Here is a 54,636-nt window from a genome sequence, read left to right on the forward strand (position 1 = left end):
GCCCTGAAGACGTTGCAGGGTGATTTCACCAAGGGCTTCATCGTCTTTTTCATTACGTTTGCTGTCCTGATGACCGTAATGCCGGACACGTTCTTTGGCATTGCCGCCCTGTTCATCCTATTTCCGGTGATGTTCTTTGGCACGTTTGCTCTGGTCGCCTGGTTGCGCCGCGATACGCTGGTGACGTTCCTCACCGCGGCTAAGGGCAATTTCCTCGCACGCGCCTCGGCGCTCTCTGCCATGGCTGAACGCCTTGATCTGTCCTATGTGGCGTCTCCGGGCGGCGCGCCGCAGACTTTGAAAATTCTCTCAAAACTGAATTTTGTATCCGGTCGCTTGCGCGATCTGATCGACACGCTGGATGAAAATGGCGGCTTGGACGAGGCGGTCGAGGCTGCGGTCGCCAGCGGCATGCTCGTGCCGGATGTCGTTGTGCTGGGCGGCAGCAAAGAACAAAAAGCTCGTTATTATCGCCAGAGCGCACTCGGCCATGCCTTCGAGGACGGTTTTGAAGGCGAGCGGAACAGCATTCGTTTTTCGGCCTTTGAGTGGATTGAAAGCGTGGATGATGCGCCGGACAAGTATCACCTGCTTCTGGTACTGAATGCGCCATATCGCTTGCATGGCGTTACCCAGCTGCGATCACGCGGCACGCCATGGTCAAAGCCGGTGACAGAGCGCGAGCTGAACGATGTGCAGCTCGTGCCAGCCACGTTTAATGATCATTTCCGCCTGCGCAGCACCGATCAGGTCGAAGCGCGGACCATCTTTAATCCGGCTGTGGTGGAGCGTATTCTGGCGCTTGCCCATGGTGAACCGTTTCGCGCGGTTGCCTCTGGCGAGCATCTGGTGATCAATTTTGAAGGCCAGAACCGGTTTAATCTGCTCGATCTGCAAACCGGCGCGTGGAGCGATGAAAGCATTCGCGAGACATGGTCTGATATTGCAGACCTTCTGACCGTTACTGATGAAATGGCCCACGCCTTCATGGTGCGTGACTAAAGCTTATGCACCCGGCTTTCGATAGGCTGGGCAGTCCACGCTTACATATTCACGCCTGTCATCTGGATGAATGATGAGCGCTGTCAGCTGCCCGCCATAGACGGCAGCCGTATCAATGCCCGTGGCGTGCGGAAACTCGCGCGGACCGTCAAAGAACGGTTCATGGCCGAAAATGACATCGCCAAACCGGCCATCATAGCGTTCTGCCCAGAAAGGATCGTCCGGGGTCTGATGACCACTCGCAATAAACGCACCGGAGTAATGGTCGACAAAGCGTGTGCGATAGATTTTCTCCACGCTGCGCTGGTCATGGCGCTCCAGCCGTTCCACCTCATCCCAGTCATGCGGGAAGGACCACATATCGCCCGGAATGCCGCCATGCACGGCGAGCAGATTACGATCATGGTTCCGCCAGAAATGACGTGCTTTCAACAGAGTATCCCAGTCTTCATCTGTCGCGTCCGACATGAAAGCGACAAGTTCTGGAGAGCTCTCGCCCATTTTGCGCGCGACTTTCGGACTGTCCTGCAGGCGAAGGCGATAGCGTAAATGCTTATCCTCATGATTGCCGCGCAGAAGGGTCGTTTCGGTATCGGAACGATGGATGAGCTGGCTGACAATGCGCACCGTGCCGACAGGGTCTGGCCCTTTGTCGACAAGATCGCCGACGAAAATAAGCTCATCCTCCGTGGACGGAGTAAGCCGGTCGAGCAGATTGTTGAGCTGGTCTGACATCCCGTGGACATCGCCGATGAAAATCAGTCGATCAGGCATGTTGCACCTCGCCCGGCAGCCGGTCGCGATAGCCGCGAGAGCCGGTTAGGGTGACGCCATTATCGAGCTGGATCGTTACATTACCGTCGCGTGTTGGGATGATCTCCTGAATATGGTCGCCGTGCACAATATAGGATCTGTGGACACGGATATGGTTGGTCCCGGTTTCTGCGAGCAGACGTTCCAGCGAGGATAATGTCATCCGCGCGAGATGCGTGCCGTGCTGCGTCGTGATCTCAACATAGTTTGATGCGGCGGCTGCGTAAATCACATCCTCTGCATTGAGGAAAAGCGTACGCCCACCGCTTTTCAGCGTCAGGCGACCTTCCTTGCGGGCATCGGAGCGGGCAGCCTGAGCTTCCAGTCTGCGCTGTTCCATTGTCCGGCTCACGGCGAAGAAGGTGACGACCAGCACATAGGAATAGGCATCCTTGCGATACTCGTAGAGCCAGATGGACGGGTCTGCGAGGCCGAATTCATACTCATAGCCGACGAACGGCGGATAGCTCATTTTGCGGAGCGCCACCATGATCAGCGTATGGATGATGGAGAAGACAATGCTCGCCAGAATGTGCGCGGGCAGGGAAGTTTTCCATGACTGAAGCGAGACGGGAAACCGGCTCATCATAAAAGGTACGATCAGAAAGCCGATCAGGCTTGCGATGTGAGAGGCACCCTCGCGCAGCCATGGTTCCAGTCCCGGCTGAAGGCCTGCGCGCGTAGCATCATCAGCCAGAGACACGGACAGCACAAACCAGGAAGCGGCTGTAAACAACAGCACGAATATCCATGCGCGCTGGTCGGCATGGGCATCTGCGATTGCTTCAGGGTGGGTGTGTTTCTCGGCCATGGTATTTTCTGACACACATTCGCGCTTTGAATAAATGGGCAAGTTCGTCACTCGTCCCTCAGTGCCGTATTTCGTCCTCATCAGGCGTGATTTGTCCCGTCCTGCCGGTCTTTGCGTCGTGGTGCGCGACGACGGGCGGCAGCCATGTCTTTCTCCCCGCCAAACGGGAGACATTCCAGATGACTGACATGACAACACGGCGATACGACCTCGACTGGTTGCGCGTAATCGCCTTCCTGATCCTCATTTTTTACCACACCGGCATGTTCTATGTGACATGGGGCTGGCATGTGAAAAGCGTGCATGCAGGGCCGGATGCCGAATGGCTGATGCTGCTCACCAATCCGTGGCGGCTATCGCTTCTCTTCTTCATTTCCGGCGTGGCGCTGCGCTTTCTGGCCGATAAGGGCGGGATTGGCGCGCGCATGCGTGAGCGCAGCTGGCGGCTGGGCATTCCCATCCTGTTTGGCATGGCGGTGATCGTCGCTCCGCAAAGCTGGTTACAGCTCGTTGAAAGCGGTGAGTTTGAGGGAAGCTTCTGGGCGTTCTGGCCAGAATATATCGACCCGATGAGCGAGTTCTCAATCACCACACCGACATGGAACCATCTTTGGTATGTGGTCTATCTGCTCGTCTACACGCTGATCTTATTGCCACCGTCTGGCCTGATTCGTCGGTTCATGCAGGGTGTAGGCGATAAGGTGACGCGATTTCTGTTCGCGGGGCGGTTTGGCATTCTGAGTGCACTGGCCATCCCCGTGCTGCCGCATATTCTCTATCGCGTACTCCTGGACCCGCATTTTCCGACAACCCACAATCTCACTGAAGATTGGGCCAATCACGCGCACAGCTTCACCATGCTGTTCATGGGTTTCGTGCTCGCCAAGGATAAGCATTTCTGGGGCGCCGTCCGTCGCAGCCTGCCATGGGCGGCGGGCACCGTTCTGACGCTGGGTGTGACCTTGTCCATCGTCTGGGCGAACTGGGAAGCGTGGGCGGAAAGCGGCAATTATGACTGGATCATCTGGCCAGCCCGCATTGCGCGCCTTGCCTATGCGTGGATCATGATCCTGACCCTGATTGGTCTGGCAGAGCGGTATCTGCGCCATGAAAGCCCGGCGCTTCGCTATATGACCGAGGCGGTCTTCCCCTGGTATATTCTGCACCAGACACTTACCGTGATGGCCGGTTTCTGGCTGACGCGTCAGGGGCTGCCGGTTGAGGTGGAGTTTCCGCTCGTCGTGCTGGCAACCTTCGGGGGCTGCGCTTTGCTGCACGAGCTTGTCATCCGCCGTATCGGCTGGCTGAGGCCTTTATTCGGGTTGAAGCCAAAAGCGCAAAGCCGCGCCTTCGCCATCGCGCAGCCCGCAGAATAGAGGCTACTGTTTCGGGTTATACCCGCCATTGTAATGGCCGTTATGATGCTCGTTATGGCGCACAGGGCGCGTGTTCGGTGGCGGGTCATCATAAGCAGGGTTTCGCACCCACTGGCCGTTAGAGCCGCGGGTGTAGGCCTCGCCATAGCCGTTCACGCGCAGATGCGATGAGGAATAGGTGCCGTCCTGCGAATTGCCATACATGTCGGCATAGCCGTCGCCATTTGTGTCGCAGGAATAACGCGTGCCCGTATAATTGCACTGGTTATAGCCGACCCATGTATTGCCGATCGTGTTGTTGATCCGCGGCGCGTACGGGTTCGCGTTGTTATAGGCGTTCGTGTACGGATTATTGTACCCGTTATTGTAATAGCCCTGATTGGTCTGCTGCATCTCGTAAGCGGTCTGTTCCAGCGCCGCGTTGAGCATCTGCATATCCGCTGTCGTGCAGCCTGCGAGTGTGAGCGCGCCTGCGCCAGCCAGTGCCAGAAATGTTCGTTTCATATCAGCCCCCGAATGCTGCCTGAAATTGTTCATCTTAATCTAGATGAACGAACATGAACGGAAGACAACAGGGGGTTAGGGCGAGGCGAATCCTGACCGCATAGTCGTCCTGACGAGATAGCTTAAAGAGTATGAGCGGGGCTCTTCAAAGCCGCTCACGACATTTTGCCGGCGGGATGCGCTGGAAAAGCCGCAACTGGCGTCGACATAGCTCCAATCCTGAACATCACCATTTCGAGTGCGAAGTTCAATATCCACCCGTTCGATGGTCGTGCATCCGCCGCCACTGATCTCTTCAAGAGTTCTGAAATACCGGTCCAGGCCACGTATCATCTCACCGGTGAGTGGCATCGACATTCGACCGTCGACTGTCACAATGCCATTTTCAATAATCAGCCTGTTCGATTGCCAGTGGAAGCAACCGTTTGACTCGTAATCAATCTCGATGACGTCACCAGGGCGTAAGTCGAGCATTCGCGGACCTGCGTTTGCTGAATGCGCGACGGCGACAGCCAGTATAAGCGATACCCAGCTCCAAAGTTTCATTTTGCCCTCCATAAAATATAATAACATAACATTTATGATGTTGGGTAATGTCAAGCTTGGGTAGGTTTTCTTTGATAAATCAATGTGGGGCCGTCGCTGTCCTGAAGTGAGGAACTCTTTGACAGATTTCCCTTGTGTCCTTATATGCAAAAAATTGCGCAAATCATTGCGGATTATGTTTCTGAGCGGATGTCACCAATGGTCGCAAAAAATTTCAGGGATGAGCATCCCCTTCAGGGCGCGTTTCTTTCGAACAAACTGATACGGCTGGTCGATCTGATCGGCGCGCAGGGGACGGAGCTTCTACGTGACGCTGGCATTGAGTTGCCATCAAATACCGTCGCCTTGACCCTTTACGTAGGAGACAAAGGCCGGGCCTCTCTTGCCGAGATCGCCAAGGCTCTCGACGAAGTGCACCAATTGTCTGCGACGCGGGTTGATAGTTTGATCCAGCTCGGCCTGATGGAGCGCCGCGACGACCCGACAGACAGGCGGCGTAAAGCTCTAAGCCTCACGAGAATAGGGAAGGCTCAATACAGCCTCCTGCTGAAACGGCTTTCCGAAATTGAGGCAGCTATGACGGGTCTGTATGCCGAGATCGGATACGACCTGCCTGCAATTCTGGAATCGGCCATGGATGCGCTGAGCCGTCAGCCATTGCTTGAGCGCATTCAGAAGACTGACGCGAAATGACTTCTAATTCTGCGGAGAAGCGCGCGGCGTGGCGCTCTATCTTGATCTTTCTCGTTATCCTCACGTTGATCAGCGCGGTCTGGCACTTTGCCATTGTGGGGCTGGCACCTGTTAGCATCTATGTTGGTGCGCTTATGTGGGCACCAGCCCTTGCGGGTTTTTTTACGCTGAAACTCAGGGGGAGAAGGCTGTCTGAACTGCCGTGGAGTGTCGGCAACTGGCGCGACAATGCGACGTCCTATCTGGTGCCCACGGTGTATGTTGCCGTCAGCTACGCCATTGCTTGGGGGCTCGGTTTCGGCGGGGCGTTCAACGCGGAAACGATTGCAGAATGGGCAGCTGAACTGGGGCTTTCGAGCGCCCCTGTCTGGGGGGCTGTATTGATGGTGCTCCTGTTTGCGACTGTTCAGTTTTCAAAATCTCTTGGCACAATTGCGGGCGAAGAAATCGGCTGGCGCGGCTTCTTTATCTGGGAACTTCGAAAGGTGTTGCCGTTTGAGGGCGTTGCGCTGGTCAGTGGGCTGATCTGGTCGGCCTGGCACTATCCGATTGTTATCAAGTATGGCTTTGGCGACCCGCTGTTTCAGGTGTTCTGCTTCACGCTGATGATCACTTCAATGTCGGTCATCATGGCGTATTTTACCTTCCGTTCGAACTCGCTATGGCCTGGGGTCATGTTTCACGGTGCTCATAATATCTATATTCAGAAGATATTCTCGCCGCTCACGACTCGAAACGAGCACACTCAATTCTGGATCGATGAGTATGGCCTGATGGTGCCACTCATCGTGACTCTAATGGCGGTGTATTTCTGGCGACGTGCAAAAGCGGAAGGGCTGTAACCTACTCCGCAGCTTCTGTCTCCGCGCGCATGATCTCGGCGCGTTTCTCGACCAGATCGACAATATGATCGACCATATCCGCGTTGGAGACATTATGGTCCGGCCTGCCGGAGACGAACATTTTGCCCGCTTCCTTGCCGCCGCCGGTAAAGCCGAGATCGGTAAGGGCCGCTTCGCCCGGCCCGTTCACAACACAGCCAATAATAGAGAGCGAGATCGGCTCTGAAATATGGGCAAGGCGCTGTTCGAGAATCTCAACCGTCTTGATAACGTCAAAGCCCTGCCGCGCGCAGCTCGGGCAGGCGACAATGTTTACGCCGCGTGTGCGCAGGCCGAGGCTTTTCAGCATCTCAAAGCCGACTTTCACTTCCTCAACCGGATCTGCGGACAGAGATACGCGAATGGTGTCGCCAATGCCTGCCCAGAGAAGGGAGCCCATGCCGATGGAGGATTTGACAGTGCCCGTACGCAGCCCGCCTGCCTCGGTAATGCCAAGGTGTAGCGGCGCATCGGTCGCCTCTGCCAGCTGCTGATAGGCGGCAACGGTGAGGAACATGTCAGATGCTTTGACCGAGATCTTATACTGGTCGAAGCCGTGGTCTTCCAGAATACGGGCATGATCGAGCGCGCTTTCCACCATAGCGTCAGGGCAGGGCTCGCCATATTTTTCCAGCAAGTGCTTTTCAAGGCTGCCGCCATTCACGCCGATACGAATAGAGCATCCATTGGCTTTGGCTGCGGCGATGACTTCCTTCACCCGCGCTTCAGAACCGATATTGCCCGGATTAATGCGCAGGCAGGCCGCGCCTGCATCCGCAGCTTCAACGCCGCGCTTATAGTGGAAGTGAATGTCCGCGACGATCGGGACGGGGCTTTCCTTGCAGATGCGCGGCATGGCCGCTGTCGACTCTTCGGTCGGGCAGGAAACGCGCACAATGTCTGCGCCTGCTTCGGCGGCGGCGCGGATCTGCGCCAGCGTTGCATCAGCGTCTTCTGTCGGCGTGTTGGTCATGGTCTGAACAGCGATTGGCGCGTCGCCGCCAACCGGCACATTGCCCACCATGATCTGGCGGGATTTACGTCGCTCGATATGTCGCCATGGACGAAGGGCCTGCATGGGTGTCACCTTTGTTCGCTCGCCTCTAAATGGCGATGTAATGCGGCAAGGTAAAGGGCGAATGATGACATGACGCAGGATGTTTCAGGTCACTTGGCCATTCTCTCCCTCTAAGTTGTTGCTGTGCGGCGAGGCACGGACTAGTGACGAACTGACGTCAGACTCCAGTGAGGAAGATTATGCGGGTATCTCAACGCGGCGATGTCGCGCCGTTTCAGGTCATGGAAGTTATGGAAGCGGCCAGCCGGGCGGAAGCTGCAGGCAAGCACATTATTCATATGGAAGTTGGCCAGCCTGGAACGCCTGCACCGAAACTCGCGCGCGAAGCTGTCGCCAAAGCGATGGAGACAGGTCCGCTTGGTTATACCAATGCGCTGGGCCTGCCTGCGCTGCGCAAGAAGATCGCTGCGCTCTATGATGACTGGTATGGCGTCAGCCTCAATCCGGATCGGGTCATTGTTACGACGGGCTCGTCGACCGGCTTTACGCTGGCTTTTACCTCACTGTTTGATACCGGCGCGCGTGTCGGCATCGGTGCGCCGGGCTATCCATCCTATAAGGCGATTATTCAGGCGCTGGGGCTGGAGACGGTTATGTTCCAGTGCGCGCCGGAAAACCGCTATCAGCCTGTGCCGAATGATCTGCCCGATGATCTGGATGGTCTGCTGGTAGCCTCGCCAACCAATCCGGCGGGCACAATGCTGGATAAGCCTGCGCTCTCTGCGCTGATGGAGGCCTGCGCGGCGCGCGGCGCATTCTTCATTTCAGACGAGATCTATCACGGTATCGAGTATGAGCGAAAAGCCGTCACGGCGCTCGAAGTCAGCGACGATGCCTACATCATCAACTCGTTCTCGAAATACTTTTCTATGACGGGCTGGCGCATTGGCTGGATGGTCGTGCCGGAAGATCATATCCGTCAGGTGGAACGCCTCGCGCAGAACTTCTTTATCTGCGCGCCGCATGTCAGCCAGGTTGCTGCGCTGGCGGCGATTGACGCCAAAGACGAGCTGGAAGCCAATGTCGAGGTATACAGGAAGAACCGTGAGCTGATGAAAGAAGGCCTGCCCAAATGCGGGTTTACGAAAACGGCTCCGCCGGATGGCGCGTTCTATTTCTATGTCGACGTCTCTGATTATACTGACGACAGCGCTGAATTTGCGACCCAAATTCTGAATGAGGCAGGTGTCGCGGTTACGCCGGGGGTCGATTTCGATCCGGTGCGCGGCGCGCAAATGATCCGGCTATCTTATTGTCGTTCAACCGCAGACGTCGAAGAGGGACTAGCCCGGCTTCAGAAGTTCGCCGAACGCTGGATGAAGCCCTGAACAGAAAAACCCGGATCGTTCGATCCGGGTTTTTGAATTCTTGCGTGTGGTGGAAGGCCTAGTAGGCGTTTTCCTCGATCTCGTCGCGCAGCGCACTTGCCGCATTGTCGATATCCATCGTGTAAAGCGGCTGATCTGCGATGCCGACAGGGCTAACGACTTCGCCGTCTACCACCCATGAGAATGCACCCGCATCCTGCGTCGTCAGGGTCCAGCCTGCACCAACGCGCAGATTATAGACTTCACCGCGAGACAGCTGACGATCAACGAAGAGAGTACCATCAGCGCCGCGGATCTCGATCCATGCACGGCGGTCTGCGCGAATTTCCAGATTGAAGGCATTCATCGCTGCGCTCAGCGCCGGAGAGGCGGTCACAGGCAGACGGGAGCCGTCATTATACGGGCTGGTGATTGCGATGGTTGGCGCTGGCGCCACCATTTCGGTTTCAGCCGGCGTAGTGATGAACTTATAGCCCGCGAAGGCGAGACCACCGGCGACGACAACACCGAGAACGGCGAGGCCTGCCTTCAAAATGAACGCATTGCGGTGGCTGTTATCTTTGCGAACGACAACCTGTTCCGGCGCTGCCTGGGCAAGCGCGCCGCATTGAGAGTTGAACTGCTCGACGCATTCGTTCTGGCACATGCCGATGGCACGGGCATAGTCACGAATGTAAGGATTGACGAAGCCCTTTGGCAGGCGGTTCACCTGCATGGCTTCAATCGCTGTGATGTAGTCGCGCCGCAGGCGGAGTTTGCGGGACACATCGTCAACTTCGAGTCCGAGTGAGAGGCGCGCTGCACGCATGCGCTCGCCAATTCGTGCATTGGGGTCAACCGGCCCGTCTACGAGTTGTAGATGAGGTGCTTTAGCTGTCACGGAGTTCGTTTTCTCCGACTTTCCCAACGCGTCTGCCTCGTTGTCCGAGGTTTTATTTTCTACTGCCCTTGCCATGGAACTGCCCGCCTTCCAGAGCTTATTTTTACTATACGCTCGTTTTTTAGATTAAAACGTTAAAAATCGAGTGTTCAAGTAGGATTTCACACCTGAACATACTCCTGCAATAGATTTAACAAATCCTTTTCCATATCTGAGGTTTGTTTTTCTAATATCGCCTCAAATTTTAACCCTATCTGCGAAAGGTTTACGCGGCGGATCGCTCTTTTAACCGGTCCGACCCCTGAAACAGGCATGGATAGGCGTCTGAAGCCAAGTAAACTGAACACTAACGCCATTAACGGATTTCCGGCTGCTTCGCCGCAAATGGATACCGGAACGTTACATGCGTTCGCGCGCGCGCAGATATCCTTCAGGAAGAGCAGGAAGGTCTTGTTGAGGATCGGATAGCGGTCAGACAGCATCCGGTTATCGCGATCAACCGCGAAGAAATACTGGTGCAGATCGTTCGTTCCGATGGACAGAAAATCGATCTCGCCTTTCAGCTCATGGAAGCTCAGCGCGAAAGCGGGCGTCTCGATCATCGCGCCGACTTGCAGGTCAGACGGATAGCTCTCACCACGGCGTTTGGCGCGTTCAAACTCTTGCTCCAGCATCTCTTTTGCTGCGCGGTATTCGTCCAGCGTAGTCACAAGCGGGAACATGACCGAAAGCGTTTTGCCGTCAGCAGCGCGGCAGAGCGCGCGAAGCTGCCTGCGGAACAGGCCCTTCTTATCAAGCGCGAGACGCAGGGAACGCCAGCCGAGCGCCGGGTTTTCTTCGCCAGTAGACCGCGCGCCATGCATCAGCTTGTCGCCGCCAAGGTCCAGCGTACGGAAGAGGACAGGGCGATCACCGGCTGTTTCGAAGACGCGGCCATAGAATTCCTGCTGTTCCATGCGCGTTGGCAGGGTTTCAGAGACGAGGAACTGGAATTCGGTCCGGAACAAGCCAATGCCTTCAGCGCCGGATGCATCCAGATTATCGACGTCGATGGACAGTCCCGCATTCATCATCAGCTCGATGTGGACGCCGTCCTGCGTAACGGCTTTCAGGTCGCGAATAGCCGCAAACTCGGCGAGACGCTGGCTACGCATAAGGAGCCGGTCGCGATACACCGCAACGAGGTCTGATTCCGGGCGGATATGAACATGGCCGGTATCGCCATCGACAATCGCGTCATCGCCATTCTCGACGACTGCCATAATGCGATCGACGCCGCCAACGAGGGGAAGACCGAGCGCCCGGGCTACGATAACGGCGTGCGAGGTCGTGCTTTCGTCTTCCAGAACAATCGCGCGCAGACCCGCATTTCGATATTCCAGAAGATCTGCCGGCCCGAGGCGTCGGGCGACAAGGATTTTGCCGTCAAGGTCAGGGCTGGCCACGCTGCCTTCATGGCCTGCAAGCAGGCGCAGCAGGCGGTTGTCGAGGTCTTCAAGATCGTGAAGCCGGTCGCGCAGATAGCTGTCTGTCGCGTTTTCCAGGCGCGCGCGGTGCTCGCGGCGGGCCCGGTCGACGGCAGCTTCTGCGGAGAGACCTGAAGATACAGCATCCAGAAGGCGTGCGGCCCAGGATGGGTCATAGGCCAGCATGCGGTAGGTTTCGAGAATGTCCCGGCTTTCCCCGCCCAGCGGCGAGACGTGCTGGACCATCATGGAATCGACAAAGCTGCGCAGCTGTTCGAGCGCGGTTTTGAGGCGCTCTTCTTCGTGCCCAATGTCTTTGGCAAAGAATTGCGCCGGGGCAACGACAGGGTCGTGCAAGTGAACCGCGCCCATTGCGAGGCCATCACTCAGCGAGCGACCGATCAGCTCCTGAGGGCGGTTCGGACGAACGGCGACGTCTGCAAGCTCTTCAGAGCCGCTTTTGGATTCGGTTGTAACGACTTCTGCCAGAACCATCGCGATGGTTTGCAGCGTTTCGACGTCTTCCTCGTCATATACGCGGCGCACGACGTTCTGAACGGCAAGCACGCCGATGACGCGGCCAAAGCGCAGAATTGGGACACCAAGGAAAGATGTGAACGGGTCCTCGCCTGTTTCAGGGCGATAGGAGAAGCGCGGGTGGTGCGGCGCGTCCTGAATGTTTTGCGGGCGGGCCTGCTGCGAAACAAGACCGATCAGGCCTTCATTGCGTGCCAGACGCGTGCGCTTGATCGCTTCCTGTTTGAGGCCTTCAGTGGCGACGAGTTCAAAGTCGCCGTTTTCCAGCCTGAGATAAATCGAGCAAACATCGGCGACAAAAGAGCGGGCAATGAGATCAACAACGCCCGCCAGACGGCCATCGAGACTACGACCTTCTGCCATAAGAGACCTGAGCCGCGTCATAAGAATGCGCGGGGCAACAGCGCCTATCGGGCGAGAAGGCCGGTCAGGTGGGGCCATCAGCTCTTAAAGTTTTGTCCTCAGCTCTCGGCATCGAGCCCGTATGCTGTGTGCAGGGCACGAACAGCGAGCTCGGTGTATGATGAGTCGATCAGAACCGAGATTTTGATTTCAGAAGTCGAAATGACCTGAATGTTGATTCCTTTGGCAGACAGAGCGTCAAACATCGTCTTCGCTACCCCGGTGTGACTACGCATACCGACACCAATGACAGAAACTTTGGCAACATCACGGTCAACAACGATAGATTCGAAGCCAATCTTCGATTTTGCGTCCTGCAGCACAGAAATTGCCAGCTCGGAGTCACGTTCTGTGCAGGTGAAGACCATGTTTGCCTGTTCCGGGCCACGCGCGTCAGCCTGGACGATCATGTCCACATTGACGTTGGCTTCAGCTAGACGTGAGAAGATATCGGCAGCAATACCTGGGTGGTTGGACACGCCGAGCAGGCTGATCTTTGCTTCATCGCGGCTATAGGCGATGCCGCTGACAACCTGTTTTTCCATTATCTCATCCTCATCACAAACGAGTGTACCTGAATTATCTGCGCCGACTTCGGCAAAGCTGGAGAGCACACGGATAGGAACCCGGTGGTTCATAGCCATTTCAACGGAGCGGGTCTGAAGAACCTTCGCGCCGAGAGACGCCATTTCCAGCATTTCTTCGTACGAAATTTTCTCAATGCGCTGTGCTTTTGGCACGATGCGCGGGTCAGTCGTGTAAACGCCGTCCACGTCAGTATAGATGTCACAGCGCTCGGCATGGAGTGCAGCCGCAACCGCAACAGCCGAAGTATCCGAGCCACCACGGCCAAGCGTCGTGATACGATCTTCCTGGGTGCGACCCTGAAAACCAGCAACGACAGCAATCTCGCCGGACCCGACCGCCTGAGAAAACGCTTCGCCGTCAATGTCGCGGATACGCGCTTTGCCGTGAATGTCGTTCGTCAGCATTGGCATTTGCCAGCCAAGCCATGAGCGGGCTTTCAGGCCGCGCTTGCGCAGGGCCAGAGCCAGAAGGCCGGACGTAACCTGCTCGCCAGAAGATACGATGACATCGTATTCGTCATCGAAATTCTCGCCAACAACGCCAGCGCCTGCAGCGCCCGTTGCCAGAGACACGAGATGGTTTGTCTGGCCAGCCATGGCAGACACAATAACCGCAACGCCGCCCGGGCTTGTTTCGGCCTGTTTTGCAACCAGATCAGCGACATGGTTGATACGTTCGAGATCAGCGACGGACGTGCCGCCAAACTTCATGACAATGGGTGACATCGGCGTAATTCGATACTGCTACTTTTATCTTGGACTGAACTTCCCGCACCTTGTAGGAGGTGAACGGGTTTGGCGCAAATGCGGAGATTAAAAATGTCGAAGAATTCTTTGAATGAAGCTCCTGAAGGGCTGTCTTCTCCCAGCATTGATCCGGAAGAAGTCTCTAAATTCTCCCGCATAGCGAGTGAATGGTGGGATCCAAAGGGAAATTTTCGCCCGCTTCATAAATTTAATCCGGTTCGCCTCACTTTTTTGCGAGAGACAATTGTTTCTCATTTCGGGTTGGATCAGCGAGCTATTCGTCCGCTTGAAGGCTTGCGCCTGCTGGATATTGGCTGCGGCGGTGGTCTGATCAGCGAGCCGATGGCGCGCCTTGGCGCGCAGGTGACGGCGGTGGATGCGTCTGAGAACAATATAAAGACGGCCAGCGTGCATGCGAAATCGCAAGGTTTGGAGATTGATTTTCGCGCTGGCACGGCGGAAGCGCTGCTCGCATCGGACGAGCCGCCGTTTGACGTGGTGCTCAATATGGAAGTCATTGAGCATGTCGCCGATCCTGAGACCTATCTGAGAGATTGCTGTGGTCTTGTTCGTCCGGGCGGGATGACGGTGGTCGCGACGCTGAACAAAACAGCGAAAGCGCTCGCGCTAGCTGTGGTGGGTGCTGAATACATTCTCGGCTGGCTGCCACGCGGCACGCACGACTATCAGAAATTTTTGAAGCCCGAGCAGATCACAGACTGGCTTGAGGCGGCAGGACTTGAGTGCGAACCGGCGCAAGGTGTCAGCTATAATCCGCTTGGCGATAGCTGGTCACTCTCGGGCGATACCGACATCAATTATATGGTCGTCGCGCGTAAACCGGCCTGATCTAAACAAAAAAAAACGCCGGCGCTGAGGCCGGCGTTTCTGTGTTCAGCTGTTTTGCCGCTTATGGATAGATCGCTTCCAGTGTCTGCAGGTCGTTTGCATTACACTGATAGCCAGCGTCCTGAAGCGAGCGGCGAGCGCCGCCCATAAAGCGACCATGTTCTTCGGCAATGGCGCTCACATCCCAACCGTTCTGCGCTGCAATCTGGATAAACTGCGCGAAGCCTTGCTGCCAGTTCAGGCCGCAATAAGACCGGGCGCCGGATACGATGCCCATAATAGCGACATCATCATTACGCAGCTGGTCGGACAGAAGCGACCAGATGAGCGCTGAGTCAGAATAGTCCAGAAGCGTGCGGCGATCACGCTGGGTAGAGGCAGGCGCTGCCGTTGGCGCAGGCGTTTCGTCAGACCGGATCTGGTCTTCCATAACAACGAATGTCACGACTTCCTCGTCGTTGGCTGCAGCTTCTGCCAGACGGGTTTCCAGCTCGTCAGCTTCTGCGAGAAGTGTGTCAGCGCGGGACGTTGTCTCTTCGATTTCGGCGATGACGGCGCGCTTTTCTACCTGAATAGCGGCGACGCTTGTATCGATCTGTTCGATCGCGGTCTCAGCCTGTTCCAGTTCAGCTTCGTTGTCCGTACCGGCCGCTGCATCGACAAGCTCTTTACGGGCATCAGCCATTCCGGCGAGCGCATCGTTGAGTTCGGCAAGGTCGGCGTTGAGGGCTTCGGCTTCAAGCTGGAGTTCCGCTGCCTGAGCGCGAAGCAGGGCCAGCGTGTCTGCTGCGGGCGTTTCAGCAGTCTCGGGGGCGGGTGTGCTTGGTTCTTGCTCGATGACAGGAGGCGTCGCAGGCGTTTCGGTCATGCCCGCTGGAACGGTTTGACATGCTGCTAGTGATAACAGCGCAGAGACAAAAATCAGACGTTTCACACCGAACTCCTCATAAACTTCAGCCCGCTGCCCTGATGTGGGTGTCGCAAATCAGGGCAATCGGGCATTGGGGAGCAAGTTTCGGGCCAGACTTATTCGCCGTCTGTCACAGCCGTTGAATTCAGCTGGATATAGTTCTGAATTCCTGTGCGCTTGATCAGGTCGAACTGGGTCTCGATGAAGTCGACATGCTCTTCTTCATTATCGAGGATTTTGCAGAACAGCTCGCGGGAGACGTAGTCGCGAACGCTTTCGCAATGTTCGATCGCATCACGCAGAAGCGGAATGGCGTTGTGCTCGAGTTTCAGATCGCATTCGAGGATTTCCTCGACCGTTTCACCGATCATGAGCTTTCCGAGATCCTGAAGATTTGGCAGGCCGCCAAGGAAGAGAATGCGCTCGATCAGCCAGTCGGCGTGATTCATCTCCTCGATAGATTCTTCGTACTCTTTCTTGCCGAGCTTGGTCACGCCCCAGTCATTCAGCATGCGTGAATGGAGGAAATACTGATTGATTGCCGTCAGCTCGTTTTTGAGAGCCTTGTTGAGAAATTCGATGACCTTCGGGTCGCCCTTCATGATGAGTCTCCTATTCTGGGACTCAGGAATACCACAACAAAACCCGCCTCGGGAAGGCTTGTCAGGCCAATTTTTTTAAGAAAATCAATGGGTTGAGAGTGCTAGGCAATTGCATTCGCAACTAGACCATTTTCCATCGCGGTTTCAGCGGTCTTCTCGCGAAGGCGCGCACACATTTCAGGTTTGCAGCGACCACACTGGAACTTATTGCCATGATGGGCCTGAATCTCTTTTGGAGATTTAGCGCCGTTATCGATGGCATCGTCGACCTTACGGCCGTTCAGATTATGACAAACGCAAATGATCATGAGTCGCAACTAGCCCCAGTTGCGAATGAATGTCAATCAAAAGAGTCAGCCAGATTGTCGCATTTTTCAGATGATCTGCGCTTTACGGGCTGAAGCTTCCAGATCGGCTCTGTGATCGGGGTGGGCGAGCGCAATCATAGCGCGGGCGCGTTCTTCACCGGAGAGGCCAATAAGCTGCGCTACACCAAACTCTGTGACGACTGTATCGACATCATTCCGGGGTGTGGTGACGGGGCCTGTAAGCTCCGGAACGATGCGGGACACCGCGCCATGTTTTGCGGTCGACGTGCAGGCGATGATCGATTTTCCACCTTTCGAGGCGCGTGCGCCGCGGACGAAATCGAGCTGGCCGCCAGAGCCTGAATACTGCCGACCGGCAAGGTTTTCCGAGTTGCATGCACCAAACAGGTCCACCTGAAGTGTCGCATTGATAGAGATCACGCCATCATTCTTTGCGATGTGGCGTGGGTCGTTGACGATGTTCACCGGGTGGGAGTTGATCGACGGATTATCGTCCAGCAGATCATACATGCGCTTGTTTCCGAGCGCGAAGGTAAAGACCGTGCGGCCCGGAAATGTGTTCTTCCGACGGTTGGTGACCGCGCCGCAATCAATCAGATCGACCATGCCAGTCGATAAAAGCTCTGTATGAATGCCAAGATCGGTTCGGCCTTTCAGATGGCCGCAAACCTCATTTGGCAGGGCGCCAATACCCATTTGCAGGCAGGCGCCATCTGGCACGAGATCGGCAATCAGCTCACCAATCTGGCGTTCTTCAGCTGAGGCCTCACGAGCAGGGGCTTCAAATAGCGGCTCATGGTTTTCTATGATTGCATCAATTTCGGAGACATGGATCATGGAGTCCCCGAACACGCGCGGCATATGCTCGTTCACCTCAACTACGGTGTGGCGGGCTGAGCGCGCGGCCGTGCTCGCATAGTCATTATTGGTGCCGAAGGAGAAATAGCCGTGCTTGTCCATTGGGGAGACGGTGGTGATGAAGGTGTCGAGCTGCACGTGCTGGCTTAAAAGGCGCGGCGCATCGGAAAAGGCGACAGGCACAAAGTTCAGAACTTTTCGTCCTTCGGTCTCGCCGCGTTCTGCGAGCGCGCGCTCTGTCGGCCCCATGAACATGCAGTGCGGGTGGACATGGTCCATCATGTCATAGCGCAGCAGGGTTTGCGCTGCGACGGGCATTGAGTGGAAATACCAGAGGCGGATATCAGTGAGGTTTCCAGCCACGATCTTCTCATTGAGGGCGGCCAGCAGGGCAGGCGGCTCCCCGAGTGCCATGCCCATGGAGATGTTTGAGCCTGAGCGGGCAAATCGCACGGCGTCTGCAGGTGCGCAGAGTTTCGCTTTGTATTCGGCCTGGTAACCAGCTGACATGAGAAGGGCCTCCACTATTTGCAGAGACCCTAGCATGTTTCGTCGTTAAATAAGCGGCGGCGCGTGGGCGCAGGTCAGGCTGGTTCCAGCTCGCCGAGAACAGCTCTCAGATCAGCTTCGGCATCGGCCGTCAGAAGCGATGGCTGGAAGCGCAGAATGCTTGCTTCCTGAATGCCGACAAGGCCGAGCCACCAGCGCATATACTCGCCGTGAAAATCTTTGCCATATTTTTCGTCAGCACCCGGCGCGAAGACGCCCGATGTCAGAACCAGCGTCGCTTTCTTGCCGTCCAGCAGGCCAAAATAGCCCTTGATCGGATCAAAGCCGAAGAGCAGGCCCGGCTGGGTGATGATGTCCAGAAACTGTTTCAGCTTGTACGGCACGCCGCCATTCCACATAGGCACCGAGAAGACGAACAGGTCGTAGGATTTGAACTTCTCGGTCAGCGCAACAACCTGATCCCACGCCGACTGACGCGTTTCATCCATTTCGCCGACGCCGAAAAAGGTCATTTTGGCAGCGGCTTTGTCGCCGTCGAATTCGGGCATATCAAGTGACCAGAGGTTCAGCGTGTCGACCTCGAGCGTCGGCACGGCGCGCTTGCGGTTTTCAATATAAGCTTCGGCGATCTGAACGGATTTTGAAGCGTCTTCGCGAGGCGAGCTGATGATGTGCAATAGTTTTGGCATGTCTTTTCTCCGCATAACCATTATATCTGGTTTTTGATGGTTATCAGAGTGGGATAACTGTTAAAATCTCAAAATGCCGGTTACACGTGAATGTGTATCCGCGTGAGATGTCGCGACTGAAGGAGAAGTGGATGCCGCCTATGCCGGCCTTTTATATTGCAGAGCACGCCGCGCTCGACCTTCTCAACTCTGTCTGCGCGCCAGCCGGCACCGATATTGACTGGCTCAAAAATGGCGAAGCGCTGGTGAGCTGGATGGTGGGCGCGGGCATGTTCGAGCCTCAGGTCGGCGAAGAGATCCTCTCTTCTATTTCATCCGATGATCTCGATGGCGCTGCGGAGCACGCACGTAGGCTGCGCGAAGATTTCAGGCGCGTGACAGACCTTCTGGAAAGCTCTGAGGAAGAGACTGTTTCGTCTGATGATCTGGCATTTCTGAACCGCTGGCTTGAAGTGCCTTTGGCGGGGCGTCCATTCATTCCTAAAGACGGAAGCGGTTTTACGCGTGCGCCTCTTTGTGTGCCGCAAACGGGTGATCAGCTTGTCCGGCTTCTGGCAGACCGTATTGCAGACTATCTCTCTGAAACTGATCTGGCGCAGCTGCGCCAATGCGAAGGGCCAACTTGCACGCTCTATTTCCGTGATACTTCGAAGAACCGGTCGCGGCGCTGGTGCTCTATGGCCGTATGCGGAAACCGGGCCAAGGCGGCCCGGTTTCGAAAACAGAAGTCACAATCCGCTCAGGACTGATCGGCGGCCTCATCCCAGCCAAATACGTCTTCCAGACCGACGCCAAATATACGGGATATACGAAACGCACTTTCAAGCGACGGAGAATAGCGGCCCTGTTCGATGGCGATGACCGTCTGACGGGTGACGCCTATAGCCTTGGCAAGAGCAGACTGGCTCATATTATCATGCGCCTCGCGGAGCTCTTTGACCCGATTTGTGATGGGTGGTCGTTTGGCCATGTCACACCCCCCGTCGATAGAAGAGGATTGTGAGCACGTATTCGGCAATTTGCGAGGCGATCAGGCTGCCAACAATGATGTGGAAGAGGAGGTTGCCATCCTGCTGCCAGACATAGTGCCAGAGACCTGCAAAACATCCGAAGCCGAGAACATAGCCAGCGATATTGCCAGACCGGCGCAGCACCTGCTTGTCGCGTTCGTCTTCGCTACCGTCAGATCCTTCCGGGTCTGAGATGCCGATAAGCGTGTGGGTGATGATCGCGCCAATGATGAGGGCAATGGTGGCGATCGATGCAAGCCCAAGAAGTGGGGGGGCGGTTTCTCCAAGTTCGATGGATACGTTCCAGATCGTCTTGAGATACCAGCCACCGATAAGGGTGAGGAGTACGCCCATCGCCCAGGCGGATTTTTCGTGAAAAGTCATAAGTTTAGTCCTGATATGGGTGAAGGGTTAGGCGGGCTGGCGCAGATACCACCAGAGCGATGGCAGGCGGATGAGTTCACCGACAACGAAGACGCTGATAACGGCATGGGCGAGTGCCATCGGGTCTGTGAGACCGTCAAAAGCCTCCATAAAGATGATCGCAAGGCCGCCGGAATAAATGTAAAGCATGTTGCGCATGGCCTTGTACTGAACGCGGCTCTCACGCTCATCAATGGCCGGCATTTCCGTCTTATCGGTGATGCTCGTGATGATCGAAATCGCGATGATCATCACGATCATGAGCGCAACCGAAACGCCCATCCGCCAGAATAGCTCCATGCCGGTTTCAGGTGCGCTCCACCAGAAGCCCCAATAGGCGCCTATATGCAGAGCACCTGCCAGTATCGCGAACAGTGATGCGGCTACATCTACGCGAAAAAAGATTGTCATTGTGAGTTACCTTGTGTGTCAAAAATATCTGACACATAAATAGTATAATATTTTTTACATGTCAAAGAAATTAGACATAGATATGTAAAATATTTTGGGCATTATATATTTGACAAACCCAAATTTTGAGGGTAGTTTCAGGACATAGGAGAAACCCATGTCCATTCTGTCCAAGGCATATTTTCACGATGAAGCGGAAGCATTCCGTCATGTAGAAGCTGTGCTCTGGCCACGGGGTGCGGTTTGTCCGCACTGCAAGAGCAACGCTCGCCATTATCGTCTGGAAGGTGTCAAAACTAAGCCGAGCAAGAAGCACCCAGAAGGCAAAGTCCGTCACGGCCTATGGAAGTGCAAAGAATGCCGCAAGCAATTCACTGTTCGCGTCGGCACTATCTTTGAAGAAAGCCACCTCGAACTGCACAAATGGCTACAGGCGATTTACCTGATGGTGTCCAGCAAGAAGGGTGTGTCTGCGCATCAGATCCACCGCACTCTGGAAATCACCTACAAAACCGCATGGTTCCTTTGCCACCGTATCCGTGAAGCGATGCGTGAAGGTTCTTTTGACATTTTCGGTTCTGGCGGCGGTGGCGTCGAAGTAGACGAAACCTTTATCGGTACAGAGCCGGGCGCGCCAAAGAAGCGCGCCTATGGCCACAAGATGAAAGTCCTGACGCTTGTTGATCGAGATACGAAGCGCGCTCGTTCTTTCATTATAGATCAGGTCAACCGCGACGAGATTTGCCCTATTATCAACAGCAATCTCTCTAAAGAGGCTCAACTGCTCACTGATACAGCCCGTCACTATCGCGGCATTGATCAACACGTAGAGGTCGCTGACCATGGAATGGTGAACCACTCCAAGGGTGAGTATGTGAACTTCCAGAACCCAGTGGTGCACACACAAACGGTTGAGAGCTATTTCAGCGTGTTCAAGCGCGGTATGCGTGGCGTCTACCAGCACTGCGCCAAGAAGCACCTTCACCGCTATATGGCCGAATTCGATTTCCGGTATAACAACCGTGTCGGCAATGGCGTGAATGATTTTGAGCGCGCAATGATTGCGTTAAGTGGCGTTAAAGGTAAAAGGCTGACATACAGGGGGCCTAACGCACAAGTAGCGGGATAATTCAACTTGACGCTGTCAGCAGAAGATCTTTTGAGAATTTTGAATGCCGAAAAGCAACTGCATTCGAAGTTAAGGTTCCGCGAGAAGGATCATCCAGATTACGAAGAAGCTGTTTGTCCTGTGCTTTGCCCGGAATTTCCTGAAGCCAACATACAATTTGTGACCCATTATCACATCTCGCGGATTCCAAGGAAGTATAGTTTCGTGTTACTAGTTCAGCAGAAACGGTGTCTCGCTTTGGACGTTGGGCCGGGCCGTGCTCACTTCAATATTCGGACTGGGCAAGTAGTCACGCAAACACACTGGCAAAAGCTCCCAGATATGACGTATGCGGAGCCTGACGGTCGAGAGTTAACGCACTGGCAATGGTACAAGGAGTTTATGGAGGTGGCAAAGATTGACTACAAAGACCAATATGCCGCCCCAAAATTTGACAATGTCGTCGAACAATCAGACCTGTGGAACTTCGACAAATGAGCGTTTTGATTTCACAAATTGAGCGCGAGACTAGAAGCCTTATTGGCAGCTTCTCAAGCAATCTTGGTTACGAGATTAGGTTGCCGTTAATTTATTCGAACGGCGAAATGGTTTCAGTTGTTGTCGATGAGCGTGATGATTGTTGCTTAGTTCATGATGCAGGTTTTGCTGCGATGACACTATCAGCAAGCGGCCAAACGATGACGCAGCGTATCGAAGATCGTGTGAAAGCTTATGCTTCGACTATGGAGTGTCATTTTGAGCGTGGTAGAGTATGGCGCAAGGTATCCAAAGACCAGGCAACGGCGGCGGTTCTCTCAGTTGGGAGTGTTTGCAGGTACATTGCAGATCAAGCGTCTCCTGACACCAAAAAGCGTGCTGAATTTGAAGTACGCGTAAATAGCGTGTTGCAAAAAATGCTTGGTGAAGACCGTATATCTTGGCACCAAAAAGTTACGGGAAAATCTGGTGGAACTTACGATGTTACCGCTGCAATAATCGAATTAAATACAAAACAACCGAAGGCTCTTATAGAGGCAATCGGCAGTGCGCGAGCGGTTCCACATCGTTTTCGCCATTTATATGAAATAAAATCGAGCCAGCGGTATCGCAATGTAGACTTAATTTCAGTTTATGATGATCAAGAAGTGTTTGAATCTAGTGACATTGTATTGCTGCAAGACGTTAGTAACGCTGTTCCTTATTCGAGCTTTGAGCGGCGAGTAAAACAATATGCCTAAACCATCCCAACTCGACAAATTCAAAGCCCTTGCTGAAGAGGCTGAATGCGACACGAATGAAAAAAAGTTCGACAGGTCGCTAAAGCAGGTCGCCAAAAGCGCGCCCCAGAAGAAATCGGAAACAACCGAGGAACATAAGTAGAATATCTAGCTAGACTCATAGCTTAGAATTCAGTCACAATAAAAAAGCCTGCGCTGATTCGAGGTCAGGCAGGCTTAATTTTGAAAACCCAACCTCCCAGAAGGATTTTCGTAAATGACTGAATCATTCATCACACGATCCGGCCACAACCGTCAATTCCTTCGTCAGAAAAAGGAAGATGATCGTGCAGCTAAACTGGATCAAAAATACGTTTAACGAGTGGCTGGACCCAAGGAATACAAATTGGGACAGCATAAGCGGATATGGCGTCTATGTAGTCTGGTCTCCCGGCACATTGCTTGGTGGCCCAACCTACTTAAAGGTTGGACAGGGTGACATCAAAGGCAGGATGCAGGCGCACATGCGGGATTTCCGTATTACCCGATACCCCCAGCTGCGCTTTACGTTTGCGTTTGTTCATCCCTCACGCGTTGATGGAGTGGAAAAATATTTGGGAGGTGTCCTCCGTCCGCTTGTTGCGGAACGTTTTCCTGACACTTTTCCGGTCGCAGTGAATTTGCCGCGCATTGCTTAGCGTGCCCTGATAGCTCTTTAGCAGCCTCTCGCAGCTGCATAAGGCGATAATACACAAACGGCGGCTCCGCTCCTGAGCGGAGCCGTTCCTCTGCCCAGTCGATTGCTGCCTCCAAGTGCTGATCAATCGTCATCGTTATCTCCATTTAGAAATACGCATTTTCAGGGGAATTCGTTCCCGTTGAGTAAAAAACTGTCTGGTTTGTCAAATATATAATGCCCAATATTTTATACACCCCTGAATTCAGGGGTGTTTTGGAATGCGGTCACGGTAGTGAATTCGGGTTAACGGCGGGAGACGCGCTGAATTTCGTCGACGCGGATACCAAGCTGGCGACGATCCTGGGTCAGGCCAAGGTCAGCGCCTGATGGCTGCTCGCTGGATTGAAACTCAATCGTCATCCGGCTTCCGCACTCTGCGTCATACTCGATCTCAAGAATCTGCGGCTCAAGGGATGAATTCAGTCGGTCTGTGATGTCGGCGTCTTCCTGTCCGCAGACAAGAATCCTTGCCCAACGCTCGTCAGACACTTCCGGACCGAACAACCGGACACGCATCTGGATCGAATTGCCTTCACCGAAGAGAGAGCGTGGAATATCGATAAAGGCAGGGCGACCGCCTTTGCTCCAGCGCAGCTCCGTATTTCGGCCAGGTGGTAGCCAGCCGCGTGCATCAAACTCGGAGAATGACACCGGACCAAATGATACGTCAGCAACACGAGCACCAGCATCTTCGTCAGGCTCAAGGCTGGTCGCCTCAAGCATGGCATCTGCGAACAGGCGTACCCGATTATAATATCCTGGTTCATGCATCACGAACAAAATCTGATCAAAGCTGCCATCCATCAGATAGCGGAACATGCGAATCAGTGTCTGCCGGTTCATGCCATTCGTGTTGATCTGAACGGTCTCTGCATAATGGCTGGCAACGTCTGGCGCGATTCGTGCGCCGAACGAGTTTGCGATGATTGCAACACGGCGCGGGTCGGCGGCATTTGCATTGAAGAAAGCTGAAATCTGGTTGCCGCGCAGACGGGCACCCTGCTGAACTTCACGATCGAGAGTGTTGGAGCGGTCTGCGGCCGATGCATAGTCTGGTCTCTGGAAGTTAACGCGTCGCGCAAATCCCAGCGCAGGTTCCATGTCGGCATTGCCTTCACGGATTGTGAATTCCGGCTCGCGGAATGGTTCCAGAGAGCTCAGATGGATCAGGCTTTTCGTCGCTCGGGAGGCTGCCATGCCATCAGCGTGGAAGTTTTCCAGCGGATAGAAATGGTCAACATCGCGTTCGGCCATGAAGTCTGCCAACGGATAGGTCAGCGTATCCGGGAAAGAGTTTGCAATGCGCACGGCAGGCGACTCGTTTTCCGCTGTATAGACGCATTGGGCGCGGATCTCTGAAGGGATGGAGCGCGGCAAACGGTCTGCGTAGAGCACCGGTTTGCTTGGTACGATCACGCCGAATGTAGAGAGCCCTTCAAGTTCAGCGACGCGGTTGATCTCGGCCCAGCCATTGGTGAGCGCCTGAGTCATCTGATCCCAATACTGTTCAGCAGGGCAGCTGCCCGTTACCGACACATAGTCGATATTAGCCGCGTCAGTCGCGATAGGCAGAACCAGATCGCCTTCGCGCGCTACGTTCGCAGCAGGCGAGTCGCCGAGCGCGTAATATTTGAATTTGCGATAATTCACAGAGGCATCCACGCTGAACAGGGCGCGGTCTGAGAGCCAGGCGCGTCCTTCGGCAAAGAAACGGGAAGGTTCAGAGACGAGTGTAGACCATTCAGGCGCTTCATTCAGCGCGCGGTTCTGGCGGCGTGCGAGCTCGTCTTCATCCTGAAACAGGCCAAGGAGCGGAATCGCAAACAGTATGCCCAGAGCCAGAATGGCTGCGAGAGAGAGAGGTTCGAAACGGACGCGTTCAATCTTCATGTCTGTCTCCTAGAACCGGAAGTAAATGAACGGGCTGTACGTGCCAGCGAGGATTTTAACGCTGGATACGATGATCAGGATCGCAGCAAGAGCGACGCCCAGACCATATTTCCACATCGGATTGCGCTTCATCCATGCGCCATAGGCAGGCGGTGCGATGAAACCACGGCTCGCCCACAGGACAACCGGCGTCGACAATACAAAGCTCATCCCCAGAACGATCAGGGTTTCGTTATCGAGAAACTCCCAGACGCTGGCGCCACCTTCGCCGAAGGCAAAGTGTCGGGCCAGCATTTGCAGCCCATGCGTCAGGTCTTCGGCGCGGAAGAAAATCCAGCCGATATACGCAATGATCAGCGTGTATGAGACGCGCAGGCCGATCCACATTTTCTCCAGCACTTTAGAGAAGCCGAAACGCTCGATGATAATGAAGAAGCCGTGCCACAAACCCCATACAATGAAGTTCCATGACGCGCCGTGCCAGACGCCGGTCAGCAGGAAAATCAGGAACAGGTTACGGTAGGTCTTGCTCGGTCCGAGCCGGTTTCCGCCAAGCGGAATGTAGCAGTAATCGCGGAACCATGTGGAGAGCGACAAATGCCAGCGCCGCCAGAACTCTGTGATGCTCTGGGAGATGTAAGGGAAGTTGAAGTTGCGCGGAAACTTGAAGCCGAGGATCAGACCAAGCCCGATCGCCATGGCTGAATAGCCCGAGAAATCAAAGAAGATCTGGAAGGAATAGGTGAGGCCGCCCAGAAAGGCTGTGGAAGCCTGCAGCTCGTCCGGCGCGCGCCCGTAAATCGCGTCTGCGACCTTTGCCATCGTGTCGGCGAGGATAACTTTTTCAGCGAGCCCAACAGCGAAAAACAGAAGGCCATAATATACGTGCTTCAGGCGGATGACGCGGCGGCGCAAATCGTTCGCGACGGTCGAAAAGCGTACAATCGGGCCGGCGATCAGCTGCGGGAACATGGCGATGTAAGCCGCCAGCCGGAAGGGTGACATCTCTTTGCGGGCATTCCCGCGATAGACATCAATCAGATAGGACATGCCCTGGAAGGTGAAGAAGGAAATACCGATTGGCAGGTGCACATCGGTCGTCCAGTCATTCGCGGGCAGCTGGAAGACATCCTGCGCCAGAAAGCCGATATACTTGTAATAGACCAGCATGACGACATTGAGCGTCAGGCCGATGGCAAGGGCAGGGCCGCGCCCTTTAACGCCCGGCGCAACGAACAATCCGCTTACATAGTTGATCGCGATGCTGGCAAGCATAACGGCGAGGAAATAGCCTTCACCGACAAAGTAAAACAGCAGGCTGAAAGCGAGCAGGATGATATTTCGCAGAGCCGGTAAGGCAATGTAAAATATCAGGAAAACCGGCAGAAAGAGAAACAGAAACTCTACTGATGAAAATACCATCTAAGCCGCCCCCTACACACAGCTATCCGGTCGGTCCGGCGCGGATTGTCCATCCCCAAACAGAGATCTGCTGCCATTAACCGACGCAAGAACGAGTAGTATAATCGCTATTGGGTGGCAAGCGGCATGGAAGGCGAGAATGAGAACGCCCAATGCATGCGCTAAAATAGGGCAGCGCAGGCAGGAGTGTCGCATTGACCGATAGAGCTGTAGACCGCCAATTGTGGCCATGTCCTCAACCATGATGACCATTCTGGCGATTGCCATTGGCCTGACCGTGCTGACGGTCGTCGGTCATGTCGTCATCATGATGGTGTTCCGGCGGCTGATCCGCCAATCTGAGGCGAAGAAAGCCGAACTCGCCACTAAGCCAGACGACCCTCAATAATCTCCAGAATATTGGCCTGAATGCCGCCAAGAAAAATTTCGCCCCAGATTGCGGCATAGGTGTTCATCGGCGTTTGCGCTTCATAGTCTGTGTAGAGGGTGAGGCGCGTGCGGCCATCGGAAAGCGGCTCCAGCCGGTAACCGCCTTCCTGAATGCGCAGGTGCCGCCCTTCTGGTGAGATATGCTGGTCGGTGTAGCGGCTGATGGAATCGTTCGGGAACACAAACTCCCAGCTCAACGCCTCGTTTTCCTGCCAGTCGGTGATGTGTTCCTCAAAGGTGATGCTTTCGCCCCATTGGGCATGGCGCACAGAGCTGACGCCCTCACCGGCGACGACAGCCGAACGCGGACGCGGGATTTGCGCAATGCTTTGCGCAAAGGTGAAGCGGCCCTCGCTCTCCTGAATATCCGGCAGTGAGAGAAGCAGTGGCCAGATTTCGTCCGCGCTGGCCTCCAGAACGATGCTGCGCTCCACGGTGTAAGGCGTGATCGATTGCGGCACAGACGTATCCATCACCAGAAGGATCGCTGGAATTGTCGCGATAAGGCCCATCTCAAAGGTGGCGGAAACATCGCCAAGCCGGCGGTGTTTTCTCTGCATGCGTTTGGTGGTCATCGCGCCAAGCAGCGCCATGGGTGTCCAGATCACGCCCGCCATGAGCAGGCAGATCACACCCTCCTGAAACAGAAGGCCACCAAGCACCAGAACAGATGCCATGAAGATCAGAACAGCCAGATAGCTTTTCTCCTGAGTGCGTTTCGCGTTCGGGTCGATCAGAAAGGCAGCCAGCGCACCGATAATGTAGGGCATGCCGAGCAGTACGAAGAGAGAGACGGGCAGAACACCGTCTTCATCGACGCCAAGCACACGCGAGAGGAGGAAAAGACCGATTGCGGCGAGCAACAGAATTGCAAAAATACCGAGCAACCTGCTCAGAACTTTCCACCAGACATGACCCGGCTTTTTCTCGCTGTCAGCACTCATCGCGTTCCCCTCCGCATTCCGCTGAGTGTGACACAGCTTCGCGGATAAGTGGAAGCGGCATAAAGTCTTGCCCGTGCTGGCGCGCGGCAGGTAAGCTCCGTTCAAAACGGGAGAATGAGCCATGTCAGAAGAAACCAATCCGCAGAGTGCGTTCTGGAATGGCCAGTCCGGCCTCACATGGGTTGAGGGCCAGCCTTTTCTGGATGAGGCGTTTTCAGGCTGCGTGCCCGTACTGACAGCGGCAGTGGAGGCGAGCGGTGCAAAGCGTGTGCTCGATATTGGCTGCGGCACGGGCGCGGTTAGTCTCGCTCTGGCGGAGATGCCGGGTATGCAAGTCACCGGCGTAGATATCTCCGAGCCTATGCTCTCGCGGGCCAAAGCGCGCGCGATTGAAGACAGCAAAACCGTCAGTTTTATTCGCGCCGATGCGCAGGATTATCCGTTTGAGGCTTGCAGTTTCGATCATATCGTCTCGCGCTTCGGGGTGATGTTCTTTGAAGATCCCGTGGCTGCTTTCACCAACATTCATCGTGCGAGCGCTGCTGGTGCGGCGATGACGCTGCTCGCCTGGCGCAGCCCGAAGGACAACCCCTTCATGCGCGCGCCGAAACAGGCCGCAGACCCGTGGCTGCCGGAAGATGACTTCCCGCCACCGGGGCGGACGGGCCAGTTTGGCTGGGCAGAAGCCGACTATGTGCGTGACATGCTGACCAGGGCGGGCTGGCAGAATGCCAGCATTTCACCGCTCGACATTGACTGTGCGTTTCCGGAAGGCGCGCTCTCTTTCTGGATGGAGCGTATGGGGCCTGTCGGGCGTATCGTGTCCGAACTGGATGCAGAGCCGCGCAAGGCGGCTATGCAGGCTATGGGTAAGGCGATGGCAGAATATGTGTCCGGCGGAATGGTTCGGTTCAAAGCTGCCATCTGGAAGGTTGAGGCAGAGAAAGCCTGATCAGGCGTTCGCTTCGAGTTTGGAGATCAGCTCGTCGAGACGCTGGATCACGTCTTCCGAAGCTCGTTCCATTTCAAGATAGGCTTGTTGAGCGCCCGCCTTGTCGCCGCGATTGTAGAGCTCTGCTGCACGGCGGCCGCTCGCATGAACCGCGCGGTGCGGTGCTTCAATCGCCTTGAAGGATGCGAGGCTTGAAATCTCGTTTCCGATCTCGCCGGCCCACCATTTTCCGAGGCGGCAGGAATGGTGGTCGGCCAGCTCGTGTTCACTGAGCTCTGAGAGGCCGGAGAGAAGCGCAGCGAGGCGTTTCTTCCAGATCATATGATCGGACTTGGCACGATAGAGCACGTAATTGGCGACTTTACGCTTTTCCAGCTCGTCAAACTGGGCCGTGATCTGGTTTTCTGATTCAGACGCGACTTTCGTTGTCGCCTCCAGCTTGCTTTGCGCGCTCTGGCTTTGATTGGCGACCTGATCGACGCCGCGGGCCAGTTCTGCTGTCGCGGCTTTCTGATCATTGATCACATTGGCCAGGGCAGAAACTGCGTCTGCATTATCGAGAATGCTTTGCGTCGTGTTCTGAACGCGTTGGTTTGCAGAGTTGGTGATCTCTTCGGCGTCGCGGGCAGATGTCTGCGCGCTTGTCACCGCACCGACGATCATCTCAATCGCGCTTTCCAGATTATGGATGCGCTCGGCGATCTGTTCGGTTGTTTTGGCCGTCTGGTCGGAAAGGGATTTTACCTCAGAGGCAACAACTGCAAAGCCGCGGCCGGCATCGCCTGCACGGGCAGCCTCGATTGTGGCGTTGAGCGCGAGCAGATTAGTCTGGCCTGCAATATCCTCAATCGTTTTGGACATGCCACGTATTTGTGTCGCCGCGTTTTCCAGCTCCTGCATATTGCCGACAATATGCTCAAGGCTCGCTGTTGTGTTGCGAACAGACGCAGTGGCCTGATCAACTTCTTCGGCAGACAGGCGCGTCTCGTCAGCAGATGACTGAAGCCCCTGATCGATAGATTGCGCTGAGATGGATATTTGCGAAATTGAGGAGTCCAGCTCCTGAATAGCGCCTGCCATAATCTGGCTGTGCTGGCGCACATCGGAAATGTCTGAAAAGGCATTTGCCAGACCAGCCTGAACCTTGCTGGCCGTCATGGATGCGTTGACCGCGCCGCGAAGGGCCGTGTTATCCGACGCTTTAAGGCGCTCGCAAAGCTTCTCCAGAAGTGCGCGTTCGCGGGCCGAGATGCCAACCATGTCGGTGACATTGTGATCAATGAAGTGTTCGAGACATTTGATGAGTTCGCTGGACGTGGCCGCCTCTTTCGGACTCTGTTCACTCAGCTGGATTGTGGTGTCAGCTTTTGGTTTTCTTGCAAGTAGAGTGCTTATCATTCTTGGTTTTCCTACCCCTCCAAAGAGGCCGGCAGTACTGGTCGGGAAAGGTTAATAAAGCGGGATTTCAATCGCGCGCATTTTATCCATCCGGCCAAATTAGTGCTCTGAGTTGAAAGTGAATTTCTTTCGATTGACCCGGTTTTAACCGTCCGTCAAAACTGGTTAATACGGACGGAGTGAGCGTTAAGATGTGGTGGCGTGAGTGTGCAGCCGGGTGTGTGCTGATGCGGTCAAAGACGGAACATGTTGCGCGCCGTCATGACAAGTTCGTCAACTCCCCGTAAAACCTTGACCCAAAGTCCCATCAGGCCTAACTCCCGCGCTTGGTTTAATCACTAAAGGCAAACCGATAAAATGACCGACATTTCCACTCTCGCAGCGAATGCTAAAGCCTGGCCTTTCGAGCTGGCGCAGAAGCTTAAACAGCGCGTTGAGCAGATGGAAAAACAGGGCAAACCGCTCACACGTCCGGTCACGTTCGAGACAGGCTATGGCCCGTCCGGTCTGCCGCATATTGGCACGTTTGGCGAGGTCGTCCGCACGACGATGGTACGCGTCGCGTTTGAAACGCTGACAGAGGGCAAAATCCCGACGCGCCTGATCTGTGTGTCTGACGATATGGATGGCATGCGCAAAGTGCCGCCAACGGTTCCAAACCCTGAAAGCCTTGAAGAATATCTGCAAAAGCCGCTGACAGATGTGCCAGACCCGTTTGGCACGCATGACAGCTATGGTGCGCATATGAATGCACGCCTGCGGGCCTTCCTCGACAGTTTCGGTTTCGAGTATGAGTTTGCGTCCGCAACCGAGCTCTACAAGAACGGCACTTATGACCCGATGCTTCTGCGCGCTGCGGAAAAGTATGACGAGATCATGGGTGTGATGCTGCCGACCCTCGGCGAGGAGCGCCGCGCAACCTACTCGCCATTCCTGCCCATCTCTCCGAAATCTGGCCGCGTGCTCTATGTGCCAATGAAAAATGTCGATGCCGCTAAAGGCGAGATCACATTCGAGGATGAAGACGGGTCAGACGTCACCATCTCCGTTACGGGCGGTAATGCGAAGCTGCAGTGGAAGCCGGACTTCGGCATGCGCTGGGCTGCGCTTGGCGTCGACTTTGAGATGTTCGGCAAGGACCACCAGGCGAACGCGCCGATCTACTCCAAGATCTGCCGCATCCTCGGTGAGCGCCCGCCAGAGCAATATGTCTATGAGCTGTTCCTCGACGACAAAGGCGAGAAAATCTCCAAGTCGAAAGGCAATGGCATCTCGGTTGAGCAATGGCTGAAATATGCCCCGCAGGAGAGCCTCGCGCTCTTCATGTGGCAGAAGCCGCGCGCGGCGAAGAAGCTCTATTTCGACGTGATCCCGAAGGCGGTGGACGAGTATCTCACCTTCGTTGAGAAGTATCATGCTGAAGAGCCTGCCAAGCAGCTGGAAAACCCTGTCTGGCACATTCACGGTGGCAAGCCGCCTGAGCTGAACGTGCCGGTGAGCTTTGCGCTTCTCTTGAACCTCGTGTCGGCGGCGAATGCGAACTCTAAAGAGCTGATCTGGGGCTTCATTACTAAGTATGCGCCGGATGCAACGCCGGAGAACGCACCATTCCTCGACCATCTGGTCGGCTATGCGCTCGCTTACTATGAGGACTTCGTGAAGCCTGCGAAGGTTTATCGTGCGCCGACCGATCAGGAACGTGCCGCTCTGACAGAGCTGGTCTCACTCCTGCGAAGCTATGATGGTCCGGTGACGGGTGAAGACCTGCAAACACTGACCTTCACGGCCGGTAAGTCTCAGAACTTTGAGAATCTGCGCGACTGGTTCAAAGCGATTTACGAGGTCTGCCTCGGCCAGTCTCAGGGACCACGCTTTGGTGGCTTCATCGCGATCTATGGCGTCGATGCGACAGCCGACCTGATCGAAGACGCGCTCAAGGGCGAGTTTGTCTCCTGATTTGAAATCGAAAATCCCCTGGATCTTTGTCTGGTTCAGGGGATTGTGCGGCCTGACGCCGTGGCTGTTCCAATTTTTCGGCTGGAGCATGTGGATCCCGGCACTGCTCATACCGCTGGCTTTGCTTTCCGATATTTATGATGGAATCCTTGCGCGTCGATGGAACGTTGTGAGCGTGCTGTTGCGGCGTGCGGACGGGTGGGCTGACCTGATCTTTGTGCTTTCCTACACTGGCTTTGCTTTGGTGTTTCGCTTGGAGATGCTTGCGCCGCTTCTCGGGGCGATTGGAGCCCTAGGAATTTATAAAGGCATCAGCACGGCGCATGATTTCATGCGATACGGGCGCGGGGCAGCGTTTCACTTCTGGTCAGCGAAACTTTGGGCGCTTCCGTATTATGCGGTGCTTTTTGAACTGTTAGTTGGTCATGAACCTCTTTGGTTCTTCTGGCCGACCATTTTTATGGGCGTAGTCGCCATAACCGAAGAGTTCATAGCTGTTCGGCTGATCCCGATCTGGATGCAGGATCAACCGAACATTTTTGCAGCGCTTCGTGCTTACAAAGCGCAGAAGGCAGAAGCTGACAATTAAGCCGGTGCGTAGACCGTTTTCAGCTGGTCGATCAGGCCGTTCTGGAACGGTGCGACGGCCTGATTAATGCCATCGACACCCATATCCTCACCAACAACCGTGCGAACAGGGCGCGGGCCGTCCTGTTCGATCAGGTGCTGAATGGCGTTCGCAACGTTCTGTGCGTCGTTGATTTCGGCATTCTGGTCGAAGGCAGACTGGAACATGCCAAGCATGCGGTCGCCGCCTTCCGACATCGCGCCATAGGCTGTCGCCCTGTCGGTATCGTTCGGGGCAGGCGAGGTCGCGACAAGGTCAGTACGGTGCGCGCTTGGCTGTACGATCACCGCCTCAACGCCGGAGCCTTCCAGCTCGATGTTCAGCGTTTCCACATAGCTTTCCATCGCCCATTTGCTGGAGCAATAAATGCCGAAGAATGGAAGCGACAGACGTCCGGCCGCTGAACTGAGATTGATGATGATGCCGGAACCGTTCTGGCGCATCGCTGGCAGAACCGCGCGGGCGGTGCGGGCAACGCCATACACATTCACTTCAAACAGATCCTTGATCTGCGTCATGGTGAAAGCCTCGGTGATGCCGACCGGCATAACGCCGGCATTGTTTACCAGCGCATCAAGCGGGCCATAAGAGAGGGCGGTTGCGACGGCGCGCTCGACGCTCTCATCGCTCGCCACATCAAGGTCGAGAATTGTGAGCTTGCCGCGATTGGTGTTCGCGAGCTCTTGCAGCTCTGACGCCGCTTTCCGGTTGCGGGTTTCAGGTGCGCGCATGCCTGCAAACACATGATAGCCTTCTGCCAGGAGAGACCTGGCCGTCAGAAGGCCAATGCCGCGGCTGGCGCCGGTGATAAGTACAGTTTTCGGGGAGGAGACCTGGGAAGTCATGGGGGGAGTTAGTCCTTCAACATGGTTTTCTTGAAGAGGGTCAGGGGGGCTTCGGTACGCTCTGCTTTCATGCGTGTGAGCGCACCGCTCCAACCGTTCAGAAGAGCGTCTGCGGCTTCTGTCGGCGTGAGGCGGGTAAGGCCGAGTTCGCTCAGAACCTTCGGCGTCAGGCAGGTTTCGATCTCGGCGGATAGCTCTTTCCAGTATCGGGAGAGCGCAGCCTGAAAGGCATCATTCTGGCTGCCGAGCTCGTTCGAAAGATTGCACATCAGACAGCCTTCCGAAAAATTCATGGATTCGAAGATGAGGTGGGCTTCGCTGAAAAACTCGCGCAACCGGTCGAGTTCCGGCGCATCCTCGCGGCTGAGGATCGAGCGGGCAAACCGCATCTGGTTCTGGTGATAGACATCCGCCACGGCGAGGCCGAACGCCTCTTTGGAGCGAAAGTAGTGATAGAATGATCCCTTTGGCAGACCGCTCGTTTCGAGGATCTCGCCAATGCCCGTCGCATCAAATCCGTTCCGGCGGAACAGGGTCAGGCCCGTCTCGATGAGACGGTCATAGGATGCGGTGTAGGTTTTATCGTTTCGTGTGCGTGCCATGGATTAAAAATAGACCAGTCGTTTATTTATTGGAAGTGGGTCAGCCGTCACGTTTGGTTCACGGCTTCGTGTGGGAGGTCATCTGGTAAGGAAATGCCCCGCCAGCAAAGCCAGCGGGGAACTGAATGATCGTTAGTAGAGCTTCTCGACAGCGCTCATATTGAGGTCGCCATCACCGGCTTCCAGCGCTTTGGTGAAAACGTCCCGCGCAGAACTGGTTACGGGTAGTGCGTCTGCGCCGCCTGCTTCTTTCACCGCATATCCGAGATCCTTCTCGATCAGCTCGACAGGAAAGAGCGGGCTATGCGTGCCCTGCGCCATAAGGCTGGAGACGATTTTCATTTGCGGTGAGCAGACAATTGTAGACCCGAACACTTCTGCGGCGCGGGCTTTTGAGATGCCGCCTTTCTCTGTGGCGGCCAGAAGCTCGGCGAGGGCGGTCACCTGAACGCCCATCATAGAGTTGACCATGAGCTTCATTGCCGCGCCTGTTCCGACTGGGCCCATCAGATGCTGTGCGCCGCCCATATCGGCGAGAACGGCTCGCGCTTTTGTGAAAACATTTTCTTCACCGCCCACCACGTGGATGAGCTGTTTGCCCTCCGCTTGAGGGCGCGAGCCGAGTACGGGCGCATCCAGGAATGCCAGGGACTTTTCAGCGAATGCCTCGCCGAGCGCCTTAACCCATTCAATGGTTAGCGTTGAGCTTTCTATGGCAATTGCGTCAGCTGGCATGCCGTGAATGGCGCCGTTTGTTTCATCCAGCCAGACCGCTTTTGAAGCCTCGTCATCGCGCACACAGGAAATGATGATGTCTGCCGATGTTGCGGCGTCCTTTGGCGTTGGCGCGGGCTTCGCACCCAGTGAAATAAGCGGTTCAGCGGCTGTTGACGTGCGATTCCAGACCGTCAGCTCATGGCCTGCTTTAATAAGGTTTTCTGCCATTCGTGCGCCCATAGCGCCGAGGCCCAGATAAGTGATTTTCATGTCGCGAATGCGTTCCTGTGACGATGGTACTGCTTAAGAAGGATATAGCGTCATGAGACGACATGATCCAACAGCGGCCTTTGGGGCGGGCTGAATGTCTCTGCCGCGAAATTATGTTTAACGCGGGTTTATATCGAAGATTAAAATTCATGGTTCTTCGAAAGCAATGATTTAAATCCGCGCTGCCAAAATGCTTGCTCAACCGAGAACAGATAAGCGGTGAGACATTAAAGTGGGCAGACCAGAGGCCAGAATGATGACAGGCGCAGTGCGTCTGCGCGAGCTCCGGGCGGACAACGCCGGGAACTCTGCGATCGTTTTTGCACTCCTTCTTCCTATGATTGTCGGCGGGCTCGCCCTCGCAACCGATTTCGGAATGTGGCGGATGAGCGGACAGCGCCTTCAGCTGGCGGCAGATGCTGCGGCGGTTGCGGCTGCGCACGAAACGTATCTTACAGATGATGTTGGCGCGCTGCAGTTTGCCGCGATGGGCATGCTGCATGAGAACGGCCTCGACATTGCGGATGCGACCATCACCATCAACACACCTGTCGCTTCCGGAAATCACGCTGGCAAAGAAGGCGTGCAGGTCAGCGTTACCCAACGACAGAGCCACTTCTTCTCATCTCTCCTCATGGGCGGTGATGTGGACCTGACGCGTGAGGCGACGGCATTGATCATCGAGCCGATCGAGCCGCTTTGTATTCTGGCGCTTGATCCAGTCCAGCCAGCCGCGCTCAATATTACAGGTACAGCAGACGTCGGCATTCCTGACTGCGCGGTACAATCGAACTCCATTGACCCGAACGGGCTCGATCTGAATGGCTCCAGTACGCTGACCTCTTCGTGTGCCTATGTGTCCGGCGGTGTGTATGGCGAAGCGAACATCACGCTCAACAGCTGCCCGGCGGTGAAAACCGGCTGGCGGCGCGCGTCTGATCCTTATGATGATGTGGATGCGCCTACAGGCATCGATCTGATGCCGTGTGAAACGCCGGGCCATGGTGCGCGTCGGTCCATGACGATGGCGTCAGGCCGGTACTGCGCGGACATCAGAACGAATGGCGAAATATATCTGGAAGCAGGTGGCACCTTTATCATTGATGGTGTGTCTATAACTCTGCGGTCCAGCAATGCGGGTCTGTTCGGTGAGAACGTTACCTTCATCTTTGTGAACGGTGGTACCATTGATCTGCCAAATGGCGGTCTTGTGGACCTGACCGCAAAAACAAGCGGAGAATATTCCGGTCTGATCATGTTTGCAGACCGTGAAACGCAGCCGACAACGCTGGATGTGAACCTGATCGGGCAAGCAAACAGCCGCCTGGAAGGCGCGCTCTATTTTCCAAATCAGACAGTCAACTATGTCGGAGGCTCGAGCAGCGATAGCGGGTGTACTCACCTTGTTGCGCGCCAGGTCAATCTGACAGGCAATTCAAGTTTTACCAACGCCCAGTGTTCGGCGTTGGGTGTGCGTGAAATTCTGGGTCGCTCCGGTGTATTGTTATCGGCTAGTTAGTTACGATGTGGACAGGCCTGAAGGCTTTCTTCAAGGATCGTAGCGGGATATCGGCAACCGAGTTTGCTCTGATATCTCCGATTGCCATCGCTATTGCGATGTCGGCGATCACGTATTCCTTCAAACTGCTTGACCGCCAGCGTCTCGACGCTGCGGTGACGGCATCCGCATACTATCTCGCCGACAAGGTTCTGGATGGTGAAATGAGTGGATTCCAGCCGACCCGAGAAATGGTCGATGGCACCTACGAATTTACACCTGGGCAATTTGTGCAGACGGCGCGCTTCGTCCTTTCGGACGCTTATCGGTCCAGCGCGACGCTTACGATTACAGAACTCGATGTTTTCTGCGGATGTCCGCAGAATTACTCCGGAGGAGACGTTCAGACGGATCAGCCTTTCTTCACCCGCTTCACAGCTGAAGCGGCGGATGAGGCGCCCCTCTGTTCTATGACATGCCCGGACCGGAGCCGGGCGCGTGTACTCGCAGAAATCGATGTCACGTCTACTTCCAATGATTTTCTGGGGCAGGAATATACCCTCGAAAAGCAGATCGTCATGAGATTGAGATGAGTGCCTCAGCTTATGGTCTTCTGAAGACCCGATTATTCCACTTTTCAAAGGACAAGCGCGGGGTCTCCGCCGTGGAGTTTGCGTTTGTCTTTCCGGTCATTGTCGGCTTCGTGCTGACGGTATTCTACATTGGTGTGGGCTTTTTTGGTCTGCAGCAGGCGCAGAATACGACCGAGCGTGTCGCACGGATCGCCTATACCATGGACAATCCGACGGCGAACGACATCCAGGCTCTTGTAGCCAGCAATTTGGGGACAACACTGGCGGGAACCTTCACGCCAAATGTCCAGCTCATTGAGAAGTACGGTGAGACGTATGCGGATATCAGTATCAATTACGCATACCAGCCCACCATCCCTCTACTTCCGGAGGTTAGCTATGCTTTCACAGCGTCTTCGGAAGTTCTGATCCGTGACATACCCTAGTATCTCGATAACTGGCCGGTAGAGATCAGCTGAAGTAAGTGACAAGTCCCTGCGTGATCGGATCAGCGCATGGCTTGCCTTCAATCAAAGCTTCTCTGATTTCTCCGGCCTGCTTTTTACCGCGCTCGACACCCCACTGGTCGAAGCTGTTTACGCCCCAGAGCATGCCGCCCACGAAGACGCGGTGTTCATACATGGCGACCAGGGCGCCAAAGGTTTCCGGCGTGAAATCACGGCAGGCAAAAATCATGGATGGCTTGCCGCCCGGCAGAACCTTCTGTTTTGCGATTTCCGGTGTCAGGCCTGGCTCTTCCTTAGCAATGTCATCATCGCGATAGCCGTTTGCCAGGACTTCAGACTGAGCAAGTGCATGTGCAATCAGCGATGCTGTTCCTTTTGGTTCAGAGCCTTTAATCGTCGCGATAATGAACTCTGCGGCCAGATTGCTCGTGCCCTGGTGAAGCCATTGGTGGAAAGAGTGCTGGCCGATAGAGCCTTCACCGCCCCAATGGGCCACGATGGAGCGGGCAGGGATTGCAGTACCGTCAGGCGACACCTGCTTGCCGTTCGATTCCAGTAGCAATTGCTGCAGATAGGACGGCAGAAGACGCAGCGCGTTTGAGTAGGCCAGAACCATCTCTGACTCGACGCCGCGCAGCGTCATGTTCCAATAGTCAATCAGCGCGAGGCGTACCGGAATATTCGTCTTGAGGTCTTCTGTGCGGAAATGCTCGTCCATGGCGTGCGCGCCAGACAAGAGCGCTTTGAACCAGTCGGACCCAAACGCGATGACGCAGCTGAGAGACCCAGCCGACCATAAAGAGAAGCGTCCACCAATACTGTCTGCCATGCCGAACAGCTGGTCTGACTGAATGCCGAGCCATTCATTGGCTTTATCCGGATTGGCTGTGACGATGGCCAGATGAGATGGCCATTTATCGCCAAGGCTTTTCTTTAGCCAGTCACGTGCGCGATCGAGATTGTATTTGGTCTCTTCTGTAGAGAAGGACTTGGAAATGCCGATGACCAGCGTCGTGGCGGGATCAATACCGTCGAGTGCGCGCTCCAGATCCATCGGATCGATGTTGGAAGCAAAACGCACGTCAATTGCGCCCAGATGGGTCTGCGAGAACGCGTCATAGAGCAGGCGAGGGCCGAGGTCGGACCCGCCAATCCCGATATGCAGAACCGTCTCGATACCCCGCAGGACTTTGCCGTCGCGGACCTTTTCGGCAAAGGCCATGACAGGTTCAAGAGACGCCTGAATGTCCTTGGCTGGGCCTGTTGCCTTTTCCGGCGGGACGCGCAGCGCCCAGTGCATGACAGCCCGGTCTTCGGACACATTCACATGCGCACCGCTAAACATGCGGGAAATGCCGTCAGAGATTTTGCGCTCTGCTGCAAACTCCAGAAGTGCAGCATCTGCTTCGGCATCCAGCTTCTGGCGCGCCAGATCAATGTGCCATCCGCAAGCATCCAGCGTTTCGCCGGAACGAGCAGCGGCTAGTGTGGTCAGATCCAGACCGTCAAGTCGCGCAGCGTGAGAGTGAAGCTCGGAAACCAAGTTTAATCCTTTCGGTTTTTCTACTCTGACCAAAGGAAACTTCAGCGCAGAAGTAAAGCTGTCGGCTCGCATAGGAGGGCTGCAAGATCGAACAATTGCTTAATTGATGGGTTCCATAATCAGGAAATGTATAACTGCTGGTCTAAGCTCGCGCTTTTGCGTGAAGATTCAAGGGGTGCGATCACGTGCGTTTGAATGAGCTGCGCGGGGCGGTTGAACTTGCGCCGCAGCTGTGGTCTGGAAGCGCTAAAAATCGCCGCATGACCGAAAATTAAAGATGACACATGCGTCAAATTTCGGCATTTTGGCACTGAGAACGGTTTTCAGAATTATGGATCGGGGAGGTCTTGTTTTCTGAAGTTCCAACCAATTTCGATGAAGAGAGAGATATTTATAATGTCACAACAGCGACAGATTTTGCCGCGCTCCCTCGCTATTCCGAAGTCATTCAAGAATTTTGATTTCGGCAGCCTGTTCTCAGCCTTTCTGTATCCGGCACTCGGCATCATTGGCATGACAGCAGCAATCATTTCGGGCCTTCTGATGGAAAGCGTTCAGCTCCATTGGTATTACGCGCCTATCGTTGTTGGCGTGATCGCGCTGACAGTGTTCATCTGTAATATTGGTATTGGCGGTCTTCACCGCGTCTGGCAGCACAAAGCAGGCGAGCTGAAAGCACCGGCGCAGCTGATCGTTATGATCAACGTGCTGATCGCGATGCAGGGCTCCATCAAAGACTGGATCAACTACCACTCACAGCATCACCGGTTTGCAGACCAGCCGGGCGATCCGCACAATCCGTTTGAAAGCAAGCGTTGGGCATGGGTTGGCTGGATTCTGTTCCGCGACGAGAAAGACCTGAAGCGTCCTATGCCGCTCTGGCTGAAGAACAACGTGATCATTCGCGTGTGTGACAAGAACTACAACCTGCTGGCTGCCGTCGTGCACTTCCTGCTTCCGGCGATCATTTACGGTATTGTCTGGATGGCGGGCGGTGATCTCATCATCACGCTTCTGATCCACGCATCTGTCGTAATCGGCCGCGCGATCCAGTTCCACGCAACCGTTCTGGGCATTAACGTGTTTGGCCATCTGGAGATGCCGAAATGGTTCACCTATTTCCTGGCATTGCTGACAGGCGGCGAAGCCTTCCATGATCACCACCATGATCAGCCGGTATCCATTCTGCACCTGCCTCGTACAGGCTTCTGGAATCGTATCTTCGATTATAACGGGACGTTCTTCCTTGTTATGGAGAAGCTGAAGTTGGCGCGTAACTTCACCATCGCGCCTCAGTTTGCGACGGTGAAGGCAAAAGCCTGATCCTTCCGGACGCCAAAAGCTTCAAGACGAGCCCTGCTATCCCAGCAGGGCTTTTCTTTTTTCTGCGATGCCGTTCAGCTTGGTCTCGAACAGAGACCAGTCATCATTATCAGCGATGGCGGACCAGAGGGTTTCGATTTCGTCGATCAAAAGCGTTTCCGGAGAAGGGCGCTGGAAGTAAGGGTGTGCCAGTCGTTCCGGGCGATCAGCTTTATAGTGGCGCAGATATTCGCGCACAGTTCCAAAGTCTTCGCGGGTGTAGAGCTCCGCTGATGGGCTGTTATTTGCGCGCGTTTCGCTCTTCTCACCACAGAACCAGTCAAAGAAGAACTGGTGCCATGGCACCTGGCTTTCCGTCATCCAGCCGAACAGCTCGGTAAGGAAGTTGAGATCGGTCTCCAGATGTTCAGGTAGCAGCCCCAGCTGGAAGAAGGTGTGGTCCCGCAGCGCTGTCTGGTATGCCAGTTCAAAGGCGCCAAGGCTTTCGGACAGGTCTTCAGCTTCCGCGACCAGCGTGAGCGCGCCAGCCAGTTGTTGCAGGTTCCATATCGCGGCCTGCGGCTGGCGGCCAAAGGCATAGAGCCCCCATTCATCAAAATAGGCTGCCGTGAACTTCGGGTCGGAAACGGGCAGGAAGCGATAAGGACCGAAGTCGAAGGTCTCGCCCGTCACGACCATATTGTCGGTATTCATGACGCCGTGCACGAATCCGGCAGCCATCCAGCTTGCGACCATGTTCGCTGTCCGCTTCGTGATTTCGGTCAGAAGCAAAGGCGCGAGCTCTGCTGCAGGGGCTGTGTCGATCTCGGCAAAGAAGTGGGTCCTGCAGTAGTCCAGCAATGTCTCCATATTCGCCGCATCTTTGTAAAAGGCGAGGCGCTGGAATATCCCAAACCGGACGTGTGTTTTTTGAACGCGTACCAGAACAGAGGATCTGGCCGGGCTCGGTTCATCGCTTCTGTAGAGCTCCTCACCCGTCTCGATGAGGCTCAAAGTCTTTGATGTAGGTACATGACTTGCTTCAAGCATTTCTGTTGCAAGTACTTCACGAACACCACCTTTTAGTGTGAGACGCCCGTCTCCGCTGCGTGAATACGGTGTCTGGCCGCTGCCTTTAGTGCCTAAATCATAAAGTTGATCATGTTCATCATGCAGCTGCGCATAGAGGAAGCCACGCCCGTCACCGATTTGCGGATTGTAAGAACGAAACTGATGGCCGTGATACCGTATGGCGAGCGGTTTGGGCTGATTTTCCGGCAAAGGCGCAAATCTACCGAAGTGATTCAGCCAGTTTTCGGGCGAAAGACTATGTAGAATAGTATTATTCAGTACGCGATTGTTGCGATATCGCAACACCAGCTTTGGAAAATTCGCAGGCTCTACTGCATCTGCGAAATCATTTCCAAGTGCAGTAAAGGGAGTATTTGACTTCATTTTAAACTGTATTTCCCACGGCTTTTTCAATTATACTTGAAAATTATTCTGCTTATTCTCAAGAAGAATAATGAGTTTCATATTTTGGAACTGAGTTCCAATGCGAGTTGTGCGGTGCAAAACATATTCGGCCTTTCCAAGATTTAATCCCGGCATACTCTTCATCCTCGAACGTCCCGAAAAGTGGGCGATATCAGAGTTTTATACTCAAGAATTACGAGGGAGAGAAATGCGAGACTTTTCTAAACTTTTGCTTGGTGCATCTGCAGCAGCGTTGCTTATCGGCAGCCCGCAGGCCTTTGCACAGGACGAAGAAGCACGTCAGACAACAGTTGTTGTAACGGGTTCCTTCATTGCGGGTACGCCGGAAGATGCGGCGCTGCCTGTAGATGTACTGTCTGCTGAAGACCTTCGGCTCGAAGGTAATCCGCGCATCGACGAGCTGATCCGTAATCTGGGGGTATCCTCCGGTGTTGACGGTCAAACGAACCAGTTTGGTTCTAACGGTATCGAAGGTACATCAAACATCAACCTGCGTGGCCTTGGTCCTGCACGTACACTCGTGCTGATCAACGGTCGTCGTCAGACATATTCTCCGTTTGGTATCGGCGAGCAGGCACAGCTCTTCGTAGACACGAACAACATCCCATCTGCGGCGATTGCTCGTGTGGAAGTCCTGAAAGACGGCGCGGCCGCTCTTTATGGTTCTGACGCGATTGCAGGCGTTGTAAACTTCATCACGAATGACAGCCTTGACGGTTTTGCAGTCAACGGCAGCTATCAGACATTTGAAGGCACTGACGGCGAGTATAACCTGTCTGCGTCTTATGGCTGGCAGGGTGAGAGTTCGAGCTGGGTGACAACGGTCAGCTATGACTTCCGTTCAGAAGCGTCGAACCTCGACACAATTGGCACACCGCTGATCACCGAAAACGAAGTCGCAGGTTATTCATCTCTGTCTAACCCGGGCCGTTATGTTGTTATCGGTGCAACGGGCGCGCCAATCGGCACGCATGTCGATAATGGCTGTCTTGATGTCGGTGGTCAGCTCCACCCGACAATCGGTGACTGCCGGTTTCAGTTCACTCAGTTCGGCAACCTCGTTGAGGAAGAAGAGCGTCTGAACATCTTCTCCGAATTCAACACAACGCTCGCGAGCGGCATCGATCTTCACCTTGAAGCACTCTACGCGTCTACAGAAGTTCCAAGCTGGAAGACGTCTCCGTCTTACCCGCCGCAGGTTCTGACAAGCCAGTTCGTACCAGCGAGCCATCCAGGCTATCAGTCGTACATCGCGGCAAACCCTGGTACTCCGCTTGATGCAGGAATTGGTGCACTCTTCATTGGTCGTGTATTCGGCTGGGGCGGAAACCCTGGTACAGCTAGCGGTGCTGGTGAAGGCTATCGTGACTATGACACGCTCCGCCTTGCTGGTGATCTGACGGGTGAATTCGAGAACGGCATCTCGTGGGATGTTGGTCTTGGGTACTCTCAGACAACAGCAGAACGTGCGAGCCCTGATGCCTACATTGTGGGCCTGACAGCAGCTCTGCAAGGTTTTGGTGTCTGTACAGACCCTGTAACCGGTTTTGACCCTGCAACAGGCACGCAACCATTCGCAGCAGGTTATACAGGTTCCCTGACTGCGGGCGCTGGTGCTTGTGAGTACTATAACCCGTTCTCTAACGCGATCCCGGCTGGTGCAATCACAGGCACAGCGAACCCAGGCTATGATCCATCCGTTGCGAACTCCGCAACACTGGCTGACTGGCTGATTGACGGCAATGGTATCGAAGCAGAAACAAGCCTTCTGACATTTGATGCCGTTCTTTCCGGAACGAGCAGTGTTCAGGCTGCTGGCGGCGCGGTTGGCTGGGCTGCAGGCATGCAGATCCGTCGTGAGTCTTACAAGGTTGATCCATTCCCGATCACAGACCTTGCGGTCACTCCAGGCCCATCCGGCAATGGTCCATTCTCATTCCTCGCGGGTACAAACCAGTTTGATGAGAGCCAGACAATCTACGCTCTGTTCGGCGAACTTCAGGTTCCTCTCTTCGAAGACCTCGATGTTCAGCTGGCTATGCGTTACGAGGATTACGGCGGCGAAGTCGGTTCGACTTTTGACCCGAAATTCGCAGCGCGCTGGCAGGCAACGGATCAGATCACGGTTCGTGGTTCGGCTCAGACCTCTTTCCGTGGTCCGTCTCTGAACCAGCTGTCTGGTCGCGCAACGACGCTTCAGTTCATCGCGCCGACATCAGCGTTTAAAGCGGTTGATACATTCGGTAACGCGAACCTGAACCCTGAATCTGCATTCAGCTACAATATCGGTGCTATCTTCGAAGAAGGCGGTTTCTACGCATCTGCCGACCTTTATAGCTTCGACTTTACTGATCCGATCATTGTGGAAGATCACAACCCGATCGTGAACGCAGCTGTTCAGGCTCTGTCTACAGCGACAACCGATGATGACGGAATCCTGAACCGTATCCAGTTCAACGATCCGACTGCACCGTCTGCGTCTACGATCTCACGTATCGAGACGAACATCATCAACGGTCCGGACATCGAAACATCTGGTATCGACCTTCGTGTCGAGAACACATGGTTCGGCATGCCAAACGGTGGTGAGTTCACACTCGGTGGTGAAGCCACTTACATCTTCAACTATGAAGTTGGTGACTTCCTCGTCGAAGACCGGACGATCACTGGTGGCGATGTGGTTGGCCAGTTCAACCGTTCGAACTTCCTTCGCTCTCTGCCGCAGTGGAAAGCGAACCTGTTCGCGAACTACAACTTCGACGCACCATGGGGTAACAACAACGTTCGTGCGGTTCTCCGTCACGTCACGTCTTATGACGACGAGCGCGGTGACATTACTCCACTAAACGGTCGTGACGACTCAGAGATCGACTCTCAGACGACTGTTGATCTGTTCTACACGACTGAAGTTGGCGAAAACCTGAACTTCGGTCTGACTGTTGTGAACGTCTTCGACGAAGATGCTCCATCTGCTCAGTTCGACCTTCCTTACGATCCGTACACACACAACCCGTTCGGTCGTACGGTTAAAGTAAGCTTCGGTGCTCGCTTCTAATTGATCGACATCCGGTTCATCCGCTCCGAAAGGCGCGGGTGAACCAAATTCTCCATGTTAAGATATGACTCAGGCACTCCTTCGGGAGTGCCTTTTTTTTATGTCCGGCTCAGAGTGAGCCGAGCGCTCTGCCGACAATTTCGCCAGCGTTTGCGATAGCGTCGCGGGCCGGTACAGAGACAGCCGTCAAATTCATGAAGCCGTGCACCATGCCTGGGTGTTCTTTCACCGTCACCGGCACACCTGCGGCTGCCAGTTTATCGGCATAGGCGCGACCTTCCGCATTAAGCGGGTCCCAGCCGCACAGAACGACATGCGCGGGCGGCAGGCCTTTGAAATCGGCCTCCGGCGCGAACAGAGGAGAGACGCGAAGATCCATCGCGTCGGCATCCTCACCTTCGCCGACATAGCTTGTCTTGAAGAAGTCAAACAGGCCGGGCGATATGAAGAAGCCTTCCTGAAAGGTCAGGCCGCGCGATTTGATGTCTACGAACTGGACAAGCGGATAGAGCAGTAGCTGGAAGGCTGGCTCGTTTCCGCCGCGCCGGACCATTTCCTGGCTGACGAATGCGGCAAGGTTTCCGCCAGCGCTGTCACCAGCAACGGCGACACGGTCCGGATCGATGGAGAAGTCCTTTGCGCGGCGCAAAAGCCAGTCATAGGCCGCGATCGCATCGTCATGCGCGCACGGGAATTTGTGCTCGGGCGCAAGCCGGTAATCGATGGAGATGACCCGGCACCGCGAGGCATGCGCCAGCCGGATGCAAATCATTTCATGGCTGTCGAGATCTCCCACCACAAAGCCGCCGCCATGGAAGAAAAGTATGGCCGGTTGCTGGCCAATCCCGGCCGCTAATGGCGTGTAGACGCGGGCTTTTAGCGGGCCTTCAGCGCCGTCGACAATGATATTGTCAGTCTGTGCAAGCTGGGGCGCATCGCTCTCGACAGATCGAGTGCTGCGATAAAAGCTCTGGCGCAGACGGTCGGTCGTTTCTTTCCAGTCCGCTTTGGAAAAATCCGTGAGTGTGAAATCCGGTTTGAACAGATCAGGCAGTTTAAAAGAGTTCAGAAAAGCCTGCAGGGTCGGATCGATAGGCATGGGTATCTCTCACAAGCGGACGAAATGTCTGCCTACGAAGGTGAGGTGCTACACCCTAAAACACAAGTGGTAATAATTCGGATCAGAACGGACGAATGAGCCTGTGCATCAGCGCGTAATGAACTGCCTCAGTTCGGGACCGGACGCCGATACGCTTCTTGGCCATTTCGACATGGCGGTTCACGGTAGGTTCTGCGATTTTCAGGAGCTGCGCCATCTCCCAGTCCGTTTTGCCTTTGGAGGCCCAGTAAAGAACCTCAAGCTGACGGTCTGTCAGATCTACCGTGTCGCGGACTTCTGCAGCTTCGCCATCTTCGGCAGCTTTTCTATAGGCGTATCGATAGAGCTCGTGTCCCGCTGCGTCGAGGAGACGACGCGTTCGCGGATCCTTGCAGATTTCGACGCCCCAGAAACCCGTGAAACCGATCCTGCCGTTCATGCCATAAAAAGGCGACACCAGGCCGTCCTTCATATTGTGCTCGGCAGCGATGGAGAACACGTCCTGCTGCTCACGCGTGACGGCTTTGTGCTTTACGTCGCCCCAGTAAAAGCCGGCTTCGGTGCGGGGGACGTGTTGAACCACAACATCATGCTCGGCGAGGTTCAGCTTGCGATACCGTGTGAGGTATTCACCGTCTCGCTTGCCGAACATGCGGCCGATAAAAGGGGAGCTGTCATTTGTCGGGGCGCGTAACTCGAGGCAGGACACGACTTCAACGCCATAGGGGGTCGCCAGCTCGAGAAGTGCATTTTCCACTTCATCATAGCTCGCGCCTTCGTCGATCAGGTCCCAGAAACGTCCCTCGAGCATCACACCCTCCGTGCGCAGGTTGATAGCATTTCACCCACAGGCTTTCTATCAATTGAAAAGTGCCCAGCTTGTATATGCGACTGTAAGTAGTTTTAGAATTCCGGAAACGCGCGAATTTCTTCGCGCGTTTCCGGAATTCTGGTCTGAAATGGTGCGCTTTATCAGCGCGGTGCCATCACCATGATCATCTGGCGACCTTCGAGCTTTGGCTCGAGCTCGACCTTCGCGACCTCATCAAAGTCTGTCCTCACCTTGTTCATGAGTTCCATGCCGAGGTGTTGGTGTGCCATTTCACGGCCGCGGAAGCGGAGCGTGATTTTGACTTTGTCGCCGCTTTCAAAGAAGCGGTTCATGGCTTTGGTTTTGACCTCGTAATCGTGCGTGTCGATATTCGGACGCATCTTGATTTCTTTGAGGTCTGCGGTGCGTTGTTTCTTACGAGCTTCAGCTTTTTTCTTTTGCTCGTTAAACCGGAGCTTGCCGTAGTCGAGAATCTTGCAAACCGGAACTTCCTGATTAGGCGACACTTCAACAAGGTCCAAACCGGCTTCCGACGCAGCTTCGAGCGCGGCAGCGATTGGCATTTCCCCTTGTTTGTCTCCGTTTTCATCAATCAGAAGGACGCGTGAGACTCGAATGTCCTCATTGATACGCGGTCCGGATTTTTGCGGCGGCTTAGCCGGCATTGGTCGACGTGCTATGGCAGATGCTCCTATTATTATTACTGCTGGAAAGAATATGACCGATCTGGCGGAAAATTCAAGTTTTCGGCAGGACGTCAAGGCCTAAAATAGCCTGTTTCACGTCGTTCAGGCTCACATTTTCCAGAATATCGGATTCTACCACGATGACATTGCTGCCGCGCGGGCGTGCAAGGTCCGGACTCGACTCGCTCGTTGCGAACAGCGCGACCCCGGGAGAGCCCGCCAGAGTGACCATATGCATCGGTCCGGTATCATTGCCGATAGCCAGCGTTGCATGACGCCCGAGCGCTGCTACCTGGAAGAGGTCGGTCCGCGTGCAGAGAGACTTCGCCCCCGGCACACCGCGCGCCACCATATTGCCGATCTCGCTCTCAGCCTTACCGCCAATCACGACCGGCGTTATGCCCGCTTCGGACAGCCATTTGGCAATTTCGAGATAATTCTCTTCCGGCCAGCGCTTGGCGACGCGGTGCGCAGATGATCCCGGAATCAGCAGGGCATATGGCCCGCGCAGCGAGAAATAAGCCGGCTGCAGACGCGGCGGATTGCCCAGCGTCGACTCCAGCCATTCAAAGTCTTCCATCGGCACATCGCCGAACTCATACCCGCCTACAGGTCCGACGCCCGCGATCGAGATCTGCTCGGCCAGACGTTCTATCGAGTGCATTTCATTGCGGTAAGGCGTGTTGTGCGGGAACTGACAACCCTTGGAAATACCCGACCAGAGCGGCGGACGCGGGCGCAGCGCCTGATAATAATTGCTGGTGCGGCCTGAATTCTGCAGATCGTAGACAATGTCATACTTCTCGGCGCGAAGACGGCGCAGCATGCGGGTCGTGCTGGAGGTATCCTTCGGGCGACCATCCGTCTCAACACGGTCGAAATACGGGCAGGCCTTGGCAAACTGTTCGAAAGGCGGAGTGGTGAGAAGAGTGATCTGGGCAGACGGGTGGTGATCGCGGATCGCGCGCATTGCGCCCATCGCCAGCACGAAATCACCAAGCGCACTTAGCTTGATGATCAGCACTTTCGTCGCGCTCTCACCCGGATTTTCGATGACCTTCGCCATCAGTTCGGCCCCTCTTGCATCACCCTGTCATACACAGCGAGTGTTTTTTCCTGAAGCAGCGCCGTGGAAAAATTGTTCCGTGCCCAGTTTTGCGCCGCCGCAGACAGACCAGACAGGTCTTCTGCTGACATTTCAAGCCATTGCCGGATGGCGTCGGAAAGGGAGGCGGCATCATCGGGCTGAACGAGCCAGCCGGTCTCACCCGGGATCACCGTTTCGCGCTGTCCGCCATGGTCTGATGCAATCACCGGCTTACCCATAGCCTGAGCCTCAACGGCGACGCGGCCGAAGGCTTCTGGACGTTTGGAAGGCGCAAGCACCATGTCTGACGCAGCATAAAGAGCAGGCATGTCTGTGTAATGACCTGAAATTCTAACGAATTCGTCAATATTTGAGTTACCAATCGCATTTTTGAGATCGGCAACATACTCATCGCGGCCCTGTGCATCGCCAAACATCACAAACCGTGTGCCAACAAGCGCACCTCGCGGCAGGAGAGACAGCGCCTCGATCAGTACTTTCTGGCCCTTCCAGTCGGTCAGCCGGCCCGGCAGAATGGCTAGGCGCTGGCCGTCAGGGGCATGCTCTGCGCGAAGGGCGGATACTTTGGCGCTGTCGATCACAGCCGGATCAAAGCTTTCAAGGTCCACGCCGCGCTGGATGACGACCAGCTTTTCGTCCGGCACGCCGTGCACAGCCTTCACATGGTCTGCGATATAATAGGAATTGGCGATCACGATCTCGCCGCGCGCCATCACCGAATTATAAAGGGTTTTAGGCGCCGATGTGCCGCCATATGCGCCATGATATGTGGTGACATAGTGCGTGCCGGTCGCCCGCGCCGCCCAGAGCGCGCTCCATGCCGGCGCACGTGAGCGGGCATGGACAATATCAGCCTTCTCGCGCCGGATAATATCAATCAGCGCCTTACGGTTCGCCCAGAGCTTTGCCGGTGACTTTGATTTCACCGGAAGTCTGATCAGCTCGCCGCCCAGCTCGGCCAGTTCGGCTTCCATGCGCCCGCCTTGGCTGACGACGATAGACCGGCAGCCTGCTTTCACCAGCGCTTGCGTAATCTCAAGCGTTGTTCGCTCTGCGCCGCCTGCATCAAGCTCGGGAATGACTTGCAGGACGGTGAGGCCAGGCTTAACCAAGATATGAAGACCCTAAAGACACGACCTGAAATGAGGCCTGATATGCCGACACTGACACGCGCCGATGGTGAAACACTTGCCTACACGAAGATTGAGCGCTCTGCCAACTCACCAACGCTTGTCTGGCTCTCCGGCTTCAACTCCGACATGGCAGGCTCCAAAGCCATCGCCGTAAAAGAGCTCGCTGAGGCTGAAGGGCTTGGCTATCTGGCCTTTGACTATTTCGGCCATGGCGAAAGCTCGGGCGACTTTGCAAAGGGCACGATTTCGCGTTGGCGGGAGGATTGCCTCACCGCGATTGATGAGCTTTCCGACGGCCCGCTCATCCTGATTGGCTCGTCCATGGGCGGGTGGATGTCTCTGCTTACGGCCAAGGCCCGAAAAGAACGCGTTGTCGGCATGGTGCTCATCGCGCCTGCGCCGGATTTTACCTCCAAGCTGATGTGGCATGATCTGCCGGAAAACGCGCGCAAAGAGATTATGGAAAAAGGCGTGTGGATGCGCCCGACCCCTTATGGCGAGCCATATCCGATCACCCGCTCTCTGATCGTAGATGGCGCGCAATGGTCGGTTCTGGACGACCCGATTGACCTCTCCGTGCCGGTTACCATCATTCAGGGCAAGGTTGACCCGGATGTGCCATGGACCCACGCGCTGAAAGTGCAGGACGCGCTCGCCTCGGCTGATGTGGAATTCATACTGATTAAAGACGGCGAACACCGCCTCTCACGTGATCAGGATATCCAGCGCCTCATGATGGAGGTGAAGCGTCTCGTCCGGAAAATTGGGTGATGGGTGTGTCTGGCGCACTTCGTCCCTCAGTACGCCCTACGGGTTTTTTAGTGGCATTTATGGTCACGCTGATGCTCAATTTTGGCGCGTGTTCTCAGTCGGTCACGGATAATATGCCGGAGGACCCGCCCGCCGAATTTCCTTACGAGCTAACCATAGATTCAACGATATTGGAAGGCCGCCGCCACGATCAGGGTATCGATGTAGAGCTTTATCGCCTTTCTGTTCCTGGAGATGCCTATCGACGTCTGTTCCGCGCGTTCGGAGAAGAACTGAGCGATGGAAAATACACATCCATTGTCTTGTATCTAGCTCTCTATTTGCAAGATGGCGAGCTTCATCTTCCGCATGACGTTTTGGACGAATGGGTTGATGCTCGGATATTCGTCACATTGAGAGGCGTTGATGATGAATATACCGCTCGTATTCGTCGAGGAGAAGAAGTTGGTGTGAACGAAGTTCTTCCAACGGAGCCGTTTGAAGGCGAGCATATCGAAGATGAATATGATGTTTTCCAGTCAGACCACCAATTGGGACGTCGTTTTCTCTGGAATTCAGAAAAATACGGTGAAATCAGCCTCACCTGCGACCGGAGTGCCCTTGCGCTTGCGCGAGGGGAGTTGCGAGCCGGAAGCTGCTCTGTGCACTTCCTCGCGCGACCATTTTTGTTACTTCAAATCAATTTTCCGATCCAACAGATCCGGAATTGGGAGACCATTACGGATGATGCGTTGGCTCTTTTAGACGAATGGGACCTTCGCGAAGTAGAGTGAGCGCTTTCACCGTAGGGCGTACTGAGGTACGAAGTGCGCCAAAAAAACTTGTTCCGGCCTGTTTGCCCATTCATTCTGGCTGAATGCCGGATTACAGACGCTATTTCACGCCGGGTTCCATGTGCTTCTTCACGGTCAATCTGAAGAAGCGGAAAAGCCGTCTTCTGGTGGATCGCATTGATGATTTGCGCGCTTCATGGGTTCAGGTTGCTAAAGAGCGCCCCTTTGAGACCCTCGCGGTTTGCATATTGCCGGACCATCTCCATTGCATATTGAAGTTGCCTGAAGGCGACGCCGATTTTCCAACGCGGTGGATGCGTATCAAGTCACTCTTTTCAAGGGCTGTGCCCAAAGACTTAGACCCCGCGGATGCAACCGGCGCGCGCGAGCGAGGCATCTGGCAAAGGCGCTATTGGGACCACGTCATTCGCGATGAGCGCGATTTTGAAACGCACGTCAATTACATCCATTCCAATCCGGTGAAACACGGGCTTGTCGATGATCCCGATGATTGGCCATACTCAAGCTGGCATCGTTTCAAACGGGAGTTTGGAATTGCGTGGGTGCCGGTCGATGAAGGGAAATTCGGAGAATGAGTCTTTCTGGCCCACTTCGTCCCTCAGTACGCCCTACGGGACTGTTAGCGTCTGGTCCGTAAGATCGGGTGATGGGTGTGTCTGGCGCAATCGAGGAATAAGGAGATTAATTCTTGCGTATGATTATAATCGGCGTGGGAGCGCTGTTGCTGTTCATCGATGCTCTTCTGGTCTGGAGTATTTCGGAAGGCATTATTTTATTTGGGCCGCGAGTTTATATCCTTCTGTTTTGGTTCTTTGGGAGCTTAACGATCTTATGGCTTACTAAACGCAGAGATATAAAAAACCTGGGGGTACGATACTCTGTTGTTGCCTACATAGTTTTCTTTTCAATAGGCGCTGCTCTGCTTTTTTCACAAGAACTCGATACGTTACCTTCTTAGTTCGCGAACTCCGTTTTACCGTAGGGCGTACTGAGGGACGAAGTGCGCCAGAAAGAACACGCTACTATTGTCTTCCCGGTCGAAGACCCAGGACCCAGCAAATGGCGTGATGGTGTGACTGGGTCCCGGATATGCGTTCCGCATTCCGGGATGACAGTTGGGCTACTCCACCACGAAGTCGAAATACGTGTCCGGATAGGGCTCATCTGCGAGCCAGAAGTGCCACCATTCCTCTTCAAGCGCATTGAAGCCTGCCTCCACCATCAGGCGCTGTAACAGCATGCGATTGGCGCGCGCTTCGGCGGACGGGCGCGGGTCTGACGGGTGGGAGAGGGTATCGAACAGGTCATAGGATGAGCCCATGTCGAGTTCTTCGCCGGTGGAAAGGTCTACAATGGTGAGGTCTATTGCGCTGCCGCGTGAATGGCCGGAGCGTTCGGCGATATAGCCGCGTTCGAACAGCTCATCCTTGGGTACATTTGGATAGTAATCTGCCTGCCGCGCAACATCCTCTGGGTCTGCGGCCCATGCAGCGAAATCGGAGACGGCGCGCTGTGGGCGGTAGCAGTCAAAGACTTTCAGACCGAGGCCGAAGCTAGACAGCCTTTCCTGAACCGAAGCTACAGCCTCTGCCGCCTCAACCGAGAGAATGCAAAGCGGGGCCTCATAGCCGTTGATCGGGCGGCCGACGAAATTCTCATCCGTGAAATAGCGGATTTCCGTTGCGATGCCCGGGACGGCATCTGTGATGGAGGTAAATCCGTCAGGGCGGGGTGGCTCCTGCGCGCTGGAGCAGGCGACAAGGCCGAGCGTCAGCCCGAGCGCGCAAAGTGTTGCTTTTAACGACACAGGCACGAGCGCTTAGTTACGGTTGTTGCGCGCGGCATCTTCGATGGTATCGCCAGCTTCGCCGAGATCGCGGCCAATGCCTTCAACCGTGTTGCATGCTGCAATCGTCAGCGTGATGAGTGTGAGGGCTGCGAGCTTCATCCAGTTTTTCATGCGTCTCTCCGATACAGATACGCTGAATATATTGGCGCGTGCGCGGCGGCTGGCAATAGAAAAACGCGCCTGCCATGGGGATGACAAGCGCGTGCAGTTTGGAAGGAACGGGAAATTCCGTAGAGGGGTTTAGTTAGCAGCGTCCTGAATGGTTTCGCCTGCTTCTTCGACATCCTGACCGGCACCATCAATTGTGTTGCACGCTGTCAGGGCGAGGGCGAAAATGCACATGCTGGCAATCTTCAGATAATTCTTCATGTCTTTCTCCAGTGCTGAGCGGATCAGTTGATGGAGAAGAAATGCGCTGGCGGAATGAAGGTTCCCCGCCGAGGCGTGTTTTAGTTGAGTTTTTTCTGATCGACCGGTTTGGCTGGTGTCGCGGCTTCGGGCAGAGGGACAGCAGAGACGCCGTCCTCAATCAGTTCTTTGGCTTCTTCGAGTGTGGTCTCACCCCAGACGGGTTTGGCCTCTGCCTCACCCTCATGCATAGCGCGGGCTTTCCTGGCAAAATCCGAGCCGACATATTCGTGCGTGGAGGCGATATGGTCGCGCACGGCGCGCATCATCTCGGCCATTTTCTGGTCAGGCGTGGAAGCGGCAGCAGGCACGGTATCACCGCGCTTTCTGGTGCCGCTCACCGATGGTGCCATGATCTGCTTCTTCACGTCAGCGCTGCCGCATTCGGGGCAGGTGACGAGGCCCTTCTCTTTCTGCTGGTCAAACGCATCCGAGCCTGAAAACCAGGCTTCGAACGGGGACTGACAGGACAGACATTGAAGGGCGTATTTGACCATGGCGGTGTCGTTTAAGCTTGTGACAGAAGCGGGTCCAGCTTGCCTGCGCGCTCCAGCGCAAACATCTCGTCGCAGCCGCCAATATGGTCGTCATTGATGAAGATTTGCGGATAGGTGCTGCCGCCATTTGCGCGCTGGATCATTTCCTGACGCTTTTGCGGGTCCA

58 protein-coding genes (2 of these 58 cut by a window edge) are annotated in these 54,636 nt (G+C 55.1%); 23 read left to right on the forward strand and 35 right to left on the reverse strand.

What is annotated here, in order from left to right; all coding sequences use genetic code 11:
* Nucleotides 1-1,002: the 3' portion of a DUF3137 domain-containing protein gene (locus P1U45_RS07405; protein WP_301058471.1), read on the forward strand. Its footprint begins 129 nt before the window's first position; 1,002 of the gene's 1,131 nt are visible here — the last part of the coding sequence; its start codon lies off the left edge, out of view; its stop codon occupies nt 1,000-1,002.
* A gap of 3 nt (nt 1,003-1,005) precedes the next feature.
* Here P1U45_RS07405 and P1U45_RS07410 read toward each other — a convergent pair whose 3' ends face one another.
* Both P1U45_RS07410 and P1U45_RS07415 read right to left on the reverse strand, forming a co-directional pair.
* Entirely contained in the window at nt 1,006-1,776 is a 771-nt protein-coding gene (locus P1U45_RS07410; RefSeq protein ID WP_301058473.1) for a metallophosphoesterase family protein, read from the reverse strand.
* Complete coding sequence (locus P1U45_RS07415; protein WP_301058474.1) at nt 1,769-2,626, reverse strand: LytTR family DNA-binding domain-containing protein; 858 nt, start codon at nt 2,624-2,626, stop codon at nt 1,769-1,771. The genes P1U45_RS07410 and P1U45_RS07415 overlap by 8 nt, the downstream gene beginning before the upstream one ends.
* A gap of 179 nt (nt 2,627-2,805) precedes the next feature.
* On the opposite strand from P1U45_RS07415, the gene P1U45_RS07420 reads away from it, so the two are divergent.
* Complete coding sequence (locus P1U45_RS07420; protein ID WP_301058475.1) at nt 2,806-4,002, forward strand: acyltransferase family protein; 1,197 nt, start codon at nt 2,806-2,808, stop codon at nt 4,000-4,002.
* A 3-nt stretch (nt 4,003-4,005) separates the two neighbouring features.
* On the opposite strand, the gene P1U45_RS07425 is transcribed toward P1U45_RS07420, so the two are convergent.
* A complete protein-coding gene (locus tag P1U45_RS07425; protein ID WP_301058476.1) occupies nt 4,006-4,506 on the reverse strand; it encodes a hypothetical protein in 501 nt (166 codons plus the stop codon).
* 75 nt (nt 4,507-4,581) lie between these two features.
* The gene (locus P1U45_RS07430) at nt 4,582-5,052 is read right to left on the reverse strand and encodes a hypothetical protein (RefSeq protein WP_301058477.1); all 471 of its coding nucleotides are present in this window, start codon (nt 5,050-5,052) and stop codon (nt 4,582-4,584) included.
* 198 nt (nt 5,053-5,250) lie between these two features.
* Between P1U45_RS07430 and P1U45_RS07435 the strand changes: the two genes are divergently transcribed.
* Together P1U45_RS07435 and P1U45_RS07440 are read left to right on the forward strand one after the other, a co-directional pair.
* Nucleotides 5,251-5,745: a winged helix DNA-binding protein gene (locus P1U45_RS07435; RefSeq protein WP_301058478.1), complete on the forward strand. Its 495-nt coding sequence runs from the start codon at nt 5,251-5,253 to the stop codon at nt 5,743-5,745.
* Nucleotides 5,742-6,587 carry a CPBP family glutamic-type intramembrane protease gene (locus P1U45_RS07440; protein WP_301058479.1) on the forward strand — a complete coding sequence of 282 codons (846 nt, stop codon included), beginning with the start codon at nt 5,742-5,744 and terminating at the stop codon, nt 6,585-6,587. The genes P1U45_RS07435 and P1U45_RS07440 overlap by 4 nt, the downstream gene beginning before the upstream one ends.
* Nucleotide 6,588: 1 nt before the next feature.
* On the opposite strand, the gene ispG is transcribed toward P1U45_RS07440, so the two are convergent.
* Complete coding sequence (gene ispG, locus P1U45_RS07445) at nt 6,589-7,704, reverse strand: flavodoxin-dependent (E)-4-hydroxy-3-methylbut-2-enyl-diphosphate synthase (RefSeq protein WP_301058480.1); 1,116 nt, start codon at nt 7,702-7,704, stop codon at nt 6,589-6,591.
* 179 nt (nt 7,705-7,883) lie between these two features.
* On the opposite strand from ispG, the gene P1U45_RS07450 reads away from it, so the two are divergent.
* Nucleotides 7,884-9,032: an aminotransferase class I/II-fold pyridoxal phosphate-dependent enzyme gene (locus P1U45_RS07450; protein ID WP_301058481.1), complete on the forward strand. Its 1,149-nt coding sequence runs from the start codon at nt 7,884-7,886 to the stop codon at nt 9,030-9,032.
* A gap of 58 nt (nt 9,033-9,090) precedes the next feature.
* Here the strand turns inward: P1U45_RS07450 and P1U45_RS07455 are convergent, their stop codons facing one another.
* The 3 genes from P1U45_RS07455 to P1U45_RS07465 all read right to left on the reverse strand — a co-directional run bounded on the left by P1U45_RS07455 (nt 9,091) and on the right by P1U45_RS07465 (nt 13,630).
* Nucleotides 9,091-9,912, reverse strand: a complete 822-nt coding sequence (locus tag P1U45_RS07455) for a helix-turn-helix domain-containing protein (protein WP_293610218.1) — start codon at nt 9,910-9,912, stop codon at nt 9,091-9,093.
* Nucleotides 9,913-10,073: 161 nt separating this feature from the next.
* Nucleotides 10,074-12,299 carry a phosphoenolpyruvate--protein phosphotransferase gene (gene ptsP / locus P1U45_RS07460; RefSeq protein WP_301058482.1) on the reverse strand — a complete coding sequence of 742 codons (2,226 nt, stop codon included), beginning with the start codon at nt 12,297-12,299 and terminating at the stop codon, nt 10,074-10,076.
* Between the two features lie 77 nt (nt 12,300-12,376).
* On the reverse strand, nt 12,377-13,630 hold the full coding sequence (locus P1U45_RS07465; RefSeq protein ID WP_301058483.1) for an aspartate kinase: 1,254 nt from the start codon (nt 13,628-13,630) through the stop codon (nt 12,377-12,379).
* A 93-nt stretch (nt 13,631-13,723) separates the two neighbouring features.
* Between P1U45_RS07465 and ubiG the strand changes: the two genes are divergently transcribed.
* On the forward strand, nt 13,724-14,500 hold the full coding sequence (gene ubiG / locus P1U45_RS07470; RefSeq protein ID WP_301058484.1) for a bifunctional 2-polyprenyl-6-hydroxyphenol methylase/3-demethylubiquinol 3-O-methyltransferase UbiG: 777 nt from the start codon (nt 13,724-13,726) through the stop codon (nt 14,498-14,500).
* 61 nt (nt 14,501-14,561) lie between these two features.
* On the opposite strand, the gene P1U45_RS07475 is transcribed toward ubiG, so the two are convergent.
* The 5 genes from P1U45_RS07475 to P1U45_RS07495 all read right to left on the reverse strand — a co-directional run bounded on the left by P1U45_RS07475 (nt 14,562) and on the right by P1U45_RS07495 (nt 18,398).
* Nucleotides 14,562-15,434 (reverse strand): hypothetical protein, encoded by an 873-nt coding sequence (locus P1U45_RS07475; RefSeq protein ID WP_301058485.1) that lies wholly within the window; start codon nt 15,432-15,434, stop codon nt 14,562-14,564.
* 92 nt (nt 15,435-15,526) lie between these two features.
* Nucleotides 15,527-16,012, reverse strand: coding sequence for a bacterioferritin (gene bfr / locus P1U45_RS07480; RefSeq protein WP_022694301.1), 486 nt, complete (start codon nt 16,010-16,012; stop codon nt 15,527-15,529).
* A gap of 101 nt (nt 16,013-16,113) precedes the next feature.
* Nucleotides 16,114-16,320 carry a (2Fe-2S)-binding protein gene (locus P1U45_RS07485; protein WP_293610224.1) on the reverse strand — a complete coding sequence of 69 codons (207 nt, stop codon included), beginning with the start codon at nt 16,318-16,320 and terminating at the stop codon, nt 16,114-16,116.
* Between the two features lie 66 nt (nt 16,321-16,386).
* Nucleotides 16,387-17,709 carry an acetyl-CoA hydrolase/transferase C-terminal domain-containing protein gene (locus tag P1U45_RS07490; RefSeq protein WP_301058487.1) on the reverse strand — a complete coding sequence of 441 codons (1,323 nt, stop codon included), beginning with the start codon at nt 17,707-17,709 and terminating at the stop codon, nt 16,387-16,389.
* A 74-nt stretch (nt 17,710-17,783) separates the two neighbouring features.
* Nucleotides 17,784-18,398 carry an NAD(P)H-dependent oxidoreductase gene (locus tag P1U45_RS07495; RefSeq protein WP_301058488.1) on the reverse strand — a complete coding sequence of 205 codons (615 nt, stop codon included), beginning with the start codon at nt 18,396-18,398 and terminating at the stop codon, nt 17,784-17,786.
* 131 nt (nt 18,399-18,529) lie between these two features.
* Here P1U45_RS07495 and P1U45_RS07500 point away from each other — a divergent pair, with 131 nt between their 5' ends.
* On the forward strand, nt 18,530-19,147 hold the full coding sequence (locus P1U45_RS07500; RefSeq protein WP_301058489.1) for a CGNR zinc finger domain-containing protein: 618 nt from the start codon (nt 18,530-18,532) through the stop codon (nt 19,145-19,147).
* Here the strand turns inward: P1U45_RS07500 and P1U45_RS07505 are convergent.
* The 3 genes from P1U45_RS07505 to P1U45_RS07515 are packed head-to-tail and all read right to left on the reverse strand — an operon-like array spanning nt 19,138 to nt 20,242.
* Nucleotides 19,138-19,368, reverse strand: a complete 231-nt coding sequence (locus P1U45_RS07505) for a helix-turn-helix transcriptional regulator (protein WP_301058490.1) — start codon at nt 19,366-19,368, stop codon at nt 19,138-19,140. The genes P1U45_RS07500 and P1U45_RS07505 overlap by 10 nt on opposite strands.
* A 1-nt stretch (nt 19,369) precedes the next feature.
* A complete protein-coding gene (locus tag P1U45_RS07510; RefSeq protein WP_022694307.1) occupies nt 19,370-19,792 on the reverse strand; it encodes a hypothetical protein in 423 nt (140 codons plus the stop codon).
* A gap of 27 nt (nt 19,793-19,819) precedes the next feature.
* Nucleotides 19,820-20,242 (reverse strand): hypothetical protein, encoded by a 423-nt coding sequence (locus tag P1U45_RS07515; RefSeq protein ID WP_301058491.1) that lies wholly within the window; start codon nt 20,240-20,242, stop codon nt 19,820-19,822.
* Between the two features lie 157 nt (nt 20,243-20,399).
* On the opposite strand from P1U45_RS07515, the gene P1U45_RS07520 reads away from it, so the two are divergent.
* From P1U45_RS07520 to P1U45_RS07535, 4 genes are all read left to right on the forward strand, one after another.
* On the forward strand, nt 20,400-21,371 hold the full coding sequence (locus tag P1U45_RS07520; protein ID WP_301058492.1) for an IS1595 family transposase: 972 nt from the start codon (nt 20,400-20,402) through the stop codon (nt 21,369-21,371).
* A 6-nt stretch (nt 21,372-21,377) separates the two neighbouring features.
* The gene (locus tag P1U45_RS07525) at nt 21,378-21,848 is read left to right on the forward strand and encodes a hypothetical protein (protein WP_301058493.1); all 471 of its coding nucleotides are present in this window, start codon (nt 21,378-21,380) and stop codon (nt 21,846-21,848) included.
* Nucleotides 21,845-22,588 (forward strand): hypothetical protein, encoded by a 744-nt coding sequence (locus P1U45_RS07530; RefSeq protein WP_301058494.1) that lies wholly within the window; start codon nt 21,845-21,847, stop codon nt 22,586-22,588. Before P1U45_RS07525 ends, P1U45_RS07530 begins: the two co-directional genes overlap by 4 nt.
* 320 nt (nt 22,589-22,908) lie before the next feature.
* Complete coding sequence (locus P1U45_RS07535; protein WP_155802607.1) at nt 22,909-23,265, forward strand: hypothetical protein; 357 nt, start codon at nt 22,909-22,911, stop codon at nt 23,263-23,265.
* A gap of 284 nt (nt 23,266-23,549) precedes the next feature.
* Here P1U45_RS07535 and P1U45_RS07540 read toward each other — a convergent pair whose 3' ends face one another.
* The gene (locus P1U45_RS07540; RefSeq protein ID WP_301058496.1) at nt 23,550-25,196 is read right to left on the reverse strand and encodes a hypothetical protein; all 1,647 of its coding nucleotides are present in this window, start codon (nt 25,194-25,196) and stop codon (nt 23,550-23,552) included.
* 9 nt (nt 25,197-25,205) lie between these two features.
* The gene (locus tag P1U45_RS07545) at nt 25,206-26,618 is read right to left on the reverse strand and encodes an MBOAT family O-acyltransferase (protein ID WP_301058498.1); all 1,413 of its coding nucleotides are present in this window, start codon (nt 26,616-26,618) and stop codon (nt 25,206-25,208) included.
* A 229-nt stretch (nt 26,619-26,847) separates the two neighbouring features.
* Here P1U45_RS07545 and P1U45_RS07550 point away from each other — a divergent pair, with 229 nt between their 5' ends.
* Nucleotides 26,848-27,006, forward strand: a complete 159-nt coding sequence (locus P1U45_RS07550; RefSeq protein ID WP_301058499.1) for a hypothetical protein — start codon at nt 26,848-26,850, stop codon at nt 27,004-27,006.
* Here P1U45_RS07550 and P1U45_RS07555 read toward each other — a convergent pair.
* Nucleotides 26,984-27,991 (reverse strand): hypothetical protein, encoded by a 1,008-nt coding sequence (locus P1U45_RS07555; RefSeq protein WP_301058500.1) that lies wholly within the window; start codon nt 27,989-27,991, stop codon nt 26,984-26,986. The two genes, P1U45_RS07550 and P1U45_RS07555, sit on opposite strands and share 23 nt — an antisense overlap.
* A gap of 121 nt (nt 27,992-28,112) precedes the next feature.
* On the opposite strand from P1U45_RS07555, the gene P1U45_RS07560 reads away from it, so the two are divergent.
* Nucleotides 28,113-28,943 (forward strand): class I SAM-dependent methyltransferase, encoded by an 831-nt coding sequence (locus P1U45_RS07560; RefSeq protein ID WP_301058501.1) that lies wholly within the window; start codon nt 28,113-28,115, stop codon nt 28,941-28,943.
* Here the strand turns inward: P1U45_RS07560 and P1U45_RS07565 are convergent, their stop codons facing one another.
* Nucleotides 28,944-30,341, reverse strand: coding sequence for a methyl-accepting chemotaxis protein (locus P1U45_RS07565; RefSeq protein WP_301058503.1), 1,398 nt, complete (start codon nt 30,339-30,341; stop codon nt 28,944-28,946).
* 357 nt (nt 30,342-30,698) lie between these two features.
* Between P1U45_RS07565 and P1U45_RS07570 the strand changes: the two genes are divergently transcribed.
* Nucleotides 30,699-32,297 (forward strand): lysine--tRNA ligase, encoded by a 1,599-nt coding sequence (locus P1U45_RS07570; protein ID WP_301058504.1) that lies wholly within the window; start codon nt 30,699-30,701, stop codon nt 32,295-32,297.
* 1 nt (nt 32,298) lies between these two features.
* On the forward strand, nt 32,299-32,886 hold the full coding sequence (locus tag P1U45_RS07575) for a CDP-alcohol phosphatidyltransferase family protein (RefSeq protein WP_301058506.1): 588 nt from the start codon (nt 32,299-32,301) through the stop codon (nt 32,884-32,886).
* Here P1U45_RS07575 and P1U45_RS07580 read toward each other — a convergent pair.
* The 3 genes from P1U45_RS07580 to P1U45_RS07590 all read right to left on the reverse strand — a co-directional run bounded on the left by P1U45_RS07580 (nt 32,883) and on the right by P1U45_RS07590 (nt 35,359).
* Nucleotides 32,883-33,770, reverse strand: coding sequence for an SDR family oxidoreductase (locus tag P1U45_RS07580; RefSeq protein WP_301058507.1), 888 nt, complete (start codon nt 33,768-33,770; stop codon nt 32,883-32,885). The two genes, P1U45_RS07575 and P1U45_RS07580, sit on opposite strands and share 4 nt — an antisense overlap.
* Before the next feature lie 8 nt (nt 33,771-33,778).
* Entirely contained in the window at nt 33,779-34,372 is a 594-nt protein-coding gene (locus tag P1U45_RS07585; RefSeq protein ID WP_301058508.1) for a TetR/AcrR family transcriptional regulator, read from the reverse strand.
* Nucleotides 34,373-34,504: 132 nt separating this feature from the next.
* Complete coding sequence (locus P1U45_RS07590; protein WP_301058509.1) at nt 34,505-35,359, reverse strand: NAD(P)-dependent oxidoreductase; 855 nt, start codon at nt 35,357-35,359, stop codon at nt 34,505-34,507.
* A gap of 253 nt (nt 35,360-35,612) precedes the next feature.
* Here P1U45_RS07590 and P1U45_RS07595 point away from each other — a divergent pair, with 253 nt between their 5' ends.
* The 3 genes from P1U45_RS07595 to P1U45_RS07605 are packed head-to-tail and all read left to right on the forward strand — an operon-like array spanning nt 35,613 to nt 37,875.
* A complete protein-coding gene (locus P1U45_RS07595; RefSeq protein WP_301058510.1) occupies nt 35,613-36,878 on the forward strand; it encodes a pilus assembly protein TadG-related protein in 1,266 nt (421 codons plus the stop codon).
* Between the two features lie 5 nt (nt 36,879-36,883).
* Nucleotides 36,884-37,450 (forward strand): TadE/TadG family type IV pilus assembly protein, encoded by a 567-nt coding sequence (locus P1U45_RS07600; protein ID WP_293610243.1) that lies wholly within the window; start codon nt 36,884-36,886, stop codon nt 37,448-37,450.
* On the forward strand, nt 37,447-37,875 hold the full coding sequence (locus tag P1U45_RS07605) for a TadE/TadG family type IV pilus assembly protein (protein ID WP_301058511.1): 429 nt from the start codon (nt 37,447-37,449) through the stop codon (nt 37,873-37,875). Before P1U45_RS07600 ends, P1U45_RS07605 begins: the two co-directional genes overlap by 4 nt.
* 25 nt (nt 37,876-37,900) lie before the next feature.
* On the opposite strand, the gene pgi is transcribed toward P1U45_RS07605, so the two are convergent.
* Nucleotides 37,901-39,439: a glucose-6-phosphate isomerase gene (pgi, locus tag P1U45_RS07610; protein ID WP_301058512.1), complete on the reverse strand. Its 1,539-nt coding sequence runs from the start codon at nt 39,437-39,439 to the stop codon at nt 37,901-37,903.
* Nucleotides 39,440-39,835: 396 nt separating this feature from the next.
* On the opposite strand from pgi, the gene P1U45_RS07615 reads away from it, so the two are divergent.
* Nucleotides 39,836-40,762, forward strand: coding sequence for an acyl-CoA desaturase (locus P1U45_RS07615; protein ID WP_293610246.1), 927 nt, complete (start codon nt 39,836-39,838; stop codon nt 40,760-40,762).
* Nucleotides 40,763-40,798: 36 nt separating this feature from the next.
* On the opposite strand, the gene P1U45_RS07620 is transcribed toward P1U45_RS07615, so the two are convergent.
* A complete protein-coding gene (locus tag P1U45_RS07620) occupies nt 40,799-42,196 on the reverse strand; it encodes a protein adenylyltransferase SelO family protein (protein ID WP_301058514.1) in 1,398 nt (465 codons plus the stop codon).
* 229 nt (nt 42,197-42,425) lie between these two features.
* On the opposite strand from P1U45_RS07620, the gene P1U45_RS07625 reads away from it, so the two are divergent.
* Nucleotides 42,426-45,293, forward strand: a complete 2,868-nt coding sequence (locus tag P1U45_RS07625) for a TonB-dependent receptor (protein ID WP_301058516.1) — start codon at nt 42,426-42,428, stop codon at nt 45,291-45,293.
* 109 nt (nt 45,294-45,402) lie between these two features.
* Here P1U45_RS07625 and P1U45_RS07630 read toward each other — a convergent pair whose 3' ends face one another.
* The 5 genes from P1U45_RS07630 to P1U45_RS07650 all read right to left on the reverse strand — a co-directional run bounded on the left by P1U45_RS07630 (nt 45,403) and on the right by P1U45_RS07650 (nt 50,130).
* Nucleotides 45,403-46,392 (reverse strand): alpha/beta hydrolase, encoded by a 990-nt coding sequence (locus P1U45_RS07630; protein ID WP_301058517.1) that lies wholly within the window; start codon nt 46,390-46,392, stop codon nt 45,403-45,405.
* Nucleotides 46,393-46,474: 82 nt separating this feature from the next.
* Nucleotides 46,475-47,203: a LuxR family transcriptional regulator gene (locus P1U45_RS07635; protein ID WP_301058518.1), complete on the reverse strand. Its 729-nt coding sequence runs from the start codon at nt 47,201-47,203 to the stop codon at nt 46,475-46,477.
* A 161-nt stretch (nt 47,204-47,364) separates the two neighbouring features.
* A complete protein-coding gene (gene infC / locus P1U45_RS07640) occupies nt 47,365-47,889 on the reverse strand; it encodes a translation initiation factor IF-3 (RefSeq protein ID WP_293610251.1) in 525 nt (174 codons plus the stop codon).
* A 73-nt stretch (nt 47,890-47,962) separates the two neighbouring features.
* Nucleotides 47,963-48,976: a glycosyltransferase family 9 protein gene (locus tag P1U45_RS07645; protein WP_301058520.1), complete on the reverse strand. Its 1,014-nt coding sequence runs from the start codon at nt 48,974-48,976 to the stop codon at nt 47,963-47,965.
* Entirely contained in the window at nt 48,976-50,130 is a 1,155-nt protein-coding gene (locus P1U45_RS07650; RefSeq protein WP_301058522.1) for a glycosyltransferase family 4 protein, read from the reverse strand. Before P1U45_RS07650 ends, P1U45_RS07645 begins: the two co-directional genes overlap by 1 nt.
* A 42-nt stretch (nt 50,131-50,172) precedes the next feature.
* Here P1U45_RS07650 and P1U45_RS07655 point away from each other — a divergent pair, with 42 nt between their 5' ends.
* The 3 genes from P1U45_RS07655 (at nt 50,173) to P1U45_RS07665 (ending at nt 52,291) form a co-directional block, all read left to right on the forward strand.
* Nucleotides 50,173-50,922, forward strand: a complete 750-nt coding sequence (locus P1U45_RS07655) for an alpha/beta hydrolase (RefSeq protein WP_301058524.1) — start codon at nt 50,173-50,175, stop codon at nt 50,920-50,922.
* A gap of 5 nt (nt 50,923-50,927) precedes the next feature.
* The gene (locus P1U45_RS07660) at nt 50,928-51,695 is read left to right on the forward strand and encodes a hypothetical protein (protein WP_301058527.1); all 768 of its coding nucleotides are present in this window, start codon (nt 50,928-50,930) and stop codon (nt 51,693-51,695) included.
* Between the two features lie 119 nt (nt 51,696-51,814).
* Complete coding sequence (locus P1U45_RS07665) at nt 51,815-52,291, forward strand: transposase (protein WP_301059287.1); 477 nt, start codon at nt 51,815-51,817, stop codon at nt 52,289-52,291.
* 545 nt (nt 52,292-52,836) lie between these two features.
* Here the strand turns inward: P1U45_RS07665 and P1U45_RS07670 are convergent.
* The 5 genes from P1U45_RS07670 to grxC form a co-directional block, all read right to left on the reverse strand.
* On the reverse strand, nt 52,837-53,424 hold the full coding sequence (locus P1U45_RS07670) for a M15 family metallopeptidase (RefSeq protein ID WP_366144988.1): 588 nt from the start codon (nt 53,422-53,424) through the stop codon (nt 52,837-52,839).
* A 111-nt stretch (nt 53,425-53,535) separates the two neighbouring features.
* Complete coding sequence (locus tag P1U45_RS07675; protein ID WP_022694344.1) at nt 53,536-53,676, reverse strand: entericidin A/B family lipoprotein; 141 nt, start codon at nt 53,674-53,676, stop codon at nt 53,536-53,538.
* Between the two features lie 129 nt (nt 53,677-53,805).
* Complete coding sequence (locus P1U45_RS07680; RefSeq protein WP_081648793.1) at nt 53,806-53,934, reverse strand: entericidin A/B family lipoprotein; 129 nt, start codon at nt 53,932-53,934, stop codon at nt 53,806-53,808.
* Between the two features lie 80 nt (nt 53,935-54,014).
* Nucleotides 54,015-54,470, reverse strand: a complete 456-nt coding sequence (locus P1U45_RS07685; RefSeq protein ID WP_301058531.1) for a DUF1178 family protein — start codon at nt 54,468-54,470, stop codon at nt 54,015-54,017.
* 11 nt (nt 54,471-54,481) lie between these two features.
* Nucleotides 54,482-54,636: the 3' portion of a glutaredoxin 3 gene (grxC, locus tag P1U45_RS07690; protein ID WP_301058533.1), read on the reverse strand. The gene runs 106 nt beyond the window's last position; only the last 155 of its 261 coding nucleotides appear in the window; its start codon lies beyond the right edge, outside the window; it ends in the stop codon at nt 54,482-54,484.

Source organism: Ponticaulis sp. (assembly GCF_029210165.1).
Classification (GTDB): Bacteria; Pseudomonadota; Alphaproteobacteria; order Caulobacterales; family Hyphomonadaceae; genus Ponticaulis.

Excerpts from the sequence above, each read along its gene's own strand:
- P1U45_RS07465 (WP_301058483.1), bottom strand. The coding sequence starts at position 13,630 with ATGTCACCCATTGTCATGAAGTTTGGCGGCACGTCCGTCGCTGATCTC.
- P1U45_RS07585 (WP_301058508.1), bottom strand. The coding sequence starts at position 34,372 with ATGGCACGCACACGAAACGATAAAACCTACACCGCATCCTATGACCGT.
- P1U45_RS07605 (WP_301058511.1), top strand. The coding sequence starts at position 37,447 with ATGAGTGCCTCAGCTTATGGTCTTCTGAAGACCCGATTATTCCACTTT.
- P1U45_RS07560 (WP_301058501.1), top strand. The coding sequence starts at position 28,113 with ATGTCAGAAGAAACCAATCCGCAGAGTGCGTTCTGGAATGGCCAGTCC.
- P1U45_RS07580 (WP_301058507.1), bottom strand. The coding sequence starts at position 33,770 with ATGACTTCCCAGGTCTCCTCCCCGAAAACTGTACTTATCACCGGCGCC.
- P1U45_RS07550 (WP_301058499.1), top strand. The coding sequence starts at position 26,848 with ATGTCCTCAACCATGATGACCATTCTGGCGATTGCCATTGGCCTGACC.
- P1U45_RS07520 (WP_301058492.1), top strand. The coding sequence starts at position 20,400 with ATGTCCATTCTGTCCAAGGCATATTTTCACGATGAAGCGGAAGCATTC.
- P1U45_RS07630 (WP_301058517.1), bottom strand. The coding sequence starts at position 46,392 with ATGCCTATCGATCCGACCCTGCAGGCTTTTCTGAACTCTTTTAAACTG.
- P1U45_RS07620 (WP_301058514.1), bottom strand. The coding sequence starts at position 42,196 with ATGAAGTCAAATACTCCCTTTACTGCACTTGGAAATGATTTCGCAGAT.
- P1U45_RS07505 (WP_301058490.1), bottom strand. The coding sequence starts at position 19,368 with ATGGCCAAACGACCACCCATCACAAATCGGGTCAAAGAGCTCCGCGAG.
- P1U45_RS07595 (WP_301058510.1), top strand. The coding sequence starts at position 35,613 with ATGATGACAGGCGCAGTGCGTCTGCGCGAGCTCCGGGCGGACAACGCC.
- P1U45_RS07565 (WP_301058503.1), bottom strand. The coding sequence starts at position 30,341 with ATGATAAGCACTCTACTTGCAAGAAAACCAAAAGCTGACACCACAATC.
- P1U45_RS07485 (WP_293610224.1), bottom strand. The coding sequence starts at position 16,320 with ATGATCATTTGCGTTTGTCATAATCTGAACGGCCGTAAGGTCGACGAT.
- P1U45_RS07555 (WP_301058500.1), bottom strand. The coding sequence starts at position 27,991 with ATGAGTGCTGACAGCGAGAAAAAGCCGGGTCATGTCTGGTGGAAAGTT.
- bfr (WP_022694301.1), bottom strand. The coding sequence starts at position 16,012 with ATGAAGGGCGACCCGAAGGTCATCGAATTTCTCAACAAGGCTCTCAAA.
- P1U45_RS07535 (WP_155802607.1), top strand. The coding sequence starts at position 22,909 with ATGATCGTGCAGCTAAACTGGATCAAAAATACGTTTAACGAGTGGCTG.
- P1U45_RS07655 (WP_301058524.1), top strand. The coding sequence starts at position 50,173 with ATGCCGACACTGACACGCGCCGATGGTGAAACACTTGCCTACACGAAG.
- P1U45_RS07665 (WP_301059287.1), top strand. The coding sequence starts at position 51,815 with ATGTGCTTCTTCACGGTCAATCTGAAGAAGCGGAAAAGCCGTCTTCTG.
- P1U45_RS07545 (WP_301058498.1), bottom strand. The coding sequence starts at position 26,618 with ATGGTATTTTCATCAGTAGAGTTTCTGTTTCTCTTTCTGCCGGTTTTC.
- P1U45_RS07590 (WP_301058509.1), bottom strand. The coding sequence starts at position 35,359 with ATGAAAATCACTTATCTGGGCCTCGGCGCTATGGGCGCACGAATGGCA.
- P1U45_RS07430 (WP_301058477.1), bottom strand. The coding sequence starts at position 5,052 with ATGAAACTTTGGAGCTGGGTATCGCTTATACTGGCTGTCGCCGTCGCG.
- infC (WP_293610251.1), bottom strand. The coding sequence starts at position 47,889 with ATGCCGGCTAAGCCGCCGCAAAAATCCGGACCGCGTATCAATGAGGAC.
- P1U45_RS07410 (WP_301058473.1), bottom strand. The coding sequence starts at position 1,776 with ATGCCTGATCGACTGATTTTCATCGGCGATGTCCACGGGATGTCAGAC.
- P1U45_RS07615 (WP_293610246.1), top strand. The coding sequence starts at position 39,836 with ATGTCACAACAGCGACAGATTTTGCCGCGCTCCCTCGCTATTCCGAAG.
- P1U45_RS07530 (WP_301058494.1), top strand. The coding sequence starts at position 21,845 with ATGAGCGTTTTGATTTCACAAATTGAGCGCGAGACTAGAAGCCTTATT.
- P1U45_RS07500 (WP_301058489.1), top strand. The coding sequence starts at position 18,530 with ATGCCGCCTATGCCGGCCTTTTATATTGCAGAGCACGCCGCGCTCGAC.
- P1U45_RS07540 (WP_301058496.1), bottom strand. The coding sequence starts at position 25,196 with ATGAAGATTGAACGCGTCCGTTTCGAACCTCTCTCTCTCGCAGCCATT.
- P1U45_RS07495 (WP_301058488.1), bottom strand. The coding sequence starts at position 18,398 with ATGCCAAAACTATTGCACATCATCAGCTCGCCTCGCGAAGACGCTTCA.
- P1U45_RS07675 (WP_022694344.1), bottom strand. The coding sequence starts at position 53,676 with ATGAAAAACTGGATGAAGCTCGCAGCCCTCACACTCATCACGCTGACG.
- P1U45_RS07490 (WP_301058487.1), bottom strand. The coding sequence starts at position 17,709 with ATGTCAGCTGGTTACCAGGCCGAATACAAAGCGAAACTCTGCGCACCT.
- P1U45_RS07645 (WP_301058520.1), bottom strand. The coding sequence starts at position 48,976 with ATGGCGAAGGTCATCGAAAATCCGGGTGAGAGCGCGACGAAAGTGCTG.
- ubiG (WP_301058484.1), top strand. The coding sequence starts at position 13,724 with ATGTCGAAGAATTCTTTGAATGAAGCTCCTGAAGGGCTGTCTTCTCCC.
- P1U45_RS07625 (WP_301058516.1), top strand. The coding sequence starts at position 42,426 with ATGCGAGACTTTTCTAAACTTTTGCTTGGTGCATCTGCAGCAGCGTTG.
- P1U45_RS07570 (WP_301058504.1), top strand. The coding sequence starts at position 30,699 with ATGACCGACATTTCCACTCTCGCAGCGAATGCTAAAGCCTGGCCTTTC.
- P1U45_RS07515 (WP_301058491.1), bottom strand. The coding sequence starts at position 20,242 with ATGACAATCTTTTTTCGCGTAGATGTAGCCGCATCACTGTTCGCGATA.
- ptsP (WP_301058482.1), bottom strand. The coding sequence starts at position 12,299 with ATGACGCGGCTCAGGTCTCTTATGGCAGAAGGTCGTAGTCTCGATGGC.
- ispG (WP_301058480.1), bottom strand. The coding sequence starts at position 7,704 with ATGCAGGCCCTTCGTCCATGGCGACATATCGAGCGACGTAAATCCCGC.
- P1U45_RS07420 (WP_301058475.1), top strand. The coding sequence starts at position 2,806 with ATGACTGACATGACAACACGGCGATACGACCTCGACTGGTTGCGCGTA.
- P1U45_RS07600 (WP_293610243.1), top strand. The coding sequence starts at position 36,884 with ATGTGGACAGGCCTGAAGGCTTTCTTCAAGGATCGTAGCGGGATATCG.
- P1U45_RS07635 (WP_301058518.1), bottom strand. The coding sequence starts at position 47,203 with ATGCTCGAGGGACGTTTCTGGGACCTGATCGACGAAGGCGCGAGCTAT.
- P1U45_RS07440 (WP_301058479.1), top strand. The coding sequence starts at position 5,742 with ATGACTTCTAATTCTGCGGAGAAGCGCGCGGCGTGGCGCTCTATCTTG.
- P1U45_RS07685 (WP_301058531.1), bottom strand. The coding sequence starts at position 54,470 with ATGGTCAAATACGCCCTTCAATGTCTGTCCTGTCAGTCCCCGTTCGAA.
- P1U45_RS07510 (WP_022694307.1), bottom strand. The coding sequence starts at position 19,792 with ATGACTTTTCACGAAAAATCCGCCTGGGCGATGGGCGTACTCCTCACC.
- P1U45_RS07435 (WP_301058478.1), top strand. The coding sequence starts at position 5,251 with ATGGTCGCAAAAAATTTCAGGGATGAGCATCCCCTTCAGGGCGCGTTT.
- P1U45_RS07450 (WP_301058481.1), top strand. The coding sequence starts at position 7,884 with ATGCGGGTATCTCAACGCGGCGATGTCGCGCCGTTTCAGGTCATGGAA.
- P1U45_RS07425 (WP_301058476.1), bottom strand. The coding sequence starts at position 4,506 with ATGAAACGAACATTTCTGGCACTGGCTGGCGCAGGCGCGCTCACACTC.
- P1U45_RS07680 (WP_081648793.1), bottom strand. The coding sequence starts at position 53,934 with ATGAAGAATTATCTGAAGATTGCCAGCATGTGCATTTTCGCCCTCGCC.
- P1U45_RS07415 (WP_301058474.1), bottom strand. The coding sequence starts at position 2,626 with ATGGCCGAGAAACACACCCACCCTGAAGCAATCGCAGATGCCCATGCC.